At 39.9% G+C, this 57,671-nt stretch carries 47 protein-coding genes and 1 pseudogene (2 of these 48 cut by a window edge); 32 read left to right on the plus strand and 16 right to left on the minus strand.

What is annotated here, in order from left to right; all coding sequences use genetic code 11:
• The 4 genes from A6749_RS16275 to A6749_RS16290 all read right to left on the minus strand — a co-directional run.
• A protein-coding gene (locus A6749_RS16275) for a Ger(x)C family spore germination protein (protein ID WP_066391744.1) crosses the window boundary here: on the minus strand, positions 1–1,032 show its 5' portion. 90 nt of this gene lie to the left of the window's left edge; the window shows 1,032 of its 1,122 coding nt (coding positions 1–1,032); the start codon lies at positions 1,030–1,032; the stop codon falls past the left edge of the window.
• Entirely contained in the window at positions 1,029–2,156 is a 1,128-nt protein-coding gene (locus A6749_RS16280) for a GerAB/ArcD/ProY family transporter (RefSeq protein ID WP_066391749.1), read from the minus strand. Before A6749_RS16280 ends, A6749_RS16275 begins: the two co-directional genes overlap by 4 nt.
• Positions 2,157–2,162: 6 nt before the next feature.
• On the minus strand, positions 2,163–3,632 hold the full coding sequence (locus tag A6749_RS16285; protein WP_066391755.1) for a spore germination protein: 1,470 nt from the start codon (positions 3,630–3,632) through the stop codon (positions 2,163–2,165).
• 231 nt (positions 3,633–3,863) lie between these two features.
• Positions 3,864–4,946 (minus strand): branched-chain amino acid aminotransferase, encoded by a 1,083-nt coding sequence (locus tag A6749_RS16290; protein WP_066391756.1) that lies wholly within the window; start codon positions 4,944–4,946, stop codon positions 3,864–3,866.
• Between the two features lie 235 nt (positions 4,947–5,181).
• On the opposite strand from A6749_RS16290, the gene fmdA reads away from it, so the two are divergent.
• Entirely contained in the window at positions 5,182–6,363 is a 1,182-nt protein-coding gene (fmdA, locus tag A6749_RS16295) for a formamidase (protein ID WP_066391757.1), read from the plus strand.
• 579 nt (positions 6,364–6,942) lie between these two features.
• Here the strand turns inward: fmdA and A6749_RS16305 are convergent.
• Complete coding sequence (locus tag A6749_RS16305; RefSeq protein ID WP_066391775.1) at positions 6,943–7,836, minus strand: anti-sigma-V factor RsiV; 894 nt, start codon at positions 7,834–7,836, stop codon at positions 6,943–6,945.
• Between the two features lie 45 nt (positions 7,837–7,881).
• Positions 7,882–8,364 (minus strand): RNA polymerase sigma factor, encoded by a 483-nt coding sequence (locus A6749_RS16310; protein WP_066391777.1) that lies wholly within the window; start codon positions 8,362–8,364, stop codon positions 7,882–7,884.
• Between the two features lie 711 nt (positions 8,365–9,075).
• Here A6749_RS16310 and A6749_RS16315 point away from each other — a divergent pair.
• The 4 genes and pseudogenes from A6749_RS16315 to A6749_RS28965 all read left to right on the plus strand — a co-directional run.
• A complete protein-coding gene (locus tag A6749_RS16315) occupies positions 9,076–9,525 on the plus strand; it encodes a nucleoside deaminase (RefSeq protein ID WP_066401011.1) in 450 nt (149 codons plus the stop codon).
• Between the two features lie 340 nt (positions 9,526–9,865).
• Complete coding sequence (locus A6749_RS16320) at positions 9,866–10,585, plus strand: ABC transporter ATP-binding protein (RefSeq protein ID WP_066391787.1); 720 nt, start codon at positions 9,866–9,868, stop codon at positions 10,583–10,585.
• A complete protein-coding gene (locus tag A6749_RS16325; RefSeq protein WP_066391794.1) occupies positions 10,572–11,702 on the plus strand; it encodes an ABC transporter permease in 1,131 nt (376 codons plus the stop codon). Before A6749_RS16320 ends, A6749_RS16325 begins: the two co-directional genes overlap by 14 nt.
• A 38-nt stretch (positions 11,703–11,740) precedes the next feature.
• Positions 11,741–11,829 (plus strand): annotated as a pseudogene (locus A6749_RS28965) (Rrf2 family transcriptional regulator); the annotation flags it as partial.
• Between the two features lie 81 nt (positions 11,830–11,910).
• On the opposite strand, the gene A6749_RS28145 reads toward A6749_RS28965, so the two are convergent.
• Complete coding sequence (locus A6749_RS28145) at positions 11,911–12,147, minus strand: hypothetical protein (RefSeq protein ID WP_127485157.1); 237 nt, start codon at positions 12,145–12,147, stop codon at positions 11,911–11,913.
• Between the two features lie 331 nt (positions 12,148–12,478).
• Between A6749_RS28145 and A6749_RS16335 the strand changes: the two genes are divergently transcribed.
• Together A6749_RS16335 and A6749_RS16340 are read left to right on the plus strand one after the other, a co-directional pair.
• Positions 12,479–13,606: a M14 family zinc carboxypeptidase gene (locus A6749_RS16335; protein WP_066401012.1), complete on the plus strand. Its 1,128-nt coding sequence runs from the start codon at positions 12,479–12,481 to the stop codon at positions 13,604–13,606.
• Between the two features lie 192 nt (positions 13,607–13,798).
• Complete coding sequence (locus A6749_RS16340) at positions 13,799–14,365, plus strand: YitT family protein (RefSeq protein ID WP_153043071.1); 567 nt, start codon at positions 13,799–13,801, stop codon at positions 14,363–14,365.
• Between the two features lie 21 nt (positions 14,366–14,386).
• Here A6749_RS16340 and A6749_RS16345 read toward each other — a convergent pair whose 3' ends face one another.
• On the minus strand, positions 14,387–15,316 hold the full coding sequence (locus A6749_RS16345) for an SDR family oxidoreductase (RefSeq protein ID WP_066391802.1): 930 nt from the start codon (positions 15,314–15,316) through the stop codon (positions 14,387–14,389).
• A 147-nt stretch (positions 15,317–15,463) separates the two neighbouring features.
• Here A6749_RS16345 and A6749_RS28640 point away from each other — a divergent pair, with 147 nt between their 5' ends.
• A complete protein-coding gene (locus A6749_RS28640; RefSeq protein ID WP_169809865.1) occupies positions 15,464–15,640 on the plus strand; it encodes a hypothetical protein in 177 nt (58 codons plus the stop codon).
• 1,259 nt (positions 15,641–16,899) lie between these two features.
• Complete coding sequence (locus A6749_RS16350; RefSeq protein ID WP_066401013.1) at positions 16,900–19,089, plus strand: alpha-galactosidase; 2,190 nt, start codon at positions 16,900–16,902, stop codon at positions 19,087–19,089.
• Between the two features lie 50 nt (positions 19,090–19,139).
• Here the strand turns inward: A6749_RS16350 and A6749_RS16355 are convergent, their stop codons facing one another.
• Complete coding sequence (locus tag A6749_RS16355) at positions 19,140–20,480, minus strand: TrkH family potassium uptake protein (RefSeq protein ID WP_407937513.1); 1,341 nt, start codon at positions 20,478–20,480, stop codon at positions 19,140–19,142.
• Positions 20,481–20,824: 344 nt separating this feature from the next.
• The gene (locus A6749_RS16360; protein ID WP_066391813.1) at positions 20,825–22,750 is read right to left on the minus strand and encodes an endonuclease MutS2; all 1,926 of its coding nucleotides are present in this window, start codon (positions 22,748–22,750) and stop codon (positions 20,825–20,827) included.
• Between the two features lie 809 nt (positions 22,751–23,559).
• On the opposite strand from A6749_RS16360, the gene A6749_RS16365 reads away from it, so the two are divergent.
• From A6749_RS16365 to A6749_RS16385, 5 genes are all read left to right on the plus strand, one after another.
• Positions 23,560–24,906 (plus strand): gluconate:H+ symporter, encoded by a 1,347-nt coding sequence (locus A6749_RS16365; protein ID WP_066391820.1) that lies wholly within the window; start codon positions 23,560–23,562, stop codon positions 24,904–24,906.
• Between the two features lie 166 nt (positions 24,907–25,072).
• Entirely contained in the window at positions 25,073–26,839 is a 1,767-nt protein-coding gene (locus A6749_RS16370) for a sigma-54-dependent Fis family transcriptional regulator (protein ID WP_066391822.1), read from the plus strand.
• Positions 26,840–27,086: 247 nt separating this feature from the next.
• Entirely contained in the window at positions 27,087–28,391 is a 1,305-nt protein-coding gene (locus tag A6749_RS16375; RefSeq protein ID WP_066391824.1) for a four-carbon acid sugar kinase family protein, read from the plus strand.
• Between the two features lie 44 nt (positions 28,392–28,435).
• Entirely contained in the window at positions 28,436–29,434 is a 999-nt protein-coding gene (gene pdxA / locus A6749_RS16380) for a 4-hydroxythreonine-4-phosphate dehydrogenase PdxA (protein ID WP_066391825.1), read from the plus strand.
• 138 nt (positions 29,435–29,572) lie between these two features.
• The gene (locus A6749_RS16385; RefSeq protein WP_066391828.1) at positions 29,573–30,832 is read left to right on the plus strand and encodes a nickel pincer cofactor-dependent isomerase, group 22; all 1,260 of its coding nucleotides are present in this window, start codon (positions 29,573–29,575) and stop codon (positions 30,830–30,832) included.
• 756 nt (positions 30,833–31,588) lie between these two features.
• Here A6749_RS16385 and A6749_RS16390 read toward each other — a convergent pair.
• Complete coding sequence (locus A6749_RS16390) at positions 31,589–32,569, minus strand: DMT family transporter (protein WP_236719684.1); 981 nt, start codon at positions 32,567–32,569, stop codon at positions 31,589–31,591.
• Positions 32,570–32,763: 194 nt separating this feature from the next.
• Here A6749_RS16390 and A6749_RS16395 point away from each other — a divergent pair, with 194 nt between their 5' ends.
• Entirely contained in the window at positions 32,764–33,552 is a 789-nt protein-coding gene (locus A6749_RS16395) for a nucleotidyltransferase domain-containing protein (RefSeq protein WP_066391830.1), read from the plus strand.
• A gap of 191 nt (positions 33,553–33,743) precedes the next feature.
• On the plus strand, positions 33,744–34,280 hold the full coding sequence (locus A6749_RS28745; RefSeq protein ID WP_174842908.1) for a CueP family metal-binding protein: 537 nt from the start codon (positions 33,744–33,746) through the stop codon (positions 34,278–34,280).
• A 134-nt stretch (positions 34,281–34,414) separates the two neighbouring features.
• Here the strand turns inward: A6749_RS28745 and A6749_RS16410 are convergent, their stop codons facing one another.
• Positions 34,415–35,860: a L,D-transpeptidase family protein gene (locus A6749_RS16410; RefSeq protein WP_066391843.1), complete on the minus strand. Its 1,446-nt coding sequence runs from the start codon at positions 35,858–35,860 to the stop codon at positions 34,415–34,417.
• Positions 35,861–36,147: 287 nt separating this feature from the next.
• On the opposite strand from A6749_RS16410, the gene hprK reads away from it, so the two are divergent.
• On the plus strand, positions 36,148–37,080 hold the full coding sequence (hprK, locus tag A6749_RS16415) for an HPr(Ser) kinase/phosphatase (RefSeq protein ID WP_066391852.1): 933 nt from the start codon (positions 36,148–36,150) through the stop codon (positions 37,078–37,080).
• 180 nt (positions 37,081–37,260) lie between these two features.
• On the opposite strand, the gene A6749_RS16420 is transcribed toward hprK, so the two are convergent.
• Positions 37,261–37,443, minus strand: a complete 183-nt coding sequence (locus A6749_RS16420; RefSeq protein ID WP_066391861.1) for a YolD-like family protein — start codon at positions 37,441–37,443, stop codon at positions 37,261–37,263.
• Between the two features lie 620 nt (positions 37,444–38,063).
• Between A6749_RS16420 and A6749_RS16425 the strand changes: the two genes are divergently transcribed.
• The gene (locus A6749_RS16425; protein WP_066391869.1) at positions 38,064–38,942 is read left to right on the plus strand and encodes a VOC family protein; all 879 of its coding nucleotides are present in this window, start codon (positions 38,064–38,066) and stop codon (positions 38,940–38,942) included.
• Between the two features lie 70 nt (positions 38,943–39,012).
• Positions 39,013–39,867, plus strand: coding sequence for an MBL fold metallo-hydrolase (locus A6749_RS16430; RefSeq protein WP_066391881.1), 855 nt, complete (start codon positions 39,013–39,015; stop codon positions 39,865–39,867).
• 93 nt (positions 39,868–39,960) lie between these two features.
• Here A6749_RS16430 and A6749_RS16435 read toward each other — a convergent pair whose 3' ends face one another.
• Positions 39,961–41,103 (minus strand): glycosyltransferase family 4 protein, encoded by a 1,143-nt coding sequence (locus A6749_RS16435; RefSeq protein ID WP_066391890.1) that lies wholly within the window; start codon positions 41,101–41,103, stop codon positions 39,961–39,963.
• Between the two features lie 289 nt (positions 41,104–41,392).
• Here A6749_RS16435 and A6749_RS16440 point away from each other — a divergent pair, with 289 nt between their 5' ends.
• The 5 genes from A6749_RS16440 to A6749_RS16465 all read left to right on the plus strand — a co-directional run bounded on the left by A6749_RS16440 (position 41,393) and on the right by A6749_RS16465 (position 47,487).
• Positions 41,393–41,926 carry a phosphatase PAP2 family protein gene (locus A6749_RS16440; protein ID WP_066391892.1) on the plus strand — a complete coding sequence of 178 codons (534 nt, stop codon included), beginning with the start codon at positions 41,393–41,395 and terminating at the stop codon, positions 41,924–41,926.
• Between the two features lie 211 nt (positions 41,927–42,137).
• Complete coding sequence (locus A6749_RS16445; RefSeq protein ID WP_066391899.1) at positions 42,138–42,467, plus strand: four-helix bundle copper-binding protein; 330 nt, start codon at positions 42,138–42,140, stop codon at positions 42,465–42,467.
• Positions 42,468–42,944: 477 nt separating this feature from the next.
• On the plus strand, positions 42,945–43,391 hold the full coding sequence (locus A6749_RS16450; RefSeq protein ID WP_066391912.1) for a YaiI/YqxD family protein: 447 nt from the start codon (positions 42,945–42,947) through the stop codon (positions 43,389–43,391).
• Between the two features lie 367 nt (positions 43,392–43,758).
• Positions 43,759–44,925 (plus strand): IS256 family transposase, encoded by a 1,167-nt coding sequence (locus tag A6749_RS16455; protein WP_066391921.1) that lies wholly within the window; start codon positions 43,759–43,761, stop codon positions 44,923–44,925.
• Between the two features lie 861 nt (positions 44,926–45,786).
• Positions 45,787–47,487, plus strand: coding sequence for an amidohydrolase (locus tag A6749_RS16465; protein ID WP_236719685.1), 1,701 nt, complete (start codon positions 45,787–45,789; stop codon positions 47,485–47,487).
• Positions 47,488–47,982: 495 nt separating this feature from the next.
• Here A6749_RS16465 and A6749_RS16470 read toward each other — a convergent pair whose 3' ends face one another.
• The gene (locus A6749_RS16470; protein ID WP_066391942.1) at positions 47,983–48,972 is read right to left on the minus strand and encodes an ABC transporter substrate-binding protein; all 990 of its coding nucleotides are present in this window, start codon (positions 48,970–48,972) and stop codon (positions 47,983–47,985) included.
• 238 nt (positions 48,973–49,210) lie between these two features.
• Here A6749_RS16470 and A6749_RS16475 point away from each other — a divergent pair, with 238 nt between their 5' ends.
• From A6749_RS16475 to fhuF, 4 genes are all read left to right on the plus strand, one after another.
• On the plus strand, positions 49,211–50,215 hold the full coding sequence (locus tag A6749_RS16475; protein ID WP_066391947.1) for a FecCD family ABC transporter permease: 1,005 nt from the start codon (positions 49,211–49,213) through the stop codon (positions 50,213–50,215).
• Positions 50,212–51,267: a FecCD family ABC transporter permease gene (locus A6749_RS16480; protein WP_066391955.1), complete on the plus strand. Its 1,056-nt coding sequence runs from the start codon at positions 50,212–50,214 to the stop codon at positions 51,265–51,267. Before A6749_RS16475 ends, A6749_RS16480 begins: the two co-directional genes overlap by 4 nt.
• A 64-nt stretch (positions 51,268–51,331) precedes the next feature.
• Positions 51,332–52,150, plus strand: a complete 819-nt coding sequence (locus tag A6749_RS16485; protein WP_066401016.1) for an ABC transporter ATP-binding protein — start codon at positions 51,332–51,334, stop codon at positions 52,148–52,150.
• A 7-nt stretch (positions 52,151–52,157) separates the two neighbouring features.
• Positions 52,158–52,934: a siderophore-iron reductase FhuF gene (gene fhuF, locus A6749_RS16490; protein ID WP_161487153.1), complete on the plus strand. Its 777-nt coding sequence runs from the start codon at positions 52,158–52,160 to the stop codon at positions 52,932–52,934.
• A gap of 96 nt (positions 52,935–53,030) precedes the next feature.
• Here the strand turns inward: fhuF and A6749_RS16495 are convergent, their stop codons facing one another.
• On the minus strand, positions 53,031–54,122 hold the full coding sequence (locus tag A6749_RS16495; protein ID WP_066391969.1) for a PfkB family carbohydrate kinase: 1,092 nt from the start codon (positions 54,120–54,122) through the stop codon (positions 53,031–53,033).
• A 224-nt stretch (positions 54,123–54,346) separates the two neighbouring features.
• On the opposite strand from A6749_RS16495, the gene A6749_RS16500 reads away from it, so the two are divergent.
• The 4 genes from A6749_RS16500 to A6749_RS16515 form a co-directional block, all read left to right on the plus strand.
• Positions 54,347–55,303, plus strand: coding sequence for an EamA family transporter (locus A6749_RS16500; protein ID WP_066391978.1), 957 nt, complete (start codon positions 54,347–54,349; stop codon positions 55,301–55,303).
• A gap of 132 nt (positions 55,304–55,435) precedes the next feature.
• Entirely contained in the window at positions 55,436–56,395 is a 960-nt protein-coding gene (locus A6749_RS16505; RefSeq protein ID WP_066391988.1) for a carbohydrate kinase family protein, read from the plus strand.
• Complete coding sequence (locus A6749_RS16510; RefSeq protein WP_066391996.1) at positions 56,392–57,309, plus strand: pseudouridine-5'-phosphate glycosidase; 918 nt, start codon at positions 56,392–56,394, stop codon at positions 57,307–57,309. The genes A6749_RS16505 and A6749_RS16510 overlap by 4 nt, the downstream gene beginning before the upstream one ends.
• Before the next feature lie 139 nt (positions 57,310–57,448).
• A protein-coding gene (locus tag A6749_RS16515; RefSeq protein WP_066392008.1) for a NupC/NupG family nucleoside CNT transporter crosses the window boundary here: on the plus strand, positions 57,449–57,671 show its start. It continues 959 nt past the right edge of the window; the window shows 223 of its 1,182 coding nt (coding positions 1–223); it begins with the start codon at positions 57,449–57,451; the stop codon falls past the right edge of the window.

Raw genomic sequence — 57,671 nt, forward strand, 5'->3', positions numbered from 1 at the left:
AAGCTTTGAATGTCGTACAGAGCTTCTGTATTCTTCGCCTAAACCAATTGGGTCTGAATCTACCGACTGGCAATAGGCAATTAGCTGTTCAATGTCCTTTTTCATTTGATTAGCAATTTCTTTTTCAAGTAATTGCACAGTCTTGGGTTTTCTTAAATTGACATCCGTATTTATTTCTTGCATCCGAGCATTTATCTTTAGCTTTAGATCGAATTCGAGTTTTTTCTGGTTAATTAGTTTAATTTTCGCTTTGCTGAACACCGTATCCAAAGTAACTGCTAGCTGCTTATGGGCCAGGTGATTGTTGTCTAAACTTAGTGAATGACCTGAAATCGGAATTTCGAATTCACCTGATTTAATGGGCGACCTAATCGTTTTTAGATAATAACTCTTAGTTTCTGAAACTTTACCGACCATTTTATTATCTTTTAATAAAGCGAGACCGGAAACCTTTACTTCGTTGTCTGATTTCTTGAGAATAGGCAAAACGGGGTCAATACCGACAGAATAATTTCCGTGCAATGTTTCATGCAGAGTTGATGAAGGGACAATAGACCATTTGACATTATGGTCAATTAATTTAAAAATATGCTGTCCGACATCAGGAATTTGTTTATTATTAATCCTTAACATTTCCTCTGTTTCCCCTTCAACAATGGCCAAGTAAGTCAGGTCACTTATGGATGGATCTCTAACAAGGGTATCGGTAAAAGGTTTAATTCCATGCCTTCCCAAGGCTTCGCTAAATAATACGACCCGTAGCTGGCCGGATAACAATTTTTTAGAGGAAAAAAGGTCTCCTTTAATACGAATCCCCCTAGCTGTTAAAGCTTTTGCTGTCATTACGCCTGTTTTTTGCTGAGCGGAGGGATCGATCATTAGGACAACCATGGTACCTTTAATAATGCCATCATTCCCAATATCATAACCCTTGGTAGTAACCATGCCAATTTGTTCAAGTGTTTTTGGTTTTGCACAGCCGGATAACAAGAGAAGAATGAATAACCAAAGCCATAATTTATTTTTCCTCATGGTTTTTTCTCCTTCATTGTCTTCCATTTATTTTTGATAAGTGCTAAAAAGTAAAGAAAAATGGGATAGCAAAAAGCAATATAAAACGAACTAGTAACAAATTGGGCATTTAATTCGCTTATTCCAAGACGTGTTTTTAAAAAAAAGCTCATTGTAAACAAAAGGATAGAAAAAGTCCATAAACTTTTCTTCTCACCGATCTTAAACCCTCTTTCCATCCCCCTAATAGCGGCCCACATATTAAACATAAGATTTGGGAGTATAATAATCATCCAGTATGCAACTGTTACATACTCAAATCTTTCAATAAATGGAATCTTTACGATTTTAAATAAGGTTAGTGTTGCCCAGATGTCTTCTTTTAATTGTCCAGGACTAAAGTAAACAATAGAGATCACCATGAGAGCCAGATAAGTGAGTGTTGATATTAGAGCACCAATTTGTGCGTATTTTTGAACCTTGCTTTTTTCTTTGAAATGAGGGTAAAGGATGTAGAACATCTCAAAACCAAGGAAGGTTAAGGTCATATGATATGCACCCTTAAGGATTCCTGTTGAACTCGTTTCAAATAACGGAAACAATTGCGAGAAATCAGCATATTTCAGTGGGAATATATGTAAAAGGACAATCCACAAGGTAATGATTACGTTAAAAAAACAGATTCCCACAATCACCCGAATTCCCCCGGTAACTCCATAAATGACTAACAAAAGTAAGGAAAGGGATAGAAACCATGAAGGCATCTCCGGGAACATCCAGGCTTGTACAACCTCAATATAGTTTTCGAGAACAACAAATGAGCCAGTTAAAAAATAAAAAATAAAGATGGCATTGAAAACCTTTCCGATGATACTTCCATAAACATCATGATGAATGCCAAAGATATCAGCTGACCCGTATAATTGTAATGTTTTAAAGATAAAAAACACTACAACATGTACCACGATCCCCCCAATTAGCACTGAGACCCAGGCATCGTGTTTCGCCGGTATATAAATAAATCTTTGGAACCCATGGATACCTGTTCCAATCTGGAGATCATGCATAATAAAGAGGGCGAGAAATGCATTTAACAATAATTGCGGTTTTGGTCGATACTGTACATTAATGTGAATCACCGCCATTTGAAATTAATTTCGCTCTTTCGCTTTGTCTGGATTGTACCTATTTTCATTTTTCGGTCGATTTTGAACAGGTCTTTTAAAGGTATAAGCTAATGGGAGCCGAATAATATTATCCTTCCAGTCGGCAAAACGCGGCGGATAAAGCGGTGCCAGAAAGGGAGCGCCAAGTGTCGTTTGCCGCAATAGGTGTAATAGCAGGAAGCAGAAGCCGAGCATAATCCCGTAAAAACCCCAGCCTCCAGCGAGTAAGATTAAAGGGAATCTGAGAATCCTAATCACATTGCCCATCGTGTAACTAGGTGTGATAAACGAGCCAAGTGCACTTAAGGCTACAATGATGATGAGGATATTGCTGGTAAAGCCCGCGTCGACCGCCGCTGTTCCAATGACAATACCTCCTACGATACCAATTGTTTGTCCTACTTTTGCTGGTAATCTTAAACCCGCTTCTCTTAATAGCTCAATAATAAATTCCAAGATGAGTGCTTCAATGATCGGCGGAAAAGGAACCCTTGCTCTTGATTCGCTTAGTGGAATTAATAGGGCCTGTGGAATAATTTCATAATGATAAGTTAACGCTGCAACATAGATTGGTGTGAAAAAAATAGATAGAAATACTCCTGTTATTCTTAATAATCTTAGGAAGGTAGCGATATGCCACTTTACATTCTGATCTTCCATGGTATGAAAAAACTCAATAAATGATTGGGGACAGCTGATAGCCATTGTACTGCCATCAACCATAATGGCTATCTTTCCGTTAAGCAGCCAATGACTGAGAAAATCCGGTCTTTCTGTAATAGCCATCTGAGGAAATATCGAAAACGAGTTGTCCTCTATTAATTGTGCCAAAATGGTACTGTCGATAATTCCATCAATTTTGATATTCGTAATTCGGTCCCGAAGATTCTTAACGTAATCATCCGAAGCGAGATCTTTAATGTATAATATGGATACTGCTGTGTGGGTTCTAGTTCCTATATGGAACATTTCTTGACAGAGATTAGGATCAGGTAAGTACCTTCTTATCAATTGTATATTTGTCGCTAGGCTTTCATTAAAAGCAATTTGTGATCCAATTACTTGGGATTCATTTTCAGATTTAGATAAGGCGCGTTTTTCACTGGAAGGAATTTTGACTAAAAGGATGGATGTACTTCCCTCCAAATGAACGATTACACTGCCAGCGAGGGCCGAAATGAAGGCTTCATCCAAATTATTGGATTTTTGTATATCACCCACGGTAATCTGCTCCATTACAGCATCAAGTGTCTGAAAAGTCTCGGATTTAATTTGACTAATAATATTTTGTTGAAGCATTGTTTGTTCTATAAGCGTATCGATATAAAGTAAAGTAAGACCGGAACCTTCAGATTTCACCATCAAATCAGAACTCTGCTGTAATCCTTCTTTGAATGCGCGAGTCATCTCTTCTTTTGTAGAAGGAATGGATTTTATTATTCTTTCCAATTGCATCTCTTCCTTAGGATGTTATGAATTTTTACTTGTCTTTCGCCTCGTTTTACCTGTTGTGTAGTATTCCTAAAACATGGATAGTTATTCCACTTTTTGGTATCCTATTGAAGTTATGGTTTTTGGAATAAAAAAGGGGCTATCCAATAGGCATGATAACTGACCTTTTGGAGCCCCTTTTTAATTATGGCTTAACTAGTTCAAGCTTTTTGAGATGCTTGGTTGTTTCCTTATTTATGCTTTAACCGTATCGACCTCTAATGTCCATCCAAATGGATCCTCCAAGCTTCCAAGCTGGATGCCTGTGATGGCGTCATATAGGCGCTGGGATACTTCTCCGATTTGTTTGTCATTAATGACAATGGAATGGCCATTCCAAGTTAATTCACCAACTGGTGAGATGACGGCAGCAGTTCCGGCACCGAACACTTCCTCCAGCTCGCCGCGTTCATGTGCAGCAAATATCTCCTCAATCGAAACTCTTGTTTCACGGACCGGTACATTCCAATATTGTAATAATTGAATCACCGAGTCGCGGGTAACACCGGGCAGGATGCTGCCGTTTAATTGAGGTGTGACCAATTCACCATTAATTTTAAAGAAAATATTCATGCTGCCGACTTCTTCAACATATTTATTTTCCTTCGCATCAAGCCAAAGAATTTGTGCATATCCGTTTTCCTCTGCAATTTCCTGAGCCTTCATGCTTGCGGCATAATTTCCGGCGGTTTTGACATGACCGACACCGCCTAGAACGGCTCTGACATACTGCTCTTCAACATAGATTTTCACCGGACTTAATTGGTCACCGTAATAGGCGCCTGACGGAGACAGGATGACGAGTAATTTATATTGGTGGGAAGGCCGCACTCCAAGATAGGGCTCGGTTGAAAAAATAAACGGGCGAATATAGAGTGATGTGCCTTCACCTTGAGGAATCCAATCTTTCTCAACGATAATTAATTGCTTAATCGCTTCTAATAAGAATCCCTCATCAATTTGTGGAATACAAAGCCGGTCACAGGAATCGTTTAACCGTTTCATGTTTTTCTCAGGGCGGAACAATTGAATCGTTCCATCACCTGTCTTATAAGCCTTTAATCCTTCAAAAACCGCTTGTCCGTAATGAAAAACCATGGCGGCTGGTTCCATCATAAATGGCTCATAGGGAACAATTTTCGGATCATGCCAGCCGTTTTCAACATTGTAATCCATCGAGAACATATAGTCGCTGTAATACCTTCCGAAACCTAACGAATTAGGGTCAGGCTTGGTCTTTAGCTCGTCTCTGCGAACAAATTGAATATCTTGTTTCATTGCTGCACCTCATTCTTATATATATATAGAAGAGACTACGCTTTTTATGGAAAAAATACAATAGCTTCCAGTGAAAGAAGTCTATTACTTTTCTAAATAGGATAAATATTTGCTATTATGTACAATATTTTGTCTATAATTTATAAATTTACTAATATTTTCAAATTTAAATAATATAATGGAAACGCATACATATTTTACTCCACGAATTTTTAAAAAATAGGGGGAAATGCAAATGCCAAAAACAATGTTTAAGATTGATTTAAGTAAGCCTATGGAGGAGCAGCTGCACCCTGGCCACAATCGTTGGCATCCTGATATTCCTGCAGCTTTTTCTGTTGACCCAGGGACATCATTTCGGTTGGAATGTAAAGATTGGACAGACGGGCAAATAAAAAATGACGACAATCCGAACGATATCAGGGATGTGAACTTAGCACGCGTTCATGTGTTGAGCGGTCCTGTTTATGTTAATGATGTCGAGCCTGGAGATTTATTAGTAGTTGATATTTTAGATATTGGTGCTTTTCAAGGGGATGAGTGGGGATTTAATGGAATCTTTGCGCGCGAAAATGGCGGAAGCTTTCTAGTAGACGAGTTCCCTGAAGCAACGAAGTCTATTTGGGATTTTGAAGGCATTTACACTACTTCCAGACATGTGCCTGGTGTGAAATTCGCCGGTATTATGCACCCTGGTCTAATAGGTGTGGCGCCGTCCATGGAACTGTTGCAAAAATGGAATGAGAGAGAAAAGGCACTTAGAGATACAGATCCTGACCGTGTACCAGAACTTGCAACCACTCCAAACCCTGAGGCAGCCGTACTAGGAACACTGAAAGGGGCGGAGTTCGACCGTGTCGCCAAGGAAGGTGCTAGAACAGTGCCGCCAAGGGAAAACGGAGGAAATTGTGATATTAAGAATCTATCAAAAGGTTCGAGAATCTACTTCCCTGTATTCGTAAAAGGCGCCAAGCTTTCCGTCGGTGATCTTCATTTCTCACAAGGTGACGGTGAAATCACTTTCTGCGGTGGAATTGAAATGGCCGGCTGGATTGACTTGAAGGTTGATGTTATTAAAGGCGGTATGGAAAAATATAAAATTACCGAAAATCCTGTCTTCAAACCGGGTCCTGTTGATCCACATTATTCTGATTATCTAGTGTTTGAAGGAATTTCTGTAGATGAACGCAATGGCAAGCAGCATTATTTAGATGCTAATTTGGCTTACCGCAGAGCATGTTTGAATGCCATTGAATATCTAAAAACACTTGGATATACTGGCGAGCAAGCCTATATGATTTTAGGAACGGCACCGGTTGAGGGAAGAATTAATGGAATTGTCGACATTCCGAATGCCTGCTGTACGATTGCAATTCCGACGCAAATTTTTGACAAGGATATTTTACCTAAGAAATAAAAGCAGGGAAGGGAGCACAATGCCTAGTTATACTTTTCAGTGTCCTAACTGCGGGGAGTTCACCTTGTTTTTTAAGTCCATGAAGGGTAATCGGGATCAAGCAGCCTGTCCTGATTGTCAGTGTGAATCAAGCCGAATCTATTTTGCACCGAATCTTTTTTCCTATTCAAAAGAGCTTCGGACTCGGATTGAGAAAGTAATGGAGCCGCGCCGGATGACCCGAGAAGAATTAGGACCCAAACAGGTGAACCGAAAGAAAGTGACTGCGAATCGCCCTTGGCAAGTGGGAAATTAAATAGAAAAAAGAGACACCATTAGCTTTTTCAGCTGGGTGTCTCTTTTTTGCACGCGATTTTCGTAAAAATTGTTGTTAAATGCCACTTTAATAAAGATTGAAATCACACATATTAACTAATTAATATGATTTATCGGCGGATTTTGTAAGTTTATCGGCGAAACAACGATTTTATCGGCGAATCTCACCACTTTATCAGCGAATTTTCAATTTTATCGGCGAATCAAAAATATCAGCAAATTTTTAGAAAAGTGCCCTTTTGTAAAAATTGATAGAGCCGTGGCTTACCTAATATAATCATCCCCGACCAAGTCTTTAGCAATCACTTTAGTAGGAATGACAAATTCGACCGCACCCATATAACCAGGGGCTACCTCATATTCATTAAATGAAATCACTAATTTATGATCTTTGTTAATATAGAAGTTTTGATTGGCCGAAATTTTGTTAAATAGTTCATCCGGAGATAAGTCTTCATTTCCAGGAACTCCGCTGATCCAGTATATTTTATTAGGGTCTTTTTTCATTTGTTCTGTCATCTGATCTTTAATATTTTCGCTGATGATGTTGATATAATCATTTGATTTAAGCAAAATTGGTAAGGTGAGAAGGACATGCTCCTTCTTATCAATCGTATCGTATTTTATCGTTGTTGCGGACGAAGCCTGGGTTGTCACGACGTAGCGTGCGATAGAGAAAATTCGCTCATCATCGGTTTTTACTTCATAGCTGGAATCAACAGCTAAATGACCGCCGCCTGCTTTTTTGAGTTTTTCCATTTCCTTTGTAAAATCGTTAAATAATGCTTTGTTTTCGGCTAAATATTTTTGATTTAAGCTGCTTTCTAGCTGTTTATCTTCCAAGTTGGATACCTTTGGCACTTTAATTTTGGCATCATAGTCTTTCTCGGTGATGTTAAATTCAGTAAAGGTAATGACCTTCACGATGGAGCCAACAACCGGTATATCGGACAAGCTTTTGGCAAAGGTCGGGCTAACGTTTACAGAGAATGCAAAGATTGCAGCCGCGGCAATCAAACCGGCAATGCCTTTATAGCGCCGAACTGGGTTCTTACGTTTTGTATGTTCTCCTAATGCCTGATGGACAACGTCATCCAGGTTCTCTGGAATGGGGATATTTTTATATTCTTTTCTTAGCTCTTCTAATCTTTTATCCATTTTGGAAACCTCCGTGGTTTAGTTCGATGGCTGGTTTGATTCATGCTACTCCATTTTGATTCGCAGTATTTCCAGCGCCCGATATAGTCTCGTTTTGACGGTGTTTGGTTTTTCCTGAAGTATTTCAGCCACTTCGTCAATTGTTAAATCCTCGTAAAATCGAAGCACAATGATACTACTGTACTTTAGCGGCAGTTCCTCTAACGACCTTTTTAAATCGAGGTTTTGATATTTATCGTTTTTTCCCTGATTAATATACTCAAGGTTTGTCTCGTCTACGATGGTGACTTTTTTCTTTTTACGCAAGAAGTCCAAAGCGGTATTTACAACAATTTTGTAAAACCAGCTTTTGATGGAATGGACCTTCTGTAATGAGTTTTTGGCTGACAGGGCCTTTCTGATAGATTCCTGAACGATATCTAATGCATCCTGTGAATTTTTTACATAGCTGTACGCTAATCTATAAAAATCCGCTTTATTTTCCTGAATAAATTGGATTAACTGATCTTCTGTCTTACTCTGCCTCATGAAAAAATAGAGCTCCTTTTTCTACTTAGATACGTATCTTTGTATGTTTCGTTAAATAGACGCATGATATGAAAAAATAGTTTTAGTGAGGGGGAAGGAATTTATTGGCGGTTGTAAGGGGGAGGGAATTATATTGGATTTTTGTACGTGCCCGAATGGAGTATTTTTACGCTGTAAAGGTAACGTAGAGCTCGTCTACGTGCCCGCCCGAAGGATTTTTTCGCTGTTAGGGTAACGTAGAGCTCGTCTACGTGCCCGACCGGAGTACTTTTTCGCTGTTAGGGTAACGTAGAGGCTGTCTACGTGCCCGAATGGAGTATTTTTACGCTGTAAAGGTAACGTAGAGCTCGTCCACTCCACGTGCCCGCCCGGAGGTTTTTTCCGCAATAAGTGTAACGTAGAGCTTGTCTACGTGCCCGAATGGAGTATTTTTTCGCTGTAAAGGTAACGTAGAGCTCGTCTACATGCCCGCCCGGAGGATTTTTTCGCAATAAGTGTAACGTAGAGCCTGTCTACTTGCCCGAATGAAGGTTTTTTACGCTATAAGGTAACGTAGAGCCAGTCTACGTGACCAAAACCCACAAATTTTTCACTCTAAGGTCACTTAGACCTAGAATTTTATTAAACATTCGTTGCCAATAAAAATAGGAACATCCATAATGAAATAAAACAAGGAATGAGCGGTTGCTTTTTCCGGAAAGGGTGAACGAAATGGACAAATTTATGAAGCGGGCGGTTGAGCTAGCGCTCGAAAATGTTCGAGAAGGGGGCCAGCCGTTTGGGGCTGTGCTTGTAAAGGATGATGTGATTCTTGCGGAAGGTGTGAATGAACTGCATAAAGCATTTGATGTGAGCGGTCATGCAGAATTATTGGCAATCCGCCGGACGCAGGAACAATTGCAAACGAATGATTTGTCGGGGTGTGTAGTCTATGCCAGCGGCGAACCTTGCGCCATGTGTCTAACAGCGATGTATTTTGCTGGTATTGAAAAAGTCTATTATTGCGCTTCGGTTGAGGATGCCGCTGACGCTGGACTGGGCAAATCCAAGGCAATTTATGAGGACTTAAAAAATTTAAAATCAGAAAGGGCCCTTCCGATGATCCAAATACCATTGGAAGAAGGGCAAATTAGTCCAATGAGGCTCTGGAAAGAAAAGTAATAAAACTGTTTTGAAATAAATTGAAGGTAACAAATTCAACTATGCAGGGGTAACAGCAAAAGGGAAAGTGTATGGGGATTACCTGTTTTGAATAGGCAGCAATGAATTAGTCGTCCTCCGCGTAAGCCTCCGTTGTTGTATCCCTGCAATCCCAGCATTCAGCCCGATTTCTCTCCGGAATTGATAACTCCATGCCACAAGAAATACAGATATCCATAAGCAGTAGCTCCTCTCATTAAAAATATTTTAATATTAATATATATGTTTGGTAAAATAGTTATATTCTTACATTTGGAAAAATGTGAATATAGGACAGTAGTCATAGGGAGTAGGATTTCTTATGGATAGGTTAACAATTGATGTACAAAAAGCTGGATACAGTGAAAATGAGCAGGTTATTCAAGATATTCATTTTATGGTTGGAGCAGGCGAGCTAATCGGTCTGATTGGAGAAAATGGCGCAGGCAAAAGCACAACCATTAAGGCGATTCTTGGCCAGCTTCCTTTTGTTGAGGGAAGAGTCACCATCCATACGGGGAATGGTGTTTATGGTTATGTTCCGGAAAGGCCTGTTTTTTATGAGGAACTAACCGTTTGGGAGCATATTGAGTATTGCGGCGTCATGCGGGAAATACCGGACTGGGAAGAGAAAGCCAAAGAACTGATCAAAACCTTCCGTGCGGAAAATTACATCCATCAGCTGCCACACAGCCTTTCGAAAGGAACACAGCAGAAAATAATGCTGATCATCGCTTTACTTCCTTCCCCGGAACTATTAATTATCGACGAACCCTTTATTGGACTCGATCCCCGGGCCACCAAATTATTGCTTCAGATTATTGATGTGGAGCGGGAAAAAGGGACAGGGATCCTAATGTGCACACATGTATTGGATACGGCAGAAAAAATTTGTGATCAATTCGTTCTGCTGTCTAACGGAACGATGTTTACCTCGGGTACTCTTCATGACCTGCAAATAAAATGCCGGCTGCCGGGCGGAAGTTTGCTGGATTGCTTTGATTATCTGATCGATAGGGATGCTTACGATGAGCAGGACTGAATATTTCAGAAGATGGAAAAAGGAAAATGGTTTTCAACTGAAGGTTCTTGGAATGGTGGTTGATTGGACAATTTTCACCTATCTTGTTATCCCAGTCATCATTACCCTAGTTGTGATAGATTACAAGTTATGGCAGTCGCCGCCTGGATGGATATCCTATATACCATTTGAATTGTTCGGACTAAGTCTCTTTTTTATTGCGCAATTTTTTACTATCCGAACCTATATTGAACGCGCGGACGAATTGTTTGTGATCCAAAATGGAAGGTATTATCAGACCTTATTGCAGTTTGGAAAATATTTTACTTTATTAAAATCCGCTCTGATAACGGGTGCTATTTTGCTTTATTTATGGCCGGTTTTTACATACGGCTATCATTTCTCGGACATACAAGTTTTTGTTATCTTTATTTATGTTTTTCTTTGGAGCCTCTTTCAAAAGCTTGCTGAAAGATGTTTTTTTTTAAGAAGGATTATTTGGAGGAGAAGGGTTTTTTCCTTTGCGGTGTTTGTTCTATATGCCATCGGGATATACGCCTTTTTGTACAATCAAATTCTTTTTTTGAGTCTTGGTCTACTAGTCATGACAGCGGTCATCCTGCTGCTGAAAAAGGATCAAAGGCCGTTAAGAACCTTTCATGCGGAGGCGGAACGCGAAAGAAGTAAAAAATGGAAATGGGCCTCTTTTTTAATGGCCCAATCAGGGGAATATGATGGGATTAAGAAAACGAGGAAATCCCCGCTGTTTAACAAACACTCAAGACCGCTATTTTTGGAGCGCACACCTGAAAAGGTTTTGGCGGAAATGTACTGGAAATGGCTGATCAGAAAAGGGAAGAATCTCAAATTCTATCTCTATTATATTTTTGTTGCCTTTTATGCGATGACTCTATTGCCAGATAAAATAAAACTTATTGTGCTGGCATTTATTATTTTTGCCGGGTATAAAATACAAGGCGGCATGTGGAAATCGTTCATTACCCACCCGTTTACCAAAAATATGGGCAATTTGAGTGACGCGAGTGTAAGAAGCGGAAGGAGACGGGCGTTAGGGGTGACCTGGCTGCTTCCCTGTGGGCTTGTGACGCTATGGGCAGTTTTCCTTATTTATGTGTAAATAAATTGGGGTTTTCAAGGGGTATGTATTAGCTCTCAAGACCTGGTGTCGCCGTGGCGAATTAGCAAAAGATTTATCTGAGATTACATTGCTTGATGTCTACAAAGCAGTCAATGTCGTACAGGAGAATGGATGAATTATGAGACGGTTCTTGTACTTCATTGGGTAAAGCCTAGGGGGCACCTTCTTTTTGGAGGTGCCCCGCTGTTTAATCGTGATTAAAGTCATAATCATTATAATCATAATCAAAGCCATTGCCGTTGTTATTATTGTTGTTATAATACCAAGGATGTGGATAGTATTGCCCTGGTCCAGGATAATAATAAGGCTGATAATAAGGATTGTAATGATATGGGTAGTAGTAAAGCCGCGGTGAGTACGGTATATAATCCGGGTTCCCAGAGATATGACTCATATCTTGTTGTATCGGAAATTGATGTTGCAACTGTTAAACCTCCCATTAATTTTTCAATCTTACCACTGCCGAAGGTCAAATAGACTACATTATTGTATTCTGACTTTCATTTCTGGAGCCTGTTCGCAAGTCAATCCTTGTTCACATCTTGAGGAAGGAAACAAATATTGGCTAACACTTCGCGGTGTCAGGCATCCGCCCTAAACACAAGAACCATCCTTAAGTATTGTTAATTATTAGATAATTAGGACTTTTCTCTCTATTATTTATTGCCTTTTTTTCCTACTATGGATAGAGGCCCGAGAATTGTGAGAGGAGGTTTCTGTATAACGGGGGCAAAAAAAGAGAGAGAGGTATGGAGATGAATTTGTCAATTTTTAAGAAAACTAGTTTGTTAACGGCGATTCTGCTTCTAGTGTTTTCATCCCTTGTTTTTGCAGCAAGTAACCCAGGCGGCCCTTCAACAAATGGCCAAACCAATATCAGTTCAACTCTATCATATGCTGACGTAGTAAAGATTTTAGGTGACATTAAGCATTCCAGCAAAGGAAAAGTTGAAGTTTTCACGTTGGACAAGTACGGGAAATCAGAAGCCGGAAGAAGCATTTATGTAGCAAAGGTTGGGGATGGCTCCAAAAAGATTTGGATTCAGGCTCAAATACACGGTAATGAAAAATTGACGACAGAGGCTGCTCTTGACCTTTTAAAAACATATGCGAGCAGCAATAACAGAGAAGTTCAAAAAGTGTTAGGCGAGGCTACCCTCTATTTTATTCCAATGTACAATCCGGATGGGGCGGAAATGAATACCCGGGGAACGAAAATTATGTCAACCGGCCAGCTGCTTGACTTGAATCGCGACTGGACTCTTGACGGCTTTGCCGGCAAGGAATCGCTCGTGGTTTACAAATACTGGGCTGAATTAAAGCCAGACTTTGCAATCGATCTGCACCATCAAGGACTGAAGCAAGTGTATGGAACAAATGAAGCGACATCCTTCTCATTAGGAATTTCGCTAGCCCCTGATGGTCCGACTTTGCCATCTTATAAAAACTACAATGATGTAACACGGCAAATGCTTGCTTATGTATATGACAACATGAAAGGATATGGATACACGCATATCGACCGCTATCAAATTGTTGATGCCGCAAAACAGATTGGATACGATATCGATATTAAAGGCGGTGTTGTATCAGCGATGATGATGGGCTTGAACTATAATGGGTTAAATCCTAAGCATCACAGCCACCCAGCGGTATTCTTTGAGACAAAAGGAAATACTAGTGAAGGAAGTCTCGGGCAAAAGTCAAATGGTTATTTAACCAAGCAAAATTACCTGGCTCTGAAATCTCTTGTTTATGGTTATGTAACGGGTGAAATTTATAAGGTAGACCCAAACCATTGGAATGACATCCCAGCCTATCCGCTTGCAGGATATTGGACAGATTACAATGGAATCGTCCCGGTCGGCGCGTCAGGGTATTAATAATTAAAAAAGAGTGTTTTCTCAATGATTTTTTATTGCAGTCAGAGAGAAGACACTCTTTTTTGGGCGGCAGTGAATGTTTCCCATTTTAGTAGAATATATTTTATTAATATTTTAGCAGTGTTGTGAAAAGGGGACTTTATGTTTAGTAAAAGGTATCTCAGCTATATGGATTTTTATCGATCGAGCTATATGTCATTTTACAGGCGGGGTTGTTTTATTTGTTTGGGTGCGTTGCTGGTGGCGATTTCTTTACAGCTATTTTTAATTAAAAACTATGTAATTGACGGCGGAGTTATCGGAATTGGTATTTTGCTTTCTCATATTACCGGCCTTCAAGTTGGCTTGCTGTTATTGCTATTGAATGTTCCGTTTTTCTTAATTGGTTATGCCTTCCTTGGAAAGCGATTTTGCGCCCTAAGTTTTTTTGCTATTGTTGTTCTCACATTAGGAAGCAACTTTCTCGAACCCTTACCCGCTGTTACGAACACCCCTATCTTTGTCATCTTTTTTGGCGGACTGTTTTTAGGTTTGGGGGTGGGAATTACCATTCGTTTTGGCGGGTGCTTGGATGGGACAGAGGTAATGGCAATCCTGTTTAGTAAACGATCGCGATTTACCATTGGCCAATATGTTCTTTTATTTAATATTGTAATCTTCGGAAGCTCGATTTTTATTTTTGGAATAAAAGCAGCCATCTACTCATTAGCTACCTTTTTTATTGCCTATAAAACAATTGATTTGTTAATTAGAGAATAAGGAAGCAGGTAATTCTGCTTCCTAGGATGACATGACCTGGCCACCGTTTACGTGAAGTGTTTGTCCGGTGACGAAACGGGAATCGTCGGAAGCGAGGTAGACAAACGTTGGAGCCACTTCAAAGGGCTGGGCTTGCCGTTTCATAGGGTTGTCTACGAGCGCAACTTGGTCGGCTGAAAAGCTGGATGGAATTAGCGGAGTCCATATCCTTCCAGGTGCAATGGCATTGACCCTGATGCCTTTGTCAATGAGATTATGTGCCAGCGCCCGTGTAAATCCAACGTTAGCGGCTTTCGTCGACGTATAATCCACCAATTGTTTATGGCCATAATAGGCGACAACAGAAGCGGTGTTGATGATGGAACTGCCGGCCTTTAAGTATGGAAGCGCGGCGCGGGTGGTGTAAAAATGAGAGTAGATGTTTATTTTAAATGTATCATCGAACTGTTCATCGGTAATATCCAACAGGCTTGCTTGTTGAAATTGGATTCCGACATGGTTGCAAAGTACATCGAGCTTGCCGAATGTTTCAATCGTTTTTTCAACGATCGCGATACATTGCTGCTTTTCTCTAAGATCCCCAGGCAATAATAGACAGCGCTGCTCTAGCTCTTTAATTCGTGTTTTCGTCCGATTGGCGTCTTCGTGTTCATCTAAATAGGCGATGGCTACATCGGCCCCTTCTTTTGCAAAAGCTATCGCCGCCGCTGCCCCCATACCGCTGTCGCCGCCGGTAATGAGCGCGACTTTTCCTTTCAATTTTCCACTGCCCTGATAATTTGGATTTTCGATAATCGGCCGCGGAACCATTAATTTTTCCACTCCGGGCTGACGAAGCTGCCGCTGTTCTGGCACCGTGATGGGAATATCTTCATAACGGGTTATTTTTCCGTAATGGGGGTACATCGGGTACTCTTGATTTGGCGGTGTCTGCTGATGGTCGTTTGTCATGGTAACCCTCCTTTTTTAAAAAACATATTCCGGTTACTTTATGTGATCTGGGCGGATTAAGTGCCTGTCAGGCTGCTTGGGTACGGGCTCAATGCTGCAGGGATTGGAATAGTGTAGAGAAAAGAGATTTCGAGGAGGTTTTTTGCAGTGCAGTATTATTATCAATTGAGCCGCGAAGCAAAGTTATTGTTAGTTGATCATTCAAAGGAAAAAGAGGAAGTCGTCTATAATTCTAATCCGCGGCCTATAAAAATACCGCAAATTGGCCCGCGGCCGCCATATTATGCGAATCCGAGGTATGAACCTTATTATCCGGTTATTTAGGATTTGTGAATCGCCGGGGCGGGCTGGTCTATGTGACTTGGGCGGGGGATTGTTTTGTGGTAGGGGCACGTAGAGCTCTTCTACGTGACTGAACCGTTAGTTTTTTAACAGTTTGGGTAACGTAGAGCCCGTCTACATGCACGAAGAGATAGTATTTTAGCAGTTTGGGTAACGTAGAGCCTGTCTACGTGCCCGAAGAGATGGAAATTTAGCAGTTTGGGTCATGTAGAGCCCGTCTACGTGCCTGAAGAGATGGAAAATTAGCAGTTTGGGTAACGTAGAACCCCTCTACATGCCCGAAGAGATGGTATTTTAGTAGTTTGGGTAACGTAGAGCCCGTCTACGTGCCCGAAGAGATGGAAATTTAGCAGTTTAGGTAACGTAGAGCCCGTCTACGTGCCGGAAGAGATGGAAATATAGCAGTTAGGGTAACGTAGAGCCCGTCTACGTGCCCGAAGAGATGGAAATATAGCAGTTTAGGTAACGTAGAGCCCGTCTACGTGCCCGAAGAGATGGAAATAGAGCAGTTAGGGTAACGTAGAACCCGTCTACGTGCCCGAAGAGATAGAAGTTTAGCAGTTAGGGTAACGTAGAGCCCGTCTACGTGCCGGAAGAGATAAAGAACCCGTCTACATGCCCGAAGAGATGGAAATTTAGCAGTTTGGGGGTCACGTAGAGAGTATGTACTCCTTTTCCATTGCCCAAAACGGGCTAAAACATCAAATTATGGTCAATGGAGCCCCACTCCATTGCCCAAAACCGGCTAAATTATCAAATTATGGTCAATGCATCCCCGTTCCATTGCCCAAAACCGGGTAAATCAACAAATTATGGTCAATGCATCCCCGTTCCATTGCCCAAAACCGGCTAAATTATCAAATTATGGTCAATGCATCCCGTTCCATTGCCCAAAACCGGGTAAATCAACAAATTATGGTCAATGCATCCCCGTTCCATTGCCCAAAACCGGTTAAATTATCAAATTATGGTCAATGGAGCCCCATTCCATTGCCCAAAACCGGCTAAATTATCAAATTATGGTCAATGGAGCCCCATTCCATTGCCCAAAACGGGCTAAAACATCAAATTATGGTCAATGCATCCCCAATCCATTGCTTAAAACTGGCAAAGCCAACAAATTTTGGTCAATGCACTCCTGCTCCATCACCTAAAACCTGCCCCCAAAAACCCATAGTGCTGAATTACCCTTTTTCAAAATAAAATAGAACTAAAATGGTAATTGCCTGGGGGTGTTGGTCATACCAATCGAATGGAATGAACAAGATAAAATTTTTCACTTATATAATCAACGGATTAGCTACTTCATTCAAATTGTCCACGGAAAGTATCCTGCCCATTTGTACTGGGGAAGCCGGGTTCAGGCACTTCAGCCAGCTTCAATCCTTATCTATAAAAGCAGGGCCTTTTCTCCGACGACAGAGCCAGGGGATCCTAAATTTTCCCTTGATACCCTGCCGCAGGAGTATCCCGCCTTTGGTAACGGAGATTTCCGGTTACCGGCTTATCAGCTCCGAACCAGAGACGGATCAACTATTACCGAGTTTACTTATGATTCCCATGAAATTTTCCCAGGAAAGCCGCATTTCGAGGGACTCCCAGCTGCGTATGTTGAGGAAGAGAATGAGGCAGACACATTAGTCATCACCATGGTCGACTCTATGCTCGGCATCGGACTAAATCTCCACTATACAATTTACCGCGACCTCGATGTCATCACCAGATCCGTTTCCTTTGAGAACCTTGGCTCCCATCAAGTGGAAATACATAAATGTATGAGCATGTCCATTGACTTTCGCCATTCCAATTGGGATTGGCTGCATCTTCACGGAACTTGGGCAAGGGAGAGGCATATCGAACGACAGCCGTTACATCATGGAACGCAAATGATTTCCTCAGCAAGGGGAGCCAGCAGCCACCAGCATAATCCCTTCGTGGCGCTGCTTTCAAAAAATGCTTCTGAGGATCATGGCGAGGTTTTCGGCCTTAGTTTAGTGTATAGCGGGAATTTCGAAGCATCTATAGAAGTCGATCCATTTGAAACGACGAGGCTGGCAATCGGGATAAATCCATTTGATTTTATCTGGGTCTTAAAGCCAGGGGAAACATTTCAATCGCCAGAGGCTCTTATGGTTTTTTCAAAAGAAGGAATCGGCGGCATGTCGAGAACCTTTCATCGATTACTGCGCACTCGAGTATGCCGTGGTATTTATCGTGACAAAACACGCCCAATTCTTCTCAACAACTGGGAGGCCACAAGGTTTAATTTTACCGAGGAAAAATTAAAAAAGCTTTCAGATGCGGCGGCTGACCTAGGAATTGAGCTATTCGTCCTCGATGATGGCTGGTTCGGCCGACGTAATAATGATAAAAGTTCACTTGGCGATTGGGTGGTCAATCGGAAAAAACTGCCCCATGGATTAAAGGGATTGGCAAATTATGTTCAAACGAAGGGGATGCAATTTGGGTTGTGGGTCGAGCCGGAAATGATTTCACCCGACAGCGATTTGTACCGAAGACACCCTGATTGGTGCCTGCATGTCAAAGGGAGAAACCGGACGCTGTCGCGAAATCAGCTTGTCCTCGATTTAAGCAGGGAAGACGTCTGCGATTGGGTCATCGAAACATTCACGACCATCTTCAACAGTGCTCCAATCAACTATGTCAAATGGGACATGAATCGGAATATGACGGAGGTCGGTTCCGCCGAGCTTCCGCGAGAAAGGCAAAAGGAAACTGCCCACCGCTATATGCTAGGCCTGTATCGAATCCTTGGAACATTAACAAAACGATTTCCTGAGATTTTGTTTGAAAGCTGTTCAGGCGGTGGCGGGCGTTTTGACCCTGGGATGCTGTATTACATGCCGCAAACATGGACGAGTGATGACACAGACGCAGTGGAACGGTTAAAAATTCAGTATGGAACGAGCCTGGTATACCCGGCGGTCACCATGGGCGCCCATGTGTCCGATGTGCCTAATCATCAGGTCGGACGGAACACTCCATTGAAAATGAGATGCCATGTGGCAATGGCGGCCAATTTAGGATTTGAAATGAATATCGATAAGCTCAGCAAGGACGAAAGGGTGACAATTAAAAGGGAAATAAAGTTTTATCACCAAATCCAGGAACTCGTCTGTTTCGGGGATTTGTATAGACTGCTTAGCCCATTTGAAGGGATGGATACAGCCTGGATGTATGTGGCACCAGATCAACAACAAGCGGTTGTTTTTTACTATCGAATTCTTGCAGCACCGAATCCGCCCTTGCTTCGGTTAAAATTACGAGGGTTAAATCCGAAAGTGAAGTACCGCACCAATAACGTGGCCCCAGCTTACTTTGGAGACGAGTTAATGAAAATCGGCTTAGCAGTTACCCAAATAAAAAAGGACTTCTCCTCTGAGATTTTTCTCATCCAAGCCATGGAATAAAAAAGTGCCTGACACCAAAATTGGTGTCAGGCACTTTGACCTTGCCGTGATTATCCAGTAATGACTCTTTCTTTTGGGTAGTTGAATTTGGATTGCTTTTTATTTCCTCTAATGATAAAGATAAATGAGGTTAACCCGATTCGTCCAATGAACATCAGAATCATGAGAATGATTTTTCCAAAGGTGCTTAATTCGGGCGTGATTCCTGTAGACATGCCGACAGTACCAAATGCAGAGCAAACTTCAAAGAAAATGGCGATAAGGCTATTCTGGTGATCTGAAATACTTAAAGCGACAACTGAAATAAAGCACATAACGATTGCTAACAGGGTAATCGCAAATGATTTCAAAATATCATCGGGATGAAGTTCTCGATTAAAGATTTTAATATCACGATTTCCCCTAGTGAAGTGATAAACAAATAACATATTTAAAGCAAAGGTTGTTGTCCGAATTCCTCCGCCTACAGAGTTTGGCGAACCGCCAATAAACATGAAAATACTCATAACCAAGAGTGTCGGCATAGAAAAATCATTAATATCCATTGTCGTGATCCCCGCGCTTCTCGTTGTGGTCGCTTGGAATAAAGCGTAGAAAAAGGATTTATGCCAGGTCATATCTTTAAAATAATGATTAAATTCGATAAGAAAAATAAGGATTGTTCCAAAAACGAGAAGAATCCCGTATGTTGATGTTGTCAACTTTGCAAATAATGAAAAGCGGAAAGGCTTTCCAGGGTCTGTCTTTTTCCTTAAAAAATATTCCTTCACTTCAATTAATACAGGGAATCCTATGGCTCCAAGTATAATTTGGATAATATTAATCAGCTGCACGAAATAATCGCCGGCATATGGAGCAAGGGATTCTCCGGTAATATCCATCCCCGCGTTCGTTGTGGCACTGACAGATGCAAATAAACCATGAAGAAAGGCTTCACTCCAGGTTGGATAATATTTCAAGAAATGTAATCCAAGAATTATTCCGCCTGTCAGCTCTATCAAGATAATAATCTTAAGGATTTCTTTCACGAGGAGAACAAGTCCGGATAATGCAAACTGATTATTATCCACCATAATGAGCTGGCGTTCGCGCAATCCAATTTTTCGCCCCATCAGCATCCAGAAGAAGGTGCTGATCGCCATAACGCCAATCCCTGCGAATTGCAGGATAATCATGATCACAAAATACCCAAAGGTGCTGAAGGTTTTCGATATATCAAATACCATCAGACCTGTATCACTAACAACACTTACAGCCGTAAAGACAGTATCAATAAAGGACGCTTTGACCCCAGGTTTATGAACGGCAGGGATGCTAAATAATAGAATTGAAATGGTAACCGCGAGTAAATAATATCCAGAAATCACTTGGGCTGGTGACAGTCTCTCCATCCAAGCTCTTAATTTCCCCCACATAATAGTTCATATCCCTCTAAAAAGTTTTTCATATCCATTATCATAATGAAAAATCGTTTTATTTGGAAGGAATATTTATAATTTTAAGAAGAAGGTGTTATGGTCCATTTTTAACAAAAAAAACCCGGCACAAGGCCGGAAAGAAAAATATACATTAAAGGGGGGGTGATAGGCTTGAAAAAGATCATGCCTGATTCATAACCTATCATATCCCGAAAAAATGAAAATACTATGAATAAAACATTAAAACAGTGTTAAAGCTGTACGGTGCCTGACACCAAAGCGGGTGTCAGGCACGAATGAAGAACCATCCCCATGCATCATTCTTCATAGTGAATCGTGATGGTGTCGTCGTGTCGTTTGGTGAAGATTTTGTTTTTCTTTCTGTTTTCTTTTGTTTGGAAGATGATGTCGAAGTCGTAGTCGTCTGGGTATAGCTCGTTGGCAGCGATGTACAGGTTTAGTCTTTTATGGTTAATGGATTGTTTCTCTCCTTTTACTTGAACTAGATAATTTCCCATCTGATCGGGACCGGTGTAAATAATACCAAACTCATTTGTTGGTGAAATTTTTACATTATCTCCTTGACGATAAACCGGTACACGACTATCGGGACTTTCCTGCCTCTTCCGATCCTTGTATTTGTTTACAATCACCTGTTTCTCCAATTCCTTCAGCTTCCAGGCATCGGATACATCCACTGAGTACTGCTTCACCTCTTTGTAGGTGACAGCATGGGCCCTTTCGATGATTTTCGGATGAATTCCCAGCTTTAATGCAATCGCAAACGCCTGGCTTTCCCCGCCGCGCCCCATCATTAAACGATAGGTCGGGCTCAAGGTTGTTATATCGAATTCCATCGATCCATTTAAAAACCCTGGATGTGTTTCGGCAAACTCTTTAATCTCACTGTAGTGAGTTGTTGCAAAGATTGCTGCACCTTTTTCATAAAGCGTTTCTAAAATGGCGGTCGCCAGCCCCATTCCTTCTCCGGGGTCGGTGCCAGAGCCAAGCTCATCCAGCAGCACTAATGTCCGGCTGTTTGTCTCTTTTAAAATATCAATGATATTGACGATTCGGGAACTAAACGTACTTAAATTTTCACTAATACTTTGCCCGTCGCCAATATCAACAAGAATCCGTTCAAAGATGCTAAGGTTGCTTTCTGGAGATGCGGGAATATGAAGGCCGCATTGAACCATTAAGGTCAATAGTCCGACTGTCTTGATGGTAACGGTTTTACCGCCAGTATTTGGTCCGGTAATCACCAAGGCCTGCTGCTCACCGCCTAACGATAGTGACAATGGGACTGCTTTTTCCCCTAATAAAGGGTGGCGAGAATCAATCAGTTCAATCTCACCGGAATCGTTGATGTTCACTTTTGCACCATTAATTGAGCGGCAATATTTTGCTTTAGAAAATAAAAAATCATAATGAACCATTGTTTCAATTGCGGTTCGGATTTGCGCTTCTTTTTCCTCGACCAATCCGGTTAAGTAGCTCAAAACCTTTTGGACTTCGATTTCTTCATCGTTCAACAGCCATGTTAATTGGTCTTGAAAAATGGCAATTTCCTCTGGTTCGATGAAAAGGGTGGAGCCGGATGCAGATGTGTCCAACACGGTTCCTTTTATTTTCGTTCGGTATTCCTTTTTAATAGGAATCACGTATCGTCCATTTCGTTGACTGACTACATGTTCCTGCAAATACGTTTTATATTTATTGGAACGTACTAACTGCATTGTTTTATCCTTTAAGCGCTCCTCTTGAATCGTTATTTGTTTCCGTATTTTCAACAGCTCTTTGCTTGCATAATCATCCACACGGCCATTGCGGATGCAGCGGATGATTTCACTGGCAAGCTCAGGCAACTCCTCGATAGCGTCGATATAGGACGATACCCTTTGCGCCAAAAAGGCTTTATCCTTCATAAATCGCCGCATCTTTCCGCAGCAATCAAGGAAATCGTAAAGCTTTGTAAACAGATCAACTCTAAGAGCGTCCCCTTTATTTAGACTAGCTAACAGCTGCTCCATCCCATCCAAACCATGCACCGGAACGCTGGCGCTTTTCTTCAAAATCTCCGCTGCCTCCGAAACCTCATCAAGCCAGGCTTCGATTTGTCTTTTATTGGAAGATGGTGTCAGGCACCCGATTTTTGCCTTGCCTTCCTTTGTTAAGGCATGGCTAGCGATGGTTTCTTTGATTTGTTTAAATTCTAATGTGTCAAATGTGTGCTGGTTCAATTTTGTTTCCTCCTTAGAAATAAAAATAGCCGCAATGAACAATGTCATTGCGGCTAAAACAGAGGTGTGGAGTTCACACCTCGTTCATCCTTAAAAAAACCAAAATAAATACTGTCTACAAAAAATGTACACAGCAGCATTGGATCAAGAATGTATGCCTATGTCATCTTCATGGTTCTTAACTTCATTCCAAAACCATAGTCAAATAAACCCTCATTCGTACCTAAAAAAACGAAAAGGATGACCTGGAATGAACATATCCAATTGATTGGATTAGTTAAGAACGACACCTAACATAAAACATACTCCTTTATAAGGAAATATAATACTTTTCTACATAATATGGTCAATTAAGGTAATTTGTCAAATGTTTTTTGTGAAGCATGGGGACGGTTTTCTTGCCTCTAAATTAAATGAAGAAGAAGGGCTATCCCTATGCATCATACCTGTGCTGAAAAAATAAACATATTTTATTAAATTTGGTTACTTGACAGAATTATTTTAAGGATATAAAATTTTTAAGGTCAATAGATGATGCAATAACCGACAATTCGGTTGCAAACTTAAACTGTTTGACATATGGATAAGAATATTGTTGCAAAATTTATCTGTTTGCCAAATTCATGCAACACATCCTGCTATTATTATTTTTAATCATTTTTGTAAGCCGTTGCAGAGGGAAATAGAGTCAACATTTTTTGGTGAAGATTTAGAAAGGTTGTGGATAAAAACATATTTATGTGAGGGAATAAATTGCAGCATTTTTATAAAGATAATAACTAACAGATTTATACATCAGGAGGACGATCATGCCGTTATTAATTATTGCAATTGGGGTTGTATTGTTACTTATTTTAATCATGGGATTCAAGTTAAACACCTTTGTATCATTGATTATTGTTTCCTTTATTGTCGCATTGCTTTTAGGAATCCCGGTAAAAGATGTTGTTCATTCAATTGAAAACGGTTTAGGCGGGACGCTTGGACATATTGGTTTAATCTTTGGACTCGGCGCCATGCTTGGCCGGTTAATTGCTGATGCGGGCGGTGCCAACCGGATTGCGACAACATTAATTGACAAGTTCGGCGAAAAAAGAATTCAATGGGCTGTATTATTCGCTTCATTTATTGTAGGTATTGCACTATTTCTGGAAGTTACCATTGTTCTATTAGTTCCAATTATTTTCTCCATCGCAAAAGAATTAAAAGTTTCAATTGTGAAATTAGGTCTTCCAATGGTAACAGCTGCTTTAGCGGCGCATGCATTCTTACCGCCGCACCCAGGACCGATTGCGGTTGCAGCTGAATATCATGCCAATGTTGGCTTAGTATTAATTTACGGAATTATTGTTGCCATTCCAACGGTAATTATTGCGGGTATTTTGTATCCAAAGCTGGCACAAAAAATTGTGCCTAGTGCCTTTACTAGAGAAGGAAGCTCATCTTTCGGTATTCAGAAAACATTTAAATTAGAAGAAACACCTGGTTTTGGAATCAGTGTCTTTACAGCACTTTTCCCTGTAATATTAATGGCTTTAGGGGCAGCGGTAGATATGGTGCAGCCAGCTTTAGGATTTAAAGATAATTGGTTTGTCATCTTCATTCGTTTTATCGGGACCTCCTCAACAGCGATGCTGCTTTCTGTTTTACTGGCGATTTACACTATGGGAATTCGTAGAAAAACCCCAATCAAGGATTTGATGGATTCTTGTTCTTCAGCGGTTAATGCGCTTGGGATGCTGCTGTTAATCATTGGCGGCGGCGGTGCATTAAAGCAAGTGCTTGTTGATGGCGGTGTAGGTGATTATGTTGCCAAAATATTTGAAGGAACTTCGATGTCACCTATTCTGTTTGCCTGGATTGTCGCAGCATTATTACGTGTCTGCTTAGGTTCTGGAACGGTTGCAACCTTAACAACCCCAGGACTGGTTATTCCTTTAATGGCAACCATGCCTGATGTTAACTTAGAATTAGTAACACTTGCTACAGGTGCCGGAAGTGCTATTGCCTCACATGTTAACGATGCTGGTTTCTGGATGGTCAAAGAGTCTTTAGGGATGTCCTTGAAAGAGGCCTTTGGAACATATACGATCCTTTCCACCGTTGTGGCAGTTTCGGGATTAGTCTTCACCTTAATCTTAGGTGCATTTCTTTAAAAAAAACGAAGAAACCATTTTATAGCCGCTATAAAATGGTTTCTTTTTTTTATGAGCTGTTTGATCTTGCTTTTACTTTGACGGTATTTTGCTTATAATGAAAGGTGTTGCAAAATGCACAACTGCCAACATAAATAACCGTTTAGCCAGAAGGTGAAAAGAAATAATGATGAAAGCGTTGGTCATTGTCCCTTATGAGGGGCTGTTGGAATTAATGAAAGAGATCCAGCAAGAAGTAGAAGATATTCAATTACATATCGAATTAGGTAATTTATATGAAGGGGTCGCGATTGCAAAGGATGCGGAACAACACGGCTATCATGTCATCATCAGCCGTGGGGGAACAGCTTCGATGATTCAGGAGGCGGTTTCGATTCCGGTGATTGACATTCAAGTGTCCGGCTATGATGTATTACGTATTTTAACACTAGTAAAAGGATTTTCAAGGAAAGCGGCCATCGTTGGATTTAGCAATATTACCCAAGGGGCGGCAACGATTTGTGAGCTTCTTGATTTAGATATAAAGACATTAACAATCACCAAAGATAGTGAAGTGACAGAAACACTCGCGAATTTAAAAAATCTTGGCTATGAGGTCATCATCGGTGATGTCGTGACTGTTCAAAGTGCCAGACAGCTGGGATTGACAGGTGTTTTGATTACGTCTGGAAAAGAAGCGATTCTTGATGCCCTGGAAGAAGCAAGAAGGTCCTATCACTTATTCTCCCGTCTGCAGCAGGATGTTTCTATTTTTCAAGCTATTCTTGATGGAAATGAACAGGCAATCGCTGTTTTCAATAAAGAGGAAACCATGGTTTATGCCAACGAGCGGTTTAATCAGGAGTTTCAGTGGATGAAAATCGAAAGTTCACCGGATTTAAAAAAGATAATCCACGAAACGGCATTGACCCGTGAGAAGCAAACGATCACACTTCACATGAATCATGTTTTTTGGAAGATCACCACATGTCTGAAAGAAGACAGTATTATTATGTATTTTGACAAAAATGTTCCTGACCAGGTGATGGCACAAAACGGTAATGCAAATGCAATTGAATTTCATACATCCGTTTCATTTACTCCTTTTTCGGGAAAAAGCGAGCAAATTCAAAAGGTGCTTAAGCAAATTGATCAATATAGTAAAAGTGAAGCTTCGGTTTGGATTTCCGGCGAAGAAGGAATTGGCAAGGAATTAGCTGTCCATACTATTTATTTAAAAAGAAAAAAAATGAAAGAATCCTTTATCACACTGCATTGTGATGTAATAAGTGAAGAACAGCTGAAAAATCTATTAAATGAGGCTTTTTTTGAAAGATATGCCAATGGTGTAGTTTATCTGAAACATATCGATCAACTAAGTCCTTCGATGCAAAAAGAATTATCCCAGATACTTACGCAGAATGAAGCTGAAAAACTGCAATGGCTGGCGTCTTCTGAGGATAACATCGAGGAGAAGATGAAAGGCGGTTCATTTGATAGCGTGCTGTATGCTGCATTAGCGGAGTTGAAAATTCAAATTCCGCCATTGCGGGAACGTAGAAGTGATATTGAAGATTTAGTGCATGTGTTTATTTCAGAATTTCATCCAAAGTATGGAAACAAAGTGGTGGGTATTCGCCAGGATGCATTAGAGGAACTGAAGAACTATGATTGGCCTGGTAATGTACAACAACTGAGACAAATCATTGAACAATTATTTTTAGAAGCCTCTTCCTACTATATTGAAAAGAACGAAGTGGAAGCCGCCCTTAAGCAATTAAAACAGCAAGAGAAGCCTGCTGATCCATTAACACCTATCGATTTAAGCGGTACATTAGAGGAAATTGAAAAACAAGTGATTATCAAAGTGTTGGAAGAAGAAGGAATGAATCAATCGAAAGCAGCAAAACGGTTAGGAATTAACCGTTCCACATTGTGGCGCAAGCTAAAATAACAGCTTGCGTTTTTTTATTTTTTAAATAGGTTGCAAAAAACAACAGCATAATTATATTGGAAATATGGCGTTGATAATTATTGCTTAATGCAACATTTTGTTTTATTATTATTTCTGTAATCGTTTTTAGGATTTAAATTCATTAATACGTTTTAGAAACATACAAAGCTCAATAGGTGCTGTAGTCCGAATGAAAAGGAAACGAACAATACAAACTATTATATGTATAAAGGGGGTCGGGAGTTAGGTGAAACTAGCAGTTATAGCAGATGATTTAACAGGCGCAAATGACACAGGTGTCCAATTTGCCAAACAAGGTTTAAAAACAACTGTGCTGTTTTCTGATACGCAATTGCAGCAGTCGCACTTAAGTGAGGATGTCATTGTATTAAATTCGGACAGCCGTGCTTTAATTGCTAAAAAGGCTTATGAGGCCGTATTTCAAATGGCAGCACAATTAAACCATTTAGGCGTTTCCAATGTGTTTAAAAAAGTCGACTCCACTATGCGAGGAAACATTGGCCCAGAAATTGATGCGGTAATGGATGTCTTTCAGATTAAGACTTCATTTGTTGTCCCGGCTTTTCCGAAAAGCAAACGGGTGACACTGAACGGCAGCCATTATGTTAATGGTGTGCTATTAGCCGCAACGGAAATGGCAAATGATCCCGCCTGCCCTGTCAAAGAGAGTTACTTACCAAAATTATTGCAGAATCAAAGCAAGCGAAAAATAGACTTAATTTCAATGTCTGATGTGAGACAAGGAATCAGCCATTTATCTGAAAAAATGACTGAACTGTCTTCAGGGGAAATTTCGAAAATTATCATTATCGATGCCACATCGGATGAGGAACTGGAGACCATTGTCCAAGCAGCAAAAGCTTTAAAGGAGAAAGTTCTGTGGGTCGGTTCTGCGGGGATTGCTTCCCACCTTTATGGCACAAGTACTGATAAAATGCAGTTCCACCCTGGTCAGGATGGGGAAAGACATCCGGTACTGCTTGTCGCCGGGAGTGTCAAATCGACCACACATCAACAAATTCAAGAGCTGAAAGTGAAAAATCATGTTGAAGAAATTGTGATTTCTCCTGAAGAATTCTTTTTTGAAGACAGACGGAAGCTTGAAATTGAACGAGTGGTAAAAGCTGGCCAAGTCCTGCTTCGACAAAATGATTTAGTCGTTTCGACCGATCGAGGGGAGGAAACGATTAATAGAGTCAAAGAACTACAGCACTCACTCGGGTTATCGAATTTGCAAGTAGGCACCACGATTGCTGAAGCGATGGGAGAAATTGCTGGCCGGTTAATCGAATGCAACCGTATTTCCGGTGCTGTTTTAACAGGCGGAGATATTGCTGCTGCTACATGCAAGGTGTTGAACGGGGAAGGCATTCGTGTGATCGGCGAAGTGGAAGCGGGTATACCGTATGGAAAGCTATTCGGCGGTTTATACGACGGGATGCCGCTGGTGACAAAAGCGGGTGCATTTGGAACCGATCAGGCATTTGTGAAAGCGCTGGAAACCATTACTGGAGTAAATGGCCTATCTTAAAAAGGGCTTTATAAAAAATAGAAGTGAAATCGGAGGAATAGATGATGGCTGCCAATAAACCAATTATCGCTATTACAATGGGTGACCCATCAGGTGTCGGACCTGAAATTATTGTTAAATCTTTAAATGATCAAAACATTTATGAAAATTGCCGTCCATTTGTTGTCGGCGACCTTAAAATTCTTAAGCGAGCTTTAGGAGTAACCAATATCGACCTGCAGTTAAACAGCATTTCGAATCCAGAAGAAGCAAAGTATGAATATGGAACAATCGATATCGTCGACCTAGATTTAGTGTCAGAGGATTTACCATGGGGACAAGTATCTCCTGAAGCTGGAAATGCTGCTTTCCGCTATTTGGAAAAGTCAATTTCCTACGCAAATGAGGGGCGTATTCAAGCGATTTGTACAGCTCCATTAAATAAAGAAGCTCTTCATAAAGCGGGCCATATGTATCCTGGACACACTGAGATCCTGGCTGAATTAACGAACACAAAAGATTTTGCGATGATGTTATCAGCCCCTGGTTTACGTGTCATCCATGTGACTACTCATATCGGACTGCTTGATGCGATTAACAAAATTAACGCTGACCGTCAATATACGGTGATCAAGCTTGCCCATGAAACATTACAAAAAGCAGGAATTAAGTCACCAAGGATTGCTGTTTGCGGAATCAACCCGCATGCTGGTGAAAACGGTCTGTTCGGTCATGGGGAAGAAGAAGAAAAAATTATTCCGGCTGTTCAAAAGGCACAGGCTGAAGGAATTAATGTGCAAGGGCCGCTTCCGGCAGATACATTATTTTTCAGAGCAAAGCGCGGCGACTTTGACATTGTTGTAGCCCAGTATCATGACCAAGGGCACGGACCGATTAAAGTATTGGGACTAGAAGCCGGCGTAAACATAACGGTTGGTCTTCCAACCATTCGGACAAGCGTGGACCACGGCACCGCTTTTGACATTGCAGGTAAAAATATTGCCGACGAGCTTTCATTAAAAGAAGCCATTCGCATGGCGATTGAATTAGCTCCTGAAAAATAGTTCAAACTAAATAAAGATAAGGGAAAGCAAGAGGGACTTTGAGAGACCTCTTGCTGCCTTTTTATGTGTTGATTTGGAGCCTGCTAGTAAAACAAGGTTATACATAATTAATGGTGAAAACAAAAGGAGTGTTTCAAAATGTCTTTTCCGAAGCTTGCAAAAATAAGACAACAATTCCCTGCCGAAAGTATTGAAAATATTCCTGCTGTCATGACGGAACAATTTCAGCAAATTAACGCCGATGAAAAAATTAAATCAGGTATGGAAATTGCGATTACTGTTGGCAGCCGCGGGATTGCCAATATTCCTTTAATCGTCAGAAGTGTCGCTGATGAAATCAAAAAACGAGGCGCCACCCCGTTTATCATTCCGGCAATGGGAAGCCACGGGGGTGCTACAGCAGAAGGTCAAATCGAAGTGTTGGAAGGATTAGGAGTGACAGAGGAATCGACAGGCTGTGAAATCCGTTCTTCAATGGATGTAGTCGAAATTGGCCAAACGTCAGACGGCATTCCGGTGTATCTTGACAAGCATGCCCACAATGCCGATGGAATCATCATCATGGGCCGCGTTAAACCACATACTGATTTTAAAAAAGAAATTGAGAGCGGTTTACTGAAAATGGCATCAATTGGAATTGGGAAGCATAAGCAGGCACTCGCCCTGCACACATACGGCATTAAGGGAATCCGCGATATGATGCCTGATGTGGGTAAGGTTGTATTTAAGCAGCCAAATACATTATTCGGAATCGCCATTGTTGAGAACGCGCATGAAGAAACGGCGATCATTGAAGCGATCGAGAATGACCGGATTGAGGAACGTGAAAAAGAGTTGCTGGCTGAAGCTTTTAAGATGATGCCAAGCCTGCCAGTAGACAAGATTGATATTTTAGTGGTTGATGAAATCGGTAAAAATTACAGCGGTACCGGTATGGATACAAATATTATCGGCCGTATCCGGGTATTGGGAGTAGAAGAACCAGGAAACCCGGATATTAAATATGTCATCGCATCGAATTTAAGCGAAGCCTCCCACGGCAATGCGCTCGGAATAGGTCTTGCTGACCTTACAACCCAGCGCCTGTTTGAAAAAATTGATTTTAAAGCGATGAATGAGAATGTCGTGACAAGTACGTTCTTAGACCGGGCCAAGATTCCAATCGTCCTTGATAACGATCAAGAGGCACTAAAAGCAGCTTTACGTGCCACTTGGGGCGTCGCACCGGAAGAAGCAAGAATCGTTAGAATCCCAAACACCCTCCACATCGGAGACCTATACGTTTCGGAAGTTATATTTAACGAACTTATGGATAAAGAAAACATCGAAGTACTAGAGGACCTGCAAGAAATGAAATTCGGGGAAGATGGTTACTTCTTGCCGATGAAGCATGAGTGATGCATTGGTGGTGCATTACCTAAAATTAGACGAATAAGTGGGTTTTGGAGCCTATTGGCGACATTTCTCTTAGTAAAAACAACAAAAGTGTTTCCAATAGAGCCTATTGGCGACATTTCTCTTAGCAAAAATAACAAAAGTGTTTCCAATAGAGCCTATTGGCGACATTTCCCTTAGCAAAAATAACAAAAGTGTTTCCAATAGAGCCTATTGGCGACATTTCCCTTAGCAAAAATAACAAAAGTGTTTCCAATAGAGCCTATTGGCGACATTTCTCTTTGCAAGAACTACTAAAGTGTTTCCAATAAAGCCTATTGGCGACATTTCTCTTTGCAAGAACTACTAAAGTGTTTCCAATAAAGCCTATTGGCGACATTTCTCTTTGCAAGAACTACTAAAGTGTTTCCAAAAGAGCCTATTGGCGACATTTCTCTTTGCAAGAACTACTAAAGTGTTTCCAATAAAGCCTATTGGAACGGGGGCTGGGTTTAGGTCAATAGAGCAGGGGGCCACTACCCGAAAAAGTCCGCAGCAGATTGATTCAAGGTAAAAACAAAGCTTGGGAGAGAAGCCCAAGCTTTGTTTCTTTTTTTGTAAAGGGAATTGTTTTTAGATTCGCCGATAAATTTGCTCTTTTCGCCAATAAAATCAAAATATCGCCGATAAAAGGTCTTGATTCGGCGATAAATACAAAAAATTCGCCGATATAATCATATAATCCACTTTTTTCAATATAGAAAAAGCAATAAATTTGCGTTACTTATACACTTGCTGATCAGCCTGCCGTTTTATAAAAAAGAGTGTTTTCTTTCCCTTCATATTGACCGCTGTGATTCCCGCGGCGACGAGGATAAGTGCACCGACGGTATTAAGTGATAAATGTTCCCCAGGAAGAAATATAGCTGATAAAATGGTTCCAGCAACAGGTACAACAAACTTATAAAGCGAAACTTCGCCGGCCTTATTGTACTTTAGCAACGAGGTCCACAAAGCAAAGGCTGCCGCAGATAAAAAGACTGCGTATAGAAGCAGCGCCCATGCCGTGGGTGTGAACGTCATGGCGTTAGGCTTGAGGTTTGGTGTCCCGACCAAAAGCATCAGCAGTGAACCGACAAACATTTGCCAGCCGGTCAATGCAAACGGGTGAATGTCACGCGACAGTTTTTTAGACAAAAAGGTCCCGAAAGCACCAGCTAACCCCGAAAGCAGCATAAAGCCTTCACCCATAAAGGAGAAAGACAGTGAGGCATCCTGTCCCCAGTTTGCCAGCACAATTCCCCCAAAGCCTGTAATGAGACCAAAGATTTTCCGACCATCCAGGCGATCATTTGAGTAAACAAAATGCGCTAGAAAAACAACGAAAAACACTCCGCTCGAATTGAGAATCGCCGCTTTCATTCCCGATGTATGAGCTAATCCATTATAAAAGAAGAAATATGACAAACTCGTTGATAAAAGCCCTAAACTTATAATGGCAGGCCATTGCTGCCAGCGGACTTTAAGTGCTTTTCGGTCAACGAAGAATACGATCAAAAGCAGCAATAATGCCGACATCATGAAACGCATGCCAGCAAAAACAATCTTAGCTGTTAAATCATCCCCCGCCATGCCAAGCTCCTCATAACTAAGCTTCAAAACAGGAAACGCACTTCCCCATAACACAGAGCAAAAAACAGCAATCAAAATAACCCAAAACCTACCTGTGAAAAAATGCACAAAAGCAGCTCTATTATCCAAAATATCCAACCCCAAATCCCTATAATAGCTCTAACAAACCATTATACACGATGATGATGGATAGGGACGGTTCTTCTGCCTCAAAAATGAAAAAGATGATGCACTAGTTCCGTCCCCATGCTTCCCTATTAGAGGGAATGTTCATAAATGGGATATAATAGTAGTTATCATTCTACAGAACGGAGGGAGTCCAATTGAAAGAGACGATCTTAAATACGCTGAAGAAAATTGAGGAAGATTTTAACGTTAAAATTTTGTATGCTTGTGAATCCGGCAGCAGGGCTTGGGGTTTTCCTTCTAAGGATAGTGATTATGATGTCCGGTTTATTTATGTTCATCAACAAGAGGATTATTTAACCATCGACCCAATAGGTATCGGAAAAAAGCGGGATGTAATTGAGCTGCCAATAAACGATTTGCTGGATGTTACCGGTTGGGAACTGACCAAAGCATTACGGTTATTTCGGAAATCGAATCCACCTTTAATGGAGTGGATTTGTTCAGGGATTGTCTATTATCAGGCCTTTTCCACCATCGAAAAAATGAGGGAGCTCAGCAGCTCGATTTTTGCCCCGCATTCATGTCTATATCACTACCTAAACATGGCCGCTAATAATTTTCGAGAATATTTACAAGGCGATCAGGTGAAGATCAAGAAATATTTTTACGTGTTAAGACCTGTACTGGCAGCCCAGTGGATCGAAAGGTTCAATGAATTCCCGCCATTAGAATTTCCATCCTTGGTAGAGGAAATGGTACAGGAGGGAGAATTGAAGGAAGAAATTGAAACCTTATTAAAAAGAAAAATGGCTGGTGATGAACTGGAATTAGAACCGCGCATCGATGTCCTAAACAACTTCCTAAATAAAGAAATCATCCGGCTTCAAGAATTCACAAAAACCCTAAAAATATCGAACCCAAACTTTACACCAAGGCTTGATGAACTATTTAGGGAAACCCTTGAAGAGGTTTGGAGTTTGTGAAGCAGGGGGACGGTTCTTGTGCTTCAAATGTGAAAAAAAGAAGGGACACAAGAACCGACCCCATGTCCCTGCAAGAACCGACCCCATGTCTCATCAAATAAGTAGATATTGTGACAACGGCAGTGATTGTGGCTTGCAAGGAGGAAAAAAGGTACAATGGTGTAAAAAGGACAAGAAGGGAGTGTGGTTAGATGAAGTTAAGACTTGTTTTGGCAGCTTTATTTACTGTGGTTGTGCTGGCTGCTTGCGGCGGTACAAGCAAGGAAGAGAGCAAGCCTGCAGCGGACAAGGAAACAAGCAACGTTAAAGAATTAGTACAGGACTACAGTGCTGGAAATAAAAAAGCGCAAAATGCATCGATTACGTCCCATCAGCTCGTTGTGACGGCCAGCAATGGCAGTGAAACTTCGTATGACCTGCCAAATAATGAATTTTTTGTATCGATTGCCCCTTTTATCGAGGAAACCCATCCTTGAACGAACCATAGCTTGACAGGTTGTCAAGGAGAATTAGCAAATAAAGAGTTTAAATTATACATCGAAGACAAGGAAGGCAATGTCATTCGGGATGAAAAGGTCAAAGCTCCGTCTAACGGCTTTATCGATTTATGGCTGCCGCGAGACAAATCATATCAAGTCAAGATTGAGTATGATGGAAAAAAAGCCGAGTCAGACATCTCTACTTTTAAAGATGACCCAACGTGCATTACCACCATGCAATTGATGTAATTCAAGAGAAATAGTAGAAAAAGGCAAGGGGACCATCCTCTTGCCTTTTTTTGAGTAAAAAAAACGGCTCACCCGCCTCCTCGAAGCTCTTATCAAAGAGCTGAATGAAGCAAGAGAACCGTCCCCGTGGATCATTAATAAATGACAACCGGGTCGTAGGTGCTGAGGGTGTTGTATACCAAACTCATGACGTTGGATGGTGTGTTGACGCAGCCGCCTGAGCCTGCTGTTAGGTAGGCGCTGCTTGACCAGTTGGTCCTCCAGCTGGCGTCATGGAATCCTTGGCCGCTGTTGGTGAATGGGGCCCAGTAATTTACCTTGACGGCGTAATCGCCCTTACCTACAGCGGAGCCTCTAAGTGTGTACTGCTGACGCTTATAAAGGATATACCAGACACCCCTTGATGTGTCTTCTCCGGTAATATGTTTGCCGGTTACTACATTCGTTGTAAGGGCTAACTTACCATTTTTGTAAATCCAAATCCGCTGTTCGGAAATGGACACTTCCGCATAGGTGTTGCCAATGCCATTATTGGAAGTTGTTTTGTACCCGATGCCCTCATTACTCCAGCCATGGCCGTAAATATTAGAAGCGGAAACCGATTTTTCCCCGTTTTCAAAAGCGCCTTGAAGCAGCGTTGCTTCTTTATCCACATCTATTGCCCAGCCGTAGCCCTGACCTTTAACAGAAATGACTCTTCCGGAATGGGTTTTAAAGGTGAAATTTTTATCTAAGGTTGACTGAGCATCATTAATTTCAGCAATTTTTTCCTTAATCCCGCTAGGGTCAACGGTAACCTCCATTTTCTTGGAAACCGAGGCATTTTGAATTAATTCATTGGCTTTTAATGAGTAAACTTTATTCTGAACCTTATATTCAATCGTCTGCTGCAGCAGTTCTTGCAGCTTCTCTTTTTCCTTTTTGACAATCGAACTGTCTTCTTTAATCGGCTGTAAATATACAGCTTTCAGATGGATGTCGCTTTTATATTCCTGCTTTTCGTAATCTTTCATCAGGCTCGCGACATCATACTGTTCCCCGTTCTCGCTTTTAGTGATAATAATTTCGCCCTTCTTCAGCTTCGCCTTAGCATCTACGGGCGCTTTAAGATCTTTATTCATCGATAAGAGCTTTTTCTCGACAAGCTTTTTCATTGTTTGGCTGCGATATTGGTCCGCCTCTTCAGGGATCAGCCAGTAATTTTTTGCTTTAAATGAAGGAAAAAATGACCACTGGTTTTTGAGTAATTTCTTCACTTCAGGTAAATCTTTATCCGAAAATCCCATTTGCGTATCTTCTTCATCTAGAATAAGCTGGTCACCGACATACACTCGGTTTTTTAATTCGGACGTTTTTAATTTTTTTATCGCCTGGTCAGCAGTCAAGCCGCCTACGTTTGTGTCATTAATGGTAATCTTGGAATTGAATCGGGATGCCTGATAATACTCTACACCGCCAATGAGAAGTGCTAGAATGATAACACCAGCAGTAATAAACTTCCCATTTTTGGATCGCTTTTTTGAGCTTCTCCGCTGATTTATGTCAAATTCTTCAACTGTTTCTTTTTCTGCGTTTTTCATAAAAAATTTCCCCCTGCCTAGGTAAAAATTCCAGAAACATTAACCTAGTGTTTTTGTACCAAAACTATTCACTAGTTTACCTTATTATTCGTAATATATCACTATCATTTTACTAGATTTTACAATAATTTTGTAACAAATTTAATAAAAATGAAATTTAATAGTTTAAATACGTAAATTTAGAAAGATAAAAAAGGATATTAACCTGGAGTCCTAAAAATGGGTGACTATTTATAAAATGTTCAGTATAATTCAAATAAAAAAGGCAATTAGGACGGTGAGAATAAGTGAAAAAAATAACAGTTGAAAACTTAGTTCGGCGGTTTTCATTGAAAGTTGTAGCTGGTGAAAACCAACTACAGAAAGTGATAACGCAATCACGGGTCCATCGTCCGGGCTTAGAATTTGTTGGTCATTTTGATTTTTTTCCGACAGAGCGAGTTCAAATTTTAGGAAAAAAGGAAATTACCTATTTAAATAAAATAAGTGAAGAGGAACGGAAAATACGAATAGGAAATATTGTCCAATATCACCCGCCATGTTTCATTCTAACAGCCGGTGAAGACCTTACCTATTTAACACACCATTGCAATGAACAGGGGATTCCTCTGTTAATGACCAAACAGCCTGAGACAACTTCAGATTTTATCACAAGATTGGATGCGTATTTAATGAAGGAATTAGCACCGGAAATAGCGGTGCATGGTGTTTGTGTAAATGTGTCTGGCATTGGAATCTTACTTCGCGGTAATTCGGGAGTAGGAAAAAGCGAGACGGCGCACACATTAATCCGCCGTGGACACCGGCTGGTTGCCGATGATATTGTTGTACTGAAGAAGCTGAGCCCGCAGACGATTCTTGGAACTCATGATGAGAAAACTAAGGAATTCCTGGCCCTTCGCAGCATTGGACTGTTGAATGTTGTCCGCATTTACGGCCGCAGGGCATTTCAGGATGAATCCCGAATTGCGCTTGATATTCATTTGACGAAATGGCAGAAGGACGATTTGAACAATGAATTGGACCAGAAACCTCAATATATAGAATATATGGGTGTAAAAGTCCCATCTCTCGAAATCCAGCTCCAGCCCGGCCGAGATGTCGCCGGCCTAATCGAAGCGGCAGCCAATAACTGGTATCTACGCCAACAAGGATACAGCGCAGCAGAAGAGTTTATGAGCCGGATTGAAGCGGATATTTCGGGTTCAAGCAATCAATAAAAAAAATGGTGCCTGACACCCGATCTAATTTGGTGTCAGGCACCATTTTTTGTTCAAAAGACTGATGAAATATTGGTAATGGGCTATTATCGGAAAAGGCGGTAAAATCAAGTGATGTGCGGGTGTAAATGATGAGGGGAGATAGGGGCTCTATTACATAAAAAGACCAGTATTAGATTGTTAGTAAACTTCTCTAATACTGGATAAACTGATAGAAAAGATCTGTTGTTGTTTATCGATCAGTGATAGGATTTGGTCGCGCAAATTAAGGGAATAAACACGCCCTTTAAAGGTTTGTATCATGCCATTTTTATCATAAACAATGGTAACAGGTTTACTCATAGCCAGCTTTTTTAAAAACATCAATATCCCTTCCTTTATGCTAAATGATTTACACAATGCTATTGTAAACTATACATATTAAGGAATTATGAAGTAGATGTTAAGGAAAGGTGTAATTGAGTAGACACTCGTTAAAGGGGGTCTAGTTGCTGTCTGAATGATTTTTTTGCAGCCAGAGATCAGTTAGAATCCGTCTAGTTGCTGTCTGAATGATTTTTTTGCAGCCAGAGATTAGTTAGAATCCGTCTAGTTGCTGTCTGAATGATTATTTTGCAGCCAGAGATCAGTTAGAATCCGTCTAGTTATTGTCTGAATGATTATTTTGCAATCAGAGATCAGTTAGAAGCAGTCTAGTTGCTGTCTGAATGATTATTTTGCAGCCAGAGATCAGTTAGAAGCAGTCTAGTTGCTGTCTGAATGATTATTTTGCAGTCAGAGATCAGGTAGAAGCCGTCTGTTACTGTCTGAATGTTTTTTTGCGGATTGAGATCAGTTAGAAACCGTTTAGTTGCTGTCTGAATGATTTTTTTGCAGCCAGAGATTAGTTAGAAGCCGTCTAGTTACTATCTAGGTCAATGATTGGATTTTTTTGAATGCATGAGTATATTAATATAAAGAATAGGTTTAATGAGGAGGTTTTTATGCAAAAAATAGTACCGCATTTATGGTATGACAAAGAAGCAAAAGAAGCCGCTTTGTTTTATATCAGTTTATTTGAGAACTCTAAACTATTAAATGAAACAGTCATTGAAAATACTCCTTCTGGGGATTCGGAATTGGTCAGTTTTGAATTAGCTGGGCTGGAATTCATGGCAATAAGTGCAGGTCCATACTTTAAATTTAATCCATCCATTTCCTTGATGGTAGCTTGTGAGTCTGTAGAAGAAGTGAATATCAAATGGAAAGCTTTAGTTGAAGGCGGTACTGAATTAATGCCATTGGGGGAATACCCCTTCAGTAAATGGTATGGATGGGTGCAGGATCGATTTGGTTTGTCGTGGCAGCTGATGCTCACAGACCAAACTGCCCAAAAAATTAAACCAAACTTTTTATTCTCAAGTGATGCTTGTGGAAAAGCTGAAGAAGCCATTGACTTTTACACAAATATATTTGAGGATTCAGAAATAGGATACATCAGCTATTATGGAGAAGGAGAAGCAGTATCAGCAAAGGCAAAAATAAATTATGCTGCTTTTAAACTTTGCGGAATGCACTTTTCAGCAATGGACAATGGATATGACGTAGATTTCAATTTCAATGAAGCATTTTCCCTAATTGTAAACTGTAAAGATCAAAAGGAGATTGATTACTTTTGGGATCAGCTTTCAGCTGTCCCTGAATCAGAACAATGCGGCTGGGTAAAGGACCAGTTCGGGCTTTCATGGCAGATTGTTCCTGATAACATGAACGAGATCATGTATAAAGGATCGAGAGAGGAAAACCTACGAGTAATGGAGGCGCTCTACAAGATGAAGAAAATTGATTTAGAAACTTTGGAAAAGGCACGATTAAAAAAATGAAAAAGTGGGTGATCATAAACTGCTGATATTAAAACGGTAAGATTGGTTTCTAGTTAAGGAGGATTTATTCATGCATTCAATTAAGAAGATTGGCCAGCGGTTTTGGTATATAACTCCAATTTCGGAGACGGATAGGCCGATTCTTGGAATGGTTGTTGGTGATCGGAAGACATTAATGATTGATGCCGGCAATTCAGAAAAACATGCCCATTATTTTCTAGAGGAGCTTTCAAAAAGGCAGGTTCCTAATCCTGATATCGTTGTCCTGACTCATTGGCACTGGGATCATATTTTTGGACTTGCAGCTTTAAGGGAGACAGTATCTATTTCTTCCGACAAAACCAGAAAGGAAATGGAGAAACTAATACCTCTTTCATGGTCAGATGAAGCAATAGATGCAAGAGTTAAAGAAGGAACAGAGATTGAATTTTGTGCGAAGGCGATTAAGAATGAATACATAGATCACAGAGATATTAAGATTGTCTTGCCTGATTTAACCTTTGAAAAACAAGTGGAAATAGACCTTGGAGGGATAACCTGTATCCTACAGCACGTAGGAGGGAATCACGCTGCTGACTCTGTGGTGGTTTATATTCAAGAAGAAAAGATTCTATTTTTAGGAGACTGCATTTATCCTGATATTTTTTCTGAAAAAGAAAACTATACAATCAATGAGACACTTTTGCTGTTAGATAAATTAGAAGCATTTGATGCAGAAACATACATCCTTTCGCATCAGAGGGCGATTTCCAAAGAAGAATTTAATCAGGAAGCTGCTATGCTTAGAACCATTGCAAAATATACAGATACTTATAGCGGTAATAAACAGGAAATAATTGATGAATATAAGAAATATGTTAATAGGGAACTTACAGAAGACGAGATTATAACAATCGACGACTTTGTGAATGGATATAAAGGATAAAATAATCGGGGCACCGCTATATAATCTATAGGGTGCCCTGACTTTTTAGGCAGACCATTTCCCACTTTGGAAATCCACGACCTCTCTCAGAGATCAAGCGAATTTTTGTATGGTTGTGCCCTCTAGAACAGCTTGATACTGCCAAAGTAAATGGTCGAATATCGTATCCCAGTTTTGTGTGAGGGCATAATCTCGAGCTTCCCTTCCGATTTGTTTTCTCAGGCTGTCATTGTTTATTAATTTGATGATGGCGTCTTTAAACTCTGCTGCATTTCCTGTTTCGCATAAAAAACCAGTTTCCCCATGTTTGATGATATTTTTAACGCCTCCGGAATTTGCCGTAATGGCGGGAGTTCCACTTGCTAAAGCTTCAATAACTACATTTCCAAAGGTTTCGGTAGGTGATGGAAAAACAAATACGTCAGATGCGGAATAAATTTCTGCTAATTCTGTTCCGGTTATGTATCCTGTAAAAATCATATTGGCAGAAGATTGAGCCTGCATTTCGTCCCTAAGAGGACCGTCCCCAACGATTAACCATTGAACTTGCTTACTGACCTCAGCTGGCAGCGCGTTTGCCACTGACATAAGAGTTTCGACATCTTTTTCTGGAGCCAGCCTGCCCACAAAGGTTAGAAGGTACTTCTTGGTTATGCTTCTTTTCTCGCGAACTGATTCTTGATCGTAATAAGGGTGAAAAAGCTCGCAATCTACTCCGTGCGGCCAAATTTCTAAATTAGCAAATCCATGGCGGGTGAGCTGCGTTAATGTTTCGTGAGAAGGAACAAAATTTTTTTTAAAAGGCTTATGAAACCATTTCATGTATTTCCATAGAATGCTTGAAAGGAATTGTAGGTCATAGAATTGTAAGTAATAATCAAAATCTGTGTGATAGGAGCCAACAAGCGGGATTGATAACTTTTTCGAAAGATAGATGCCGCAAAGTCCCATGTTAAAGGGAGTCGCAACGTGGATGATATCGGGAGAGAAGGCCTCTAATTCTGCTTTCATACGAAGAATGTTTGGTAAAGCAAGTCGGCACTCGGGATATAAGAAAAAGGACCAGCTTTTAAAGCGGCGGATATTGGTCGAGATGTATTCGTTTGAATCAGAATTCGGTGCAAAGACTTTATAGGAGATGTTTTGTTTCTCTAGATAATTGGTAAAGTGTTTAAGCGTTCTCGCCACTCCGTTGATATCCGGGTAAAAGGTATCCGTGAAAATAGCAATTTTCATCATTTTATCCTCCACATCAGATTAAAATTCCATTTTTTTAAATGAGATGCCAATTAAAATCTTCTAAACGTCTTTTCCTCTTTATTCTATTAGATGACACCTGAGTATCTTCTAAAGTTGCTGTTAAACATTTGTAAAGAATCTGTATGAGGTAATAGGGGCTTGAAGTTAATTCCTTTAAGAATTTCTAAAATGTTTGTAAAGTTACTGTATTATTTAAAAAATTAGTTTGTTTTTATGTTATAAAAGGAATATAGGGTTTCAGTTACCATGAAAAGGGGAGCCGACTATGACAAGAATTATCCATGTACTTTATGGTTTTGAGTGCCGCATCTTTCAGAAGATCAACCGCCACTTTGAGCGAGTGTGGCTGAATTTATTTTTCCGTACAGTTACACATTTAGGCGGTGCAGGATTTACTATTTCAGCCGCCGTCATTCTTTATCTTTTAGCATGGTCCAAGGAACAAAGGCTGCTGGCGATTGCGAGTGCCCTTGCTTTAGCTTCAAGTCATATACCGGTTCAAATTGTGAAAATGCTGTTCCCTAGGAAAAGGCCGTATTTAACCCTAGAAAAAACAATGATTCCGAAAAATCCATTAAAGGATCATTCTTTTCCATCGGGTCACACAACCGCCATCTTTTCCATTTTAACACCGTATATCTTTGCCGTACATCAGATCTCCTACCTCCTCATCCTGATTGGACTAAGTGTAGGAATATCAAGAATCTACCTTGGCCTGCACTATCCATCGGACGTCATAGCTGGTGCCCTCCTAGGTACAGGTGCCGGATGTCTAAGCTACTTTTTATTATTTGTTTGAATGGAACGTGGGTGATGGTTGGTGTCAGGTACCAACTATCACCCATTTCATAACAAAAAAGCACACCCAGTGATCAATCAGCGGGTGTGCTTTTTTAAGCTAGTCCTCATTTTATGGATCTTTTGCCTTAACCAACGAAATAAATGTTTGACCTCAAAAATGTTAGGTTATTAAAAGTAATGTAAAACATTTTAAGGAGGTTAATTATTTCATGTCACACGAACAATATCAATCAATTATTGAAGAACTGCATGAATGTATGGCAGCATGTAACCACTGTTACGATGCTTGCTTAAAAGAGGAAAATATGAACATGATGGCGGAATGTATTCGCCTAGATAGAGAATGTGCCGATATTTGTGCTTATTTGGAACAGGCGATTGTCAGAGGAACGCCATTTATTTCTGAATTAAGCCAAGTATGTGCAACCATTTGTGAAAGATGCGGAAACGAGTGCCAAAAACATGAACATGATCATTGTAAAAAATGTGCGGAAGCATGCTTTAAATGTGCAGAAGCTTGCCAAAAGCTAACGGCCTAATTTTAGAATTAACAAGATTTAATACAGGCAGCACCCTACAAATTAAAGCAAGCCCTGCTGTGATCTTTCTACAATATTAGGTGGAGAAGTTGTATATCGAAAATAGTTTCAAAGTAAGACTGTTGGTTGCTTCAGCAGTCTTTTTCTTATGTACTTTAGGCAATTAAAGTTAATAAAGGAAAAATAAGTTGGAAAAAATAGGAGGTGAATGTAAATATAAGGTGAATTTTATGGTTAAGCAATATATGATCTTATTAGGATGTTTATTATCCCATTTACTCCTTTACAAATTGTAAAAGGTGAATTAGGTGGAGGACTTAGTGAAGGTAAGGATATCTCCAACTTATAATAGTGATAAATAGGAAGTTAGGTAATCGTGGTTTTAAACTAGAAATATTGGAGTATAAACATGTGTCCCAAAAATGGTTGGATCACAATTTTTGTTTATAAATTTAGACTTATTTACAGGAGAAAAAGATGAAAATTTATGTAGATGCAGATGCTTGTCCAGTAAAAGATATTATTATTTCTGAAGCCGTAAGTGTGGAAATCCCGGTCATTTTGGTGACGAGTTTTTCTCATTTTTCGAATGCGAATCAGCCTCCAGGGGTGGAGACTATTTACGTGGATTCAGGAGCAGATGCTGCGGATTACCGGATCATGAAGTTAGCAGCGTCAGATGATATGATTGTGACCCATGATTACGGACTGGCATCGCTAGGATTGGCAAAAGGATGTTTAGTGCTTCACCATAAAGGATTTACCTATACAAATGAAAACATAGACCAATTATTACAAACGCGTTATTTAAGTGCAATGGCCAGAAAAAGCGGCAAGCGGACGAAGGGACCAAAGCCTTTTACGCAGGAAGATCGAGAGCAATTTAGACAGCTTTTTAAAGAAGCAATTTCTCGATCCACATAATGCTAATGTTAAAAGTATAATATTTAATATTTCTGCTGGATTGATTATATTTTTCAAGACAGTTTTAATTATCAATAGCAGTAATAACACAAGTTAATGAGGATGTCATCTAGTTACCCGAACGAGATAAAAAATGGTACTTACGCGCAAGTAGAAGGCATCTAGTTACCCGAGCGGGATGAAAAATGGTAAATTCGCGTAAGTAGAAGCCATTGGAAACACTTAGGTTGTAATTTTCTAGAGTTGTGTCGCCAATAGCCGCCATTGGAGATAAAGTCCATATAATTGTGTAAAAAGAAAGAGTCATTTTATTCACTCTTGGCAACACTGTTTTCAACCACGATAAACAATGAAAAGAGGAATAAAAATGACTCACTTACAGTTTAACCTAGATATGGACCTTTTAAAAGAATCCGTCATCAATTCTAACCTAGATATGGTGATTAAATCAGCGCTTGTCTTAGTTCTTAATGAATTTATGGAAAAAGAAAGGGACGATTATTTACAGGTGGCTGCCTATGAACGATCTGCGGAGCGTCGGGACTACCGAAACGGATACTATGAACGTGAATTGATTCTAGGTATTGGCAAGTTAAAGCTGAAGGTACCCAGGACCCGAAATGGCGAATTTTCTACTTCGGTCTTTGAAAAGTATGAGCGTTGTGATCAAGCTCTAGTTCTCTCCATGCTTGAAATGGTTATTAACGGCGTTTCGACCCGGAGGGTCACTCACATTGTCGAGCAGCTCTGTGGGGAAAATATCTCAAAGTCGTTTGTATCGTCGCTTACCCAAAAGCTTGACCCCATTATTAACGAATGGTCCAAGCGACCTTTAAATGTCATGTATTATCCTTATGTTTTTGCGGATGCCATGTATATAAAGGTCCGGGAACACAACCGGGTTGTCTCAAAAGCCGTGTACATCGCTACTGCCATTACTGAGAAGAATAGGCGGGAAATCCTTGGACTTAGTGTGGATCATGCGGAAGATTTCGAGAGCTGGAGCCGTTTCTTCCAATCCCTTAAGTCTCGTGGACTTCAATCTCCCAAACTGGTCATCTCAGATGCCCATCAAGGGCTTCAAAAGGCGATACAGCGTGATTTTATCGGTACTACATGGCAAAGATGCACGGTACATTTTAAACGCAATATTATAGAAAAGCTGCCCAAAAAGGACTCGGGAGAAATACGTATGATGATCAAACGTGTCTTTGAAGCTGTTACGATGGAGGATATTCGCAGATTCAAGAATGAATTAATGAACCAGTTTGTTGATGAATCCAAATACGCCAAAGCCCTGGAAACTTTAGATGTAGGCTTTGAAGACGCGGTTCAATACCTGAACTTCCCTGAGAAACTGCACCCCCACATTCGTAGTACAAATTCACTCGAACGCTTAAACCAGGAAGTACGCAGAAGGGAAAAAGTAATCCGTATCTTTCCTAATACCCAATCTGCCTTTCGACTGGTAGGTGCCGTTCTAATGCAATATCAGGAGGCCTACTCCATGAGGAAGACATTACTTAATAACTAATTTTGCTTTATTTTTCGACTCCACTTCCATCATGGGATGATCACATATCCGGGAAGGGCTGTCAAAGTGAAAAGCCTTTGACAGCCCTTCCCGGATATGTAGAAGAAAAACCATGGAAGTTTCGTCAAAAAAAATGAAAGGGTATGGATAGAGAATATAAAGGAAATAAGTTGAAAACAATTGCCTTTGATTTTACACAAAAATCAGGACTTGACTCCATTGGAAACACTTTGGTTGTAATTTTCTAGAGTATTGTCACCAATAGCCGCCATTGGAAACACTTTGGTTGTAATTTTCTAGAGTTGTGTCGCCAATAGCCGTCATTGGAAACACTTTGGTTGTAATTTTCTAGAGTATTGTCGGCAATAGCCGCCGTTGGAAACACATTAGTTGTAATTTTCTAGAGTATTGTCGGCAATAGCCGCCATTAGAAACACTTTGGTTGTAATTTTCTAGAGTTGTGTCGCCAATAGCCGTCATTGGAAACACATTGGTTGTAATTTTCTAGAGTATTGTCGGCAATAGCCGCCGTTGGAAACACATTGGTTGTAATTTTCTAGAGTATTGTCGGCAATAGCCGCCATTAGAAACACTTTGGTTGTAATTTTCTAGAGTATTGTCGCCAATAGCCGCATTGGAACCACTTATGTTTTTTTCTAATGGTTTTGTTGCCAATACTTCATTGTAAGCAATTAGAGTAATTCTTCTCCCGCCAATACTCTGTCTTTTTGGATTTACCTTAAAATTAAGTTGAATATTTTAAATATTCGTAATAATAATTGACTTCTCCATATATTACAAGCTATGATAAAAAAAGTTATTAGTAAGGCAGCTGAATAATTGAGATGGAGGGGAAGGGAATTGAAAAGACTTAGTATTTTGTTTACCGTGGTTTTAGTTTTAAGCATGTTGTCGGGTACTACATTTGCTTCAAATTCGAAGGAAAAGGCAGAACAGGCTGATACTGTATATATAAATGGCAATATTTATACAGTTGATAAAAAGTTCTCCAAAGCAAAAGCGATGGCAATTAAAGGGCAAAAACTTGTCTATGTAGGGAATAAAGGGCAGGCCAAGAAATACATAGGTCCAAGCACGAAGGTAATTGATTTGAAAGGAAAAACTGTCATTCCAGGATTAAATGATGGCCATTTGCATTTTCCTAGAATAGGCATAAATTTACTTAAAATTGACGGCTTTAATAAACCAAAGGAAGAGATCTTGAATTTGGTGAAAGAAGAAGCTAATCGATTAAAGCCAGGGGAGTGGATTTTAGGATTTGGCTGGAACCATGAGCTTTGGGCGGATAAGAAATTTCCAACCAAAGAAGAGCTTGACGCTGTTGCACCTGATAATCCCGTCGTGCTCACCAGAGTCGATGCACACTCTATTTGGGTAAACTCGAAAGCATTAGCAATTGGTGGAATATCGAAAGAAACACTCGACCCTCAAGGTGGTGAAATCATACGAGATACAAATGGTGAACCAACCGGCGTTTTGATTGATACTGCTGGTACACCAGTTACATCAAAGATTCCACCTTACAGTACGGAACGTATAGAGGAAGGGTTATTAAAAGCTCAGCAAGAACTATTTAAAAACGGGATTACAAGTGCAACAGATGCAGGTACACATCTAAGTTATATAAATGACATGAAAAACTTATATAAGCAAGGAGATTTAAAAGTTCGATTAAATGTAATGGTAGCCAATGGCGAAGGTGGAGCAACAGGTGAAAGCCTTGAACACTATTACAAACACGGCCCCGAAATCGGTTTATTCGGTGACCGTTTAACAGTTAGGTCCCTTAAACTTGTAGGTGATGGTTCTCTAGGTTCCCGAAGTGCGGCACTTTTGGAGGATTATAGTGATCGACCAGGACATAAAGGGAATTATAGATTTACAGACGAAGAGTTATATAGACTTGTTAAGGAAGCACGTAAATATGGCTGGCAGGTGGCTACCCATGCGATTGGGGATGGTGCAATTGAACAGGTTCTTAAAACGTACGAGAGAGTATTGAAGGAAGAGCCGCTGAAGGATCACCGCTGGAGAATCGAACATTTCCAAGTTGCTAACGCAAGTGAAATACAACGTATAGCAGCGCTTGGCGCCATTCCTTCTATGCAGCCAGTCCATGCAACCTCAGATAAAAATATGGCAGAGGATCGAGTTGGACCGGAAAGAATTAAATATTCCTACGCATGGCGAAAGGTTATTGATGCTGGATCACATATTATTGGTGGTTCAGATGCTCCAGTTGAGTTAGTCAATCCATTTCATGGCTTATATGCTGCTGTTACACGTATGGACCGTGAAGGGAATCCTGTCGGAGGCTGGTATCCAGAAGAGAGTATGACCAGAGAGGAAGCTCTTAAAGCCTTTACAAGCTGGGCGGCAGAAGGAAGTTTTGAAGAGAAAATCAAAGGCTCGTTGGAGGCCGGAAAATTAGCTGACTTTATAGTAGTTGATAGAGATCTAATGAGATGTCCAGAAGACGAATTGAAAGACATTCAAGTACTCTCTACAGTATTAGGTGGAGAAGTGGTATATCAAAAATAGCTTCAAACAAAGACTGTTGACTGCATCAGCAGTCTTTTTCCAATTTATTTTAGGCAATTAAAGTTGATAAAGGAAAAATGAGTTGGGAAAAAATACGGAGTAAATGTAAACACTTAAGTAGTTTATTCCACGGGATTTGTCGCCAATAGCGCCCATTGGAAACACTTAAGTTGTTTATTCTAAGAATTTTGTCGCCAATAGCGGTTATTGGAAACACTTTGATTGTATTTTTTAAGAGTTATGTCGCCAATAGCCGCCATTGGAAACACTTAAGTTGTTTATTCCAAGAGTTATGTCGCCAATAGCTATCATTGGAAGCACTAGAGTGAAAGTGTCAGAGAATGGAAGAGGCAGATAAGTGAGACTGAATGGGCGTGTTATACAAAATGTCATGATAAAATGCGTGGCATTTGCGAAAAAAAAACGAGGCCATGGCAAGCCTCGTTTTTCTATATATAAATTGGGAAGTTTTTTAAGAAAATGTTAGTTTAACCTCTATTTTTTAAGTAATAATTTTTCAAGATCATCGAGCATGATGTTAGCTGCCAGAACGCCACCGGCAGTGTTCCAAGTTGCGTCACTTACTTCATAGGCATTGCCGCTTTTTACAGCCTTTAAATTTTTCCAAAGAGGATCATTTGTCCACTCTTTTGCTGTATTCAACGCTTCTTTGTCGCCATTTGGAGCATAGGTGAAGTAGAAGAGGTAGTCTCCATCCATTTTAGGAATGACCTCTTTTCCGACCTCTATTGCAAGATTGCCCAGCTTATTTTCTGGTGTAAATAGTTCTTCCTGCTGTGCAGCACGTTTAAACCCAAGTTGATTGAAAATAACACCGGAAAATGAATCTGTGTAATAAATACGAGATTTCCCTGCCATGAAACGGACAACAGAAACTTCTTTATTTACATTGTCACCAAGTTTTGCCTTTACATCCTCTACCTTTTTATCATATGCGGCTAATACTTCATTTCCTTTTTCTTTAAGATTTAATGCTTTCGAATATAATTTAAAGTTTTCTTTCCAATCTCCTCTTAATGTTTCAGAAAATACGGTAGGAGCGATTGCACTAAGCTGCTTGTATACTGACTCTTGACGCAACTTGTTTCCAATAATTAAATCTGGTTTCAGCGCTGCAATTTTCTCTACATTTACCTCACTCTCGACGCCAACTACTTCAACGCCATCCATATCGTCTTTAATATGATCATACCAAGGGTCACCTAGCCAAGATTGAACGGCGCCCACTGGTTTAATTCCTAATGACAATAATGCTTCTGTACCTTCGTTTATAAGGATAACAATCCTTTTTGGAGTGCCCTTAATAGTAGTAGATCCCATCGCATGTTCAATAGTATAGGATTTTTCATCAGTATTTTTTGGATCCTGAAGTTCTGAAGCTTTTTCTTTCGTCCCGCCGCATGCCGCTAATAAAAAAATTGCCATAACGGAGAGAAGAGTCATCAATATTTTTACAGATTTCATTGTGTATGTATCCCCCTTAATTAATCGCAAATGATAATCATTTTCATTTACTAATGTAATGATAAAATGAGCGCTATTAACCTGTCAATAGTTTAATTGAAAATAATTATCAATTTCAATTACTGTTTTCTGAAAATTTTATGTTATAATTGAAAATGATTCTCAAAGTCATTAGCGTTTATTATCAATGAGAGAATGGATTCATATTTGAAAAATAGAGGTTAGAAAGGTAAGAACGATGCTGTTAAAAAGTACTTCTTTAAAATGGCTTGGATTATTAATCGCTGTACTGCTGATGTTACTTTTTATGTGTGCCAGTGTGATATTTGGCTATACAGACACAAATTGGCAAACGGCCATTGATGCCTTCAAAAATAATAATGGATCGAATGAACATCTTATTATTCAAACCGTTAGACTTCCAAGAGCCCTCATTGCTTCAGCTGTCGGGGCAAGCCTATCAATAGCTGGAGTCCTTATGCAGACATTAACGAAAAATCCTTTAGCAGAGCCAGGGATTTTTGGAATTAATGCTGGAGCGGGATTTGCGGTAGTTGCCGCAATCACTATATTTTCTCTTAATAGTTTGCAAGGATTTAGTGCTCTTGCTTTTCTAGGGGCAGCAGTAGCAGCCATTGCTGTATATGCCATTGGATCATTTGGTCGAGAAGGCTTAACACCGATGAAGTTAACCTTAGCAGGGGCAGCAATAGCAGCTATGTTTTCCTCCTTTACACAGGGCTTGCTTGTTCTGGATGAAGCACTACTTGATCAAGTTTTGTTTTGGCTTGCAGGGTCAGTGCAAGGGCGGAAACTTGAGACACTTATATCAGTTCTACCCTTCATAGGTGTCGGCTTGGTCGGTTCCTTTATGATTGCAGGTAAAATGAATGTTCTTGCAATGGGTGAAGATGTAGCGAAAGGACTGGGGTTAAATACCGTTCTAATAAAAATAACCATTGGTATTCTGGTCATCTTATTAGCGGGTGGTTCCGTTGCTGTTGCAGGACCAATTGGCTTTGTAGGGATTGTTATTCCTCACATCACCAGATCACTTGTGGGGATTGACCATCGCTGGGTTATTCCTTATTCTGGCGTATTAGGTGCGATATTACTATTAATAGCAGATATTACTGCCAGATATCTCTTGATGCCGTCTGAGGTTCCTATTGGGGTCATGACGGCGATTATTGGAACCCCGTTTTTTATCTTTATTGCAAGAAGGGGGTTCAATGGACGATGAGAAAGTATAAAAATTTTCGACCATTTAAAGGCAGATTGTCCTTATTAATCGACCGAAAAGCTGCATTCGTTATCTTGTTTCTCATGATCGCTGCATTTGCCGTTTTCATCTTAAGTACTGGATTAGGAGAATTAAAAATTAACCCACTTACTGTGGTTAAGGTCTTATTCGGTGCAGGTCTAGAAATGGAAACACTCGTCATTACATCATTCCGATTGCCAAGAATTATCGTTGCTTTGATGGTTGGTATTTCTTTAGCTGTTGCCGGCGGTATTTTACAGGGAATGATTCGAAATCCGCTTGCATCCCCTGATGTACTGGGGATTACTGGAGGAGCGGCTGCATCCGTTGTAGGATTTTTAGCTCTGTTCAGTGATAAAAATCATTCGCTGACAGTCAGTATTGCATGGCTCCCTCTAGCTGCTTTTATAGGAGCTGCATTTGTTGCTTTTTTAGTATATTTTCTGGCATGGAAGAATGGTGTTTCACCAATCAGGCTTGTTTTGATTGGAATTGGGATCTCTGCATTAATGCATGCTTTGACGACTCTTTTGATGGTAATGGGTCCTATTTATCAGGCGAGTCAAGCAAATATTTGGATTACAGGGACAGTATACGGTTCTGATTGGAAAAACGTTGCTATCCTTGTCCCATGGTCAGTTATTTTCCTTCTTATTGCCATGACTACTTCAAGAATGATCAATATTCAAGAGCTTGGGGAAGAGGTTGCAACGGGTTTAGGAGGAAAAGTTCAAAAGCAGCGATTTTTCTTATTAATGATCAGTACAGCTCTAATAGGAGGGGCAGTTGCTTTTGCAGGTGGCATTGGCTTTGTAGGACTGATGGCACCACATATGGCAAGACGGATGGTAGGTTCTTCTTTTGGCGCACTCCTTCCTACATCAGCTTTACTTGGTGGAATCCTTGTCATGCTGGCTGATTTAATCGGCAGGACAATGTTTTCTCCATTAGAGGTCCCAGCAGGGGTGTTTACAGCAGGAATTGGAGCCCCATATTTTATCTACTTACTTTTTAAATCAAGAAACGCATAAACTGTTATTCCCTAAAGTTCGGAAGATTTATGGCGCTGTATAAGAAAAGGAGCTGGCAGTGATGATGAATGCGATTGAAACGAAAAATTTATCTATTACATATGGTGAAACACTCATCATTAATGAATTGGATTTACAAATTCCAAAAGGAGAAATTACGGTTTTTATTGGTGCGAATGGCTGTGGAAAATCGACTCTCCTGAGATCAATCGCCCGTCTGCTTAAGCCGAAGTCCGGTTCTGTTTTATTAGAAGGAAAGGCAATAGCCAAGCTATCAACGAAGGAAGTTGCGAAAAGAATGGCTATTCTGCCGCAATCTCCTTCTGCTCCGGAAGGACTGACAATCCTACAGCTCGTCAAACAAGGTCGTTATCCACATCAATCTTGGTTAAAGCAATGGACAGAAGAAGATGAGAAAAAGGTGAACGACGCTTTAATTGCGACGCGCCTTGAACATTTGAAAGAGAGAACAGTCGATTCTCTTTCAGGCGGACAACGCCAGCGGGCCTGGATTGCGATGACATTAGCTCAGGATACAGAGATTATTCTTTTAGATGAACCGACCACCTACTTGGATATGACCCATCAAATTGAAATTCTCGATTTACTTTTTGAATTAAATGAAAAGAAGAATAGAACTGTAGTGATGGTGCTTCATGATCTTAACCTGGCATGCCGGTATGCCCATAATATAGTCGCCATAAAGGACCAAACGGTTTTTGCAAATGGTAAGCCGGAAGATGTGATGAATAGAGATTTTGTTAAAGATGTTTTTGGGATGGACTGTGAAGTGAAAGTGGATCCGTTATTTGGTACTCCCCTTTGCATTCCATATGGAAGAGGAAGATATATCCTAAAGAAGGCGGCAGCGTTCAATGGTTAAGGTACTGATGGATCAAGAAATAACCATATTGCAAAAATACAGGTTTTGTACCGACTTAAAAAAATCATTTGATATTATCGATTTACTTGATGATCAATTTCTTATGAAGTTTATGAAAAACTTAGCCGATGTAATCAAAGCACCATCGGAAAAAGCAGCAGCTTCTATTTTTATCAAAAGATATTCTTTCGTAGCAGTTATGTCACTGTATGCCATGAGTGTTTGGAATAAAAAAATTGATATTTCATTAGATAAACTAAAAATGGAATTGCCTGAAAAGGATAAAGAATGGCTCCCTTTGTTTTCTTTGAAGGAAGTATATATAGAGGATTGGAAAGGAACCAATCGTACTGGATGGAGGAGGAGGGTTTTTCATGACCTTTTTGCTGAAAATATATGTTTACTTATAGAAAAGTTTGAAAAGACATTTCATATCTCAAGTCTAGTCTTGTGGGAGAATATTGCAGTCTATCTTTTTTGGTTATATGAAACAGAACTGAAGGATATAGTCAACAATCAGATATCTGAGGATTTTCGCTATTTGATTTTGGAAGCAGAGGGGCAGTTGTTCGGCCGTTACAATGAAAACCCTCTGCAAAAATACTTTAGTGAAAAGACATATGCTTCAGATAGGGGTGAAGAAGTAAGAGTAAGAAAAACCTGTTGCTTCAATTATCAGCTGCAAGGGAGTTTGATGCGATGCAAAACATGCCCATGTACCTATAAAGTTAAGGGTGGAAGGTGTCTGGATGGAGAAAATTTCTGTTCAGCCGTAGAAGCATGAAACAAATAATAATAAAGCTAGCCTAAAGCTAGCTTTTTTGTTGTTATTATAAAGTTTGGCGATTTCTGATCCATTTCGGGTGATGTCAGGCATCTGTCATGAAAATTCCTCTACTATTTCACGAAGTTTTTCAGGGTTTAAAAAAGATGATATAGATTTCTCTGTCTGAAAGGTAAGAGCAGCACCAGCAAGTCCTAGTTGACAAGCGCTAACCAGTGATTCTCCGTTCATGATGCCATACATTGTACATGAAGCAAATGCTTCGCCAGCTCCAGTGACATCTACAACATCTGTATTGAAAGGTGGCAGATGTCCTGATTCTTCAGAGGAAAAATAATATACCCCCTGATCCCCAAGCGAAATAATAATGTTTTGAACCCCGCGCTGTCTAATTTTTTCACAGGCAATTTGACAATCCTCGAATGAGGCAATTTTTATGTCAGCAAGTATCTCAGCTTCTTCCCGGTTATGAACCAGCAGTTCTACACCGTCAAGACGAAAAGGAAGTTTTTGTGCCTTGACGGAAGAAACAGGATCAATGTAAATAGGGATGTTTTCATCGCTGCAGCGTTTAATAATATAACGGATACATTCCTCAGGAATATTTGTATCCAAAAAAACAGCAGTTGCGGTAGTAAGATAGGACCATTTTTCCTCAAACATGGAAATGGTTAATTTTTCGTATATATTCATGTCGGCCATTGAGACAATACTTTTCCCCGTAATATCCAATAACGTCGTAAAGGTTCCTGTCCGTTCTGTTGGTATTACCCATACTTGACTTACATCTACACCTTGACTTTTCGTTTCCTTCAAAATCCAGTGGCCTTCTTTATCGTCTCCTACACAAGTCATAAGAGAAGTGCTAAGCCCTAGCTTGCTTAAGTTCTCCGCAAAGTTGCGTGCTACACCGCCACATGTTTCAGTAATATTTACTGGATTGGATGAGTATAGCTGCACCCTTTGGTTTGTTCGCGCTTTTCGATCTGTGTTTGCTCCTCCAATACATATGATGGACGATTTTTCACGGACAATATAGCCGCGTCCTTTGATTTCCCCGCGCTTTGTCAAACTGGCAATATAATTAGCTACCGCAGGGCGTGATAATCCAACTTTATCTGACAATTCTTGCTGCGAAATGAAAGGATTCATTTTTATGTAATGCAAAATTTGACTCTCTTTATCCATGATGCAACCTCATTTCCATCAAACAATAGTTTTATTAATAAACGAATGTTTGCTAACTACTAAATTATGTACTATAATTTTGAAACAGTTATCTTATAGATTGCCTTACTAATATAGTCAATCCATTATAACCAATAAATAGATTGCAAAAAAGTCAATCTTTGTTTTATGTTGCAGCATATGATTTTGTCTTAAAAGAAAAAATAGATTGGAGGAAGTAGAATATGAAGAAGTATCTGTACCCTCTCTTGGTTATTTTAGCAGCGAGTAGTTATGGTGTCGTTTCAACCATCATAAAACTGGCAATGGGCAGTGGCTTTTCAGCCTCGGAAGCTGTTACAAGTCAATTTTTTATTGGTTTTTGCATAGCAGTGATTATTTTTTTCCTGACAAACAGAACAAAAATAAGCTTTAAAGGTGTTAAAATGCTAATCCTTGCGGGCGTTTTAACCGGATGTACAAATATTGTATATGGTCATTCTTTGAATTATTTACCCGCCTCATTGGCAGTGGTTCTTCTATTTCAGTTTACCTGGATCGGCATGTTGATTTCCTGTATAACAAAGCGTCAGCTTCCTACGAGGATTGAATTCATTTCTATACTATTCTTGGTTTTTGGAACCATACCGGCAGCTGGGTTACTTGATGTTGATATAACTAAAATCCCTTTACAAGGGTGGTTCTGGGGGTTAGCGGCAGCCCTTTGTTATTCACTATTCTTATTTGTAAACGGTCGGGCCGCTACAAGTATGAATACATCTAGCCGTTTAGTGTTTGTTTCGTTCTTTGCTTTTATGATGTCTGCTGTATTCCAATCTCCTGAGATTATTTGGAATGGTACCTTGTTTAACGAAGGACTTTGGATCTACGGTTTGGCATTAGGGCTATTTGGCATGATTATTCCAGTATTTTTATTTACTATTGCCGTTCCTAAAGTTGGATTGGGCATGACATCCATTTTGAGTGCTATTGAATTGCCGATCGCGGTGATGGTGTCGGTTATTTTACTAAGTGAATCTGTTACTACAATACAAATTGCAGGGATCATTATTATCCTCATCGGTATCAGTTTACCAACAATATTAACTGGTAATTTATTATTTATGAAGAAAAAGGCAGCAAAGCAAAAAGCAAAAAATAACTCTTACATGCTTGGAGAATATAAAAAAAACATTAGTTAAGGAGATTAAGATAAAATGATATTTTTATTTTATCTCTTGACAATCCGTTCTGAAAGCGTATACTAAACTTACATTCAACAAACATTTGTTGAATAAACAAACTTTTGTTATAAAGTGAGGTGTAAGCATGACATGGACAAGGCTTATGTCTTAGATAAAACCAACCCTATTATTTGCATAGGGGGAGCAAATGTAGATAGAAAATATTATGCGAAATATGAACTTACCAATGAAACTTCAAATCCAGTAAACTCCTCAAGCTCAGTAGGAGGAGTTGCAAGAAATATTGCTGAAAACTTAGGAAGACTAGGCGAGGAAGTTGTTCTCATTTCAGTAAGCGGCCAGGATTCAGCTTGGGAAGAGATATACAATTTATCTTCACCTTTTATGAATTTAGAGCATGTCACACAATTTGAAAATTCATCAACGGGCTCCTATACAGCAATTTTAGATAAGAACGGTGATTTATCACTTGCATTAGCAGATATGGATGTTTATGAAAATATTACTCCAGAGCTAATGATAAAAAAAAGTAATTTACTTAAAAGAGCTAAATGTATCGTAATAGATTTGAATTGTCCAAGCGAAACGATTGAGTATATTTGTTCTTTTACATCTAAATATAATATTCCTTTAGTCATGATCCCAGTTTCGTCTCCTAAAATGAACCGTCTCCCAAAAACTTTGAGTGCGGCGACTTGGCTTATCGTAAATAAAGATGAAACCGAAACTTTTATGAATATTAAAATCAACAATGAAAAAGATTGGGAAGATTCAGTTGAGAGATGGTTAGATTTGGGAGTAAAAAATGTGATTGTGACGAATGGATCAAACGGTGTAATGGCCGGTGTTGAAAATGGCGGGATTCAATATTTTCCAGCTATCGACACACCCATGGTTGCAGATGTTACTGGTGCAGGAGATTCATTTTGCTCAGGTGTTATTTATTCCTGGCTGCAAAAGAAAGAGACCGATTATATTATTAAATCTGGTTTGGTCAATTCGCATAAGACGATTATGTCAAAGTATACAGTTAGACAGGAATTATCTCAAAAACAATTTATGATTGATATGGAGGAATGTTTAAAATGAAACAATATATCGAGTTATCTGCAGAGGTACAACAAGCAAAAGCCGAAGGAAAAGCAATTGTTGCATTAGAATCTACAATCATTTCTCATGGGATGCCTTATCCGCAAAATGTACAAATGGCTCGGGAAGTAGAACAAATTGTTCGTGACAATGGTGCTGTTCCAGCAACAATTGCCATCATTGATGGCAAAATTAAAATTGGATTAACAGATGATGAACTAGAGTTATTTGGTAAAAGTGCGAATGTAGCTAAAGTATCAAGACGTGACTTAGCCCACATTATTGCAACGAAAAAATTGGGGGCTACGACGGTTGCCTCCACAATGATTTGTGCTGATTTAGCAGATATCAAAATCTTTGTAACCGGTGGTATTGGCGGTGTTCATAAGGGCGCTGAAACAACCATGGATATTTCAGCAGACCTTGAGGAATTAGCGCAAACGGATGTAGCGGTAGTTTGTGCAGGTGCAAAATCGATCCTGGATTTAGCTCTTACGCTTGAATACCTTGAAACAAAAGGCGTTCCTGTGATTGGATATGAAACTGAGGTCTTACCTGCATTTTATACAAGAAAAAGTGAACATAAATTAAATACCTCTACTGATTCTATCGATGAAATTGCTGAAACATTAAAAACGAAATGGGAATTAAATCTAAAAGGTGGAGCAGTCATTGCAAATCCGATTCCTGAGGAGTACGCAATGGATGAAGAATATATCAATGGAATTATTGACCAAGCAATCAAAGAAGCAGAGGAAAATCACATTATTGGTAAGGATAGTACACCATTCCTGTTAGGCAAAATTAAAGAATTAACTGGCGGTAAAAGCCTTGAAGCCAACATTGAATTAGTAAAACACAATGCTAAAGTAGGAACCCAACTTGCTGTTAGCTTTAATAATAAAACAAAATAATACTAAACTAGATTCGCGATAAGATAATTTCGACTTCTATAAAGGATGATTATTTTAAATAATCAATACAATCATACTTTATAGAAGTTGTTTTTTTTAGACATTTGAAAGCGTAACCAAATAAAGGGAGAGGCTGCATATGAATTTTATTTTCTTAATAACAGGCATTTTATTCGTTTTCGGTATTGGTCTATTAGTTAGTAATAATAGAAAACAAATAAAATATAAACGTATTCTGATCATGCTGGCTATCCAAATTATTTTAGTTTACTTCATGATGAATACTAGTATTGGTTTAATTGCTATTACCGAGGTTGGTGTATTTTTTGAAAAATTAATGAAGCTTGCCGATTCAGGGATTC

This window comes from Neobacillus mesonae (genome assembly GCF_001636315.1).
GTDB classification, from domain to species: domain Bacteria; phylum Bacillota; class Bacilli; order Bacillales; family Cytobacillaceae; genus Neobacillus; species Neobacillus mesonae.

Bases quoted from the DNA above. Each gene is read 5' to 3' on its own strand.
- A6749_RS16320 (WP_066391787.1), top strand. From the start codon at position 9,866: ATGGATAGGTTAACAATTGATGTACAAAAAGCTGGATACAGTGAAAAT.
- A6749_RS16475 (WP_066391947.1), top strand. From the start codon at position 49,211: ATGCTGTTAAAAAGTACTTCTTTAAAATGGCTTGGATTATTAATCGCT.
- A6749_RS16510 (WP_066391996.1), top strand. From the start codon at position 56,392: ATGAAACAATATATCGAGTTATCTGCAGAGGTACAACAAGCAAAAGCC.
- A6749_RS16365 (WP_066391820.1), top strand. From the start codon at position 23,560: ATGCCGTTATTAATTATTGCAATTGGGGTTGTATTGTTACTTATTTTA.
- A6749_RS16435 (WP_066391890.1), bottom strand. From the start codon at position 41,103: ATGAAAATTGCTATTTTCACGGATACCTTTTACCCGGATATCAACGGA.
- A6749_RS16425 (WP_066391869.1), top strand. From the start codon at position 38,064: ATGCAAAAAATAGTACCGCATTTATGGTATGACAAAGAAGCAAAAGAA.
- A6749_RS16445 (WP_066391899.1), top strand. From the start codon at position 42,138: ATGTCACACGAACAATATCAATCAATTATTGAAGAACTGCATGAATGT.
- A6749_RS16385 (WP_066391828.1), top strand. From the start codon at position 29,573: ATGTCTTTTCCGAAGCTTGCAAAAATAAGACAACAATTCCCTGCCGAA.
- fhuF (WP_161487153.1), top strand. From the start codon at position 52,158: ATGGATCAAGAAATAACCATATTGCAAAAATACAGGTTTTGTACCGAC.
- A6749_RS16455 (WP_066391921.1), top strand. From the start codon at position 43,759: ATGACTCACTTACAGTTTAACCTAGATATGGACCTTTTAAAAGAATCC.
- A6749_RS16290 (WP_066391756.1), bottom strand. From the start codon at position 4,946: ATGAAACAAGATATTCAATTTGTTCGCAGAGACGAGCTAAAGACCAAG.
- A6749_RS16500 (WP_066391978.1), top strand. From the start codon at position 54,347: ATGAAGAAGTATCTGTACCCTCTCTTGGTTATTTTAGCAGCGAGTAGT.
- A6749_RS16470 (WP_066391942.1), bottom strand. From the start codon at position 48,972: ATGAAATCTGTAAAAATATTGATGACTCTTCTCTCCGTTATGGCAATT.
- A6749_RS16305 (WP_066391775.1), bottom strand. From the start codon at position 7,836: ATGGATAAAAGATTAGAAGAGCTAAGAAAAGAATATAAAAATATCCCC.
- fmdA (WP_066391757.1), top strand. From the start codon at position 5,182: ATGCCAAAAACAATGTTTAAGATTGATTTAAGTAAGCCTATGGAGGAG.
- A6749_RS16495 (WP_066391969.1), bottom strand. From the start codon at position 54,122: ATGGATAAAGAGAGTCAAATTTTGCATTACATAAAAATGAATCCTTTC.
- A6749_RS16450 (WP_066391912.1), top strand. From the start codon at position 42,945: ATGAAAATTTATGTAGATGCAGATGCTTGTCCAGTAAAAGATATTATT.
- A6749_RS16310 (WP_066391777.1), bottom strand. From the start codon at position 8,364: ATGAGGCAGAGTAAGACAGAAGATCAGTTAATCCAATTTATTCAGGAA.
- A6749_RS16340 (WP_153043071.1), top strand. From the start codon at position 13,799: ATGTCATTTTACAGGCGGGGTTGTTTTATTTGTTTGGGTGCGTTGCTG.
- A6749_RS16325 (WP_066391794.1), top strand. From the start codon at position 10,572: ATGAGCAGGACTGAATATTTCAGAAGATGGAAAAAGGAAAATGGTTTT.
- A6749_RS16370 (WP_066391822.1), top strand. From the start codon at position 25,073: ATGATGAAAGCGTTGGTCATTGTCCCTTATGAGGGGCTGTTGGAATTA.
- A6749_RS16285 (WP_066391755.1), bottom strand. From the start codon at position 3,632: ATGCAATTGGAAAGAATAATAAAATCCATTCCTTCTACAAAAGAAGAG.
- A6749_RS16315 (WP_066401011.1), top strand. From the start codon at position 9,076: ATGGACAAATTTATGAAGCGGGCGGTTGAGCTAGCGCTCGAAAATGTT.
- A6749_RS16335 (WP_066401012.1), top strand. From the start codon at position 12,479: ATGAATTTGTCAATTTTTAAGAAAACTAGTTTGTTAACGGCGATTCTG.
- A6749_RS16280 (WP_066391749.1), bottom strand. From the start codon at position 2,156: ATGGCGGTGATTCACATTAATGTACAGTATCGACCAAAACCGCAATTA.
- A6749_RS16345 (WP_066391802.1), bottom strand. From the start codon at position 15,316: ATGACAAACGACCATCAGCAGACACCGCCAAATCAAGAGTACCCGATG.
- A6749_RS16430 (WP_066391881.1), top strand. From the start codon at position 39,013: ATGCATTCAATTAAGAAGATTGGCCAGCGGTTTTGGTATATAACTCCA.
- A6749_RS16480 (WP_066391955.1), top strand. From the start codon at position 50,212: ATGAGAAAGTATAAAAATTTTCGACCATTTAAAGGCAGATTGTCCTTA.
- A6749_RS16440 (WP_066391892.1), top strand. From the start codon at position 41,393: ATGACAAGAATTATCCATGTACTTTATGGTTTTGAGTGCCGCATCTTT.
- A6749_RS16420 (WP_066391861.1), bottom strand. From the start codon at position 37,443: ATGTTTTTAAAAAAGCTGGCTATGAGTAAACCTGTTACCATTGTTTAT.
- pdxA (WP_066391825.1), top strand. From the start codon at position 28,436: ATGGCTGCCAATAAACCAATTATCGCTATTACAATGGGTGACCCATCA.
- A6749_RS16355 (WP_407937513.1), bottom strand. From the start codon at position 20,480: ATGGAGAGACTGTCACCAGCCCAAGTGATTTCTGGATATTATTTACTC.
- A6749_RS16410 (WP_066391843.1), bottom strand. From the start codon at position 35,860: ATGAAAAACGCAGAAAAAGAAACAGTTGAAGAATTTGACATAAATCAG.
- A6749_RS16505 (WP_066391988.1), top strand. From the start codon at position 55,436: ATGGACAAGGCTTATGTCTTAGATAAAACCAACCCTATTATTTGCATA.
- A6749_RS16485 (WP_066401016.1), top strand. From the start codon at position 51,332: ATGAATGCGATTGAAACGAAAAATTTATCTATTACATATGGTGAAACA.